The 47,954-nt window shown below is 71.3% G+C and carries 40 protein-coding genes and 1 pseudogene (1 of these 41 only partly in view); 18 read left to right on the forward strand and 23 right to left on the reverse strand.

Annotated elements, in window-relative coordinates; genetic code table 11:
- On the forward strand, positions 1-244 hold the 3' portion of the coding sequence (locus ACZ434_RS15425) for an SCO5389 family protein (protein ID WP_468455807.1). The gene continues 149 nt to the left of window position 1, outside the view; only the last 244 of its 393 coding nucleotides appear in the window; its start codon lies beyond the left edge, outside the window; its stop codon occupies positions 242-244.
- Positions 245-326: 82 nt separating this feature from the next.
- Here ACZ434_RS15425 and ACZ434_RS15430 read toward each other — a convergent pair whose 3' ends face one another.
- On the reverse strand, positions 327-1,355 hold the full coding sequence (locus tag ACZ434_RS15430; protein WP_468455809.1) for an LLM class flavin-dependent oxidoreductase: 1,029 nt from the start codon (positions 1,353-1,355) through the stop codon (positions 327-329).
- Between the two features lie 240 nt (positions 1,356-1,595).
- Here ACZ434_RS15430 and ACZ434_RS15435 point away from each other — a divergent pair, with 240 nt between their 5' ends.
- The gene (locus ACZ434_RS15435) at positions 1,596-1,928 is read left to right on the forward strand and encodes an ATP/GTP-binding protein (protein WP_468455811.1); all 333 of its coding nucleotides are present in this window, start codon (positions 1,596-1,598) and stop codon (positions 1,926-1,928) included.
- 6 nt (positions 1,929-1,934) lie between these two features.
- Here ACZ434_RS15435 and ACZ434_RS15440 read toward each other — a convergent pair whose 3' ends face one another.
- From ACZ434_RS15440 to mce, 7 genes are all read right to left on the reverse strand, one after another.
- Complete coding sequence (locus ACZ434_RS15440; RefSeq protein WP_468455813.1) at positions 1,935-2,807, reverse strand: ABC-2 transporter permease; 873 nt, start codon at positions 2,805-2,807, stop codon at positions 1,935-1,937.
- On the reverse strand, positions 2,804-4,060 hold the full coding sequence (locus ACZ434_RS15445) for an ABC transporter ATP-binding protein (protein WP_468455815.1): 1,257 nt from the start codon (positions 4,058-4,060) through the stop codon (positions 2,804-2,806). The genes ACZ434_RS15440 and ACZ434_RS15445 overlap by 4 nt, the downstream gene beginning before the upstream one ends.
- 118 nt (positions 4,061-4,178) lie before the next feature.
- Positions 4,179-4,952 (reverse strand): ABC transporter permease, encoded by a 774-nt coding sequence (locus ACZ434_RS15450; RefSeq protein WP_468455817.1) that lies wholly within the window; start codon positions 4,950-4,952, stop codon positions 4,179-4,181.
- Positions 4,953-4,954: 2 nt separating this feature from the next.
- Positions 4,955-5,908 carry an ABC transporter ATP-binding protein gene (locus tag ACZ434_RS15455; protein WP_468455819.1) on the reverse strand — a complete coding sequence of 318 codons (954 nt, stop codon included), beginning with the start codon at positions 5,906-5,908 and terminating at the stop codon, positions 4,955-4,957.
- Between the two features lie 74 nt (positions 5,909-5,982).
- The gene (locus tag ACZ434_RS15460) at positions 5,983-6,921 is read right to left on the reverse strand and encodes a cellulose-binding protein (RefSeq protein ID WP_468455821.1); all 939 of its coding nucleotides are present in this window, start codon (positions 6,919-6,921) and stop codon (positions 5,983-5,985) included.
- A 187-nt stretch (positions 6,922-7,108) separates the two neighbouring features.
- Positions 7,109-10,987 carry a polarized growth protein Scy gene (scy, locus tag ACZ434_RS15465; RefSeq protein ID WP_468455823.1) on the reverse strand — a complete coding sequence of 1,293 codons (3,879 nt, stop codon included), beginning with the start codon at positions 10,985-10,987 and terminating at the stop codon, positions 7,109-7,111.
- Positions 10,988-11,214: 227 nt separating this feature from the next.
- Positions 11,215-11,655 (reverse strand): methylmalonyl-CoA epimerase, encoded by a 441-nt coding sequence (gene mce, locus ACZ434_RS15470; RefSeq protein ID WP_103542720.1) that lies wholly within the window; start codon positions 11,653-11,655, stop codon positions 11,215-11,217.
- A 147-nt stretch (positions 11,656-11,802) separates the two neighbouring features.
- Here mce and ACZ434_RS15475 point away from each other — a divergent pair, with 147 nt between their 5' ends.
- Positions 11,803-13,026 carry an acetyl-CoA C-acetyltransferase gene (locus ACZ434_RS15475; RefSeq protein WP_468455826.1) on the forward strand — a complete coding sequence of 408 codons (1,224 nt, stop codon included), beginning with the start codon at positions 11,803-11,805 and terminating at the stop codon, positions 13,024-13,026.
- A 42-nt stretch (positions 13,027-13,068) separates the two neighbouring features.
- Positions 13,069-14,040 (forward strand): methylmalonyl Co-A mutase-associated GTPase MeaB, encoded by a 972-nt coding sequence (meaB, locus tag ACZ434_RS15480; RefSeq protein WP_468455912.1) that lies wholly within the window; start codon positions 13,069-13,071, stop codon positions 14,038-14,040.
- A 113-nt stretch (positions 14,041-14,153) separates the two neighbouring features.
- Here the strand turns inward: meaB and ACZ434_RS15485 are convergent, their stop codons facing one another.
- Positions 14,154-14,867: a PepSY domain-containing protein gene (locus ACZ434_RS15485; RefSeq protein ID WP_468455828.1), complete on the reverse strand. Its 714-nt coding sequence runs from the start codon at positions 14,865-14,867 to the stop codon at positions 14,154-14,156.
- Positions 14,868-14,988: 121 nt separating this feature from the next.
- On the opposite strand from ACZ434_RS15485, the gene ACZ434_RS15490 reads away from it, so the two are divergent.
- Positions 14,989-15,708 (forward strand): response regulator transcription factor, encoded by a 720-nt coding sequence (locus tag ACZ434_RS15490; protein ID WP_468455830.1) that lies wholly within the window; start codon positions 14,989-14,991, stop codon positions 15,706-15,708.
- Positions 15,705-17,156 (forward strand): sensor histidine kinase, encoded by a 1,452-nt coding sequence (locus tag ACZ434_RS15495; protein ID WP_468455832.1) that lies wholly within the window; start codon positions 15,705-15,707, stop codon positions 17,154-17,156. Before ACZ434_RS15490 ends, ACZ434_RS15495 begins: the two co-directional genes overlap by 4 nt.
- A 24-nt stretch (positions 17,157-17,180) precedes the next feature.
- Here ACZ434_RS15495 and ACZ434_RS15500 read toward each other — a convergent pair whose 3' ends face one another.
- The 4 genes from ACZ434_RS15500 to ACZ434_RS15515 form a co-directional block, all read right to left on the reverse strand.
- Positions 17,181-17,657 (reverse strand): MarR family winged helix-turn-helix transcriptional regulator, encoded by a 477-nt coding sequence (locus ACZ434_RS15500; RefSeq protein ID WP_468455834.1) that lies wholly within the window; start codon positions 17,655-17,657, stop codon positions 17,181-17,183.
- Positions 17,658-17,754: 97 nt separating this feature from the next.
- Entirely contained in the window at positions 17,755-18,507 is a 753-nt protein-coding gene (locus tag ACZ434_RS15505; RefSeq protein ID WP_468455914.1) for an AIM24 family protein, read from the reverse strand.
- A 20-nt stretch (positions 18,508-18,527) separates the two neighbouring features.
- A complete protein-coding gene (locus ACZ434_RS15510; RefSeq protein ID WP_468455837.1) occupies positions 18,528-19,178 on the reverse strand; it encodes an AIM24 family protein in 651 nt (216 codons plus the stop codon).
- A 1-nt stretch (position 19,179) separates the two neighbouring features.
- Complete coding sequence (locus tag ACZ434_RS15515; protein WP_468455839.1) at positions 19,180-19,812, reverse strand: AIM24 family protein; 633 nt, start codon at positions 19,810-19,812, stop codon at positions 19,180-19,182.
- Positions 19,813-20,007: 195 nt separating this feature from the next.
- Here ACZ434_RS15515 and ACZ434_RS15520 point away from each other — a divergent pair, with 195 nt between their 5' ends.
- The 5 genes from ACZ434_RS15520 to ACZ434_RS15540 all read left to right on the forward strand — a co-directional run bounded on the left by ACZ434_RS15520 (position 20,008) and on the right by ACZ434_RS15540 (position 23,392).
- Entirely contained in the window at positions 20,008-20,352 is a 345-nt protein-coding gene (locus tag ACZ434_RS15520) for a DUF3817 domain-containing protein (RefSeq protein WP_468455841.1), read from the forward strand.
- Positions 20,349-20,648 carry an MTH1187 family thiamine-binding protein gene (locus ACZ434_RS15525; protein WP_468455843.1) on the forward strand — a complete coding sequence of 100 codons (300 nt, stop codon included), beginning with the start codon at positions 20,349-20,351 and terminating at the stop codon, positions 20,646-20,648. Before ACZ434_RS15520 ends, ACZ434_RS15525 begins: the two co-directional genes overlap by 4 nt.
- 66 nt (positions 20,649-20,714) lie before the next feature.
- Positions 20,715-21,224, forward strand: coding sequence for a MarR family winged helix-turn-helix transcriptional regulator (locus tag ACZ434_RS15530; RefSeq protein ID WP_468455845.1), 510 nt, complete (start codon positions 20,715-20,717; stop codon positions 21,222-21,224).
- Between the two features lie 43 nt (positions 21,225-21,267).
- Entirely contained in the window at positions 21,268-21,606 is a 339-nt protein-coding gene (locus ACZ434_RS15535) for a DUF3817 domain-containing protein (protein ID WP_468455847.1), read from the forward strand.
- Positions 21,607-21,691: 85 nt separating this feature from the next.
- Positions 21,692-23,392, forward strand: a complete 1,701-nt coding sequence (locus tag ACZ434_RS15540; protein WP_468455849.1) for an acyl-CoA mutase large subunit family protein — start codon at positions 21,692-21,694, stop codon at positions 23,390-23,392.
- Between the two features lie 200 nt (positions 23,393-23,592).
- On the opposite strand, the gene ACZ434_RS15545 is transcribed toward ACZ434_RS15540, so the two are convergent.
- Positions 23,593-24,213 (reverse strand): TetR/AcrR family transcriptional regulator, encoded by a 621-nt coding sequence (locus tag ACZ434_RS15545; RefSeq protein ID WP_468455851.1) that lies wholly within the window; start codon positions 24,211-24,213, stop codon positions 23,593-23,595.
- A gap of 237 nt (positions 24,214-24,450) precedes the next feature.
- On the opposite strand from ACZ434_RS15545, the gene ACZ434_RS15550 reads away from it, so the two are divergent.
- The 4 genes from ACZ434_RS15550 to ACZ434_RS15565 all read left to right on the forward strand — a co-directional run bounded on the left by ACZ434_RS15550 (position 24,451) and on the right by ACZ434_RS15565 (position 28,782).
- Positions 24,451-25,425, forward strand: coding sequence for a tetratricopeptide repeat protein (locus ACZ434_RS15550; RefSeq protein WP_468455853.1), 975 nt, complete (start codon positions 24,451-24,453; stop codon positions 25,423-25,425).
- Between the two features lie 663 nt (positions 25,426-26,088).
- Positions 26,089-26,721, forward strand: a complete 633-nt coding sequence (locus tag ACZ434_RS15555) for a DUF6230 family protein (RefSeq protein WP_468455855.1) — start codon at positions 26,089-26,091, stop codon at positions 26,719-26,721.
- A 116-nt stretch (positions 26,722-26,837) separates the two neighbouring features.
- Positions 26,838-27,440, forward strand: coding sequence for a DUF6114 domain-containing protein (locus ACZ434_RS15560; RefSeq protein ID WP_468455857.1), 603 nt, complete (start codon positions 26,838-26,840; stop codon positions 27,438-27,440).
- Complete coding sequence (locus ACZ434_RS15565; protein ID WP_468455859.1) at positions 27,430-28,782, forward strand: hypothetical protein; 1,353 nt, start codon at positions 27,430-27,432, stop codon at positions 28,780-28,782. The genes ACZ434_RS15560 and ACZ434_RS15565 overlap by 11 nt, the downstream gene beginning before the upstream one ends.
- 94 nt (positions 28,783-28,876) lie before the next feature.
- Here ACZ434_RS15565 and pyk read toward each other — a convergent pair whose 3' ends face one another.
- The 3 genes from pyk to pta form a co-directional block, all read right to left on the reverse strand.
- On the reverse strand, positions 28,877-30,304 hold the full coding sequence (gene pyk / locus ACZ434_RS15570) for a pyruvate kinase (RefSeq protein ID WP_468455861.1): 1,428 nt from the start codon (positions 30,302-30,304) through the stop codon (positions 28,877-28,879).
- Between the two features lie 73 nt (positions 30,305-30,377).
- Positions 30,378-31,589, reverse strand: coding sequence for an acetate kinase (locus ACZ434_RS15575; protein ID WP_468455863.1), 1,212 nt, complete (start codon positions 31,587-31,589; stop codon positions 30,378-30,380).
- Positions 31,586-33,673: a phosphate acetyltransferase gene (gene pta / locus ACZ434_RS15580; RefSeq protein WP_468455865.1), complete on the reverse strand. Its 2,088-nt coding sequence runs from the start codon at positions 33,671-33,673 to the stop codon at positions 31,586-31,588. The genes ACZ434_RS15575 and pta overlap by 4 nt, the downstream gene beginning before the upstream one ends.
- Positions 33,674-33,895: 222 nt before the next feature.
- Here pta and ACZ434_RS15585 point away from each other — a divergent pair, with 222 nt between their 5' ends.
- Entirely contained in the window at positions 33,896-34,921 is a 1,026-nt protein-coding gene (locus ACZ434_RS15585; protein ID WP_468455867.1) for an ATP-dependent 6-phosphofructokinase, read from the forward strand.
- 63 nt (positions 34,922-34,984) lie between these two features.
- On the opposite strand, the gene ACZ434_RS15590 is transcribed toward ACZ434_RS15585, so the two are convergent.
- Both ACZ434_RS15590 and ACZ434_RS15595 read right to left on the reverse strand, forming a co-directional pair.
- The gene (locus tag ACZ434_RS15590; protein WP_468455869.1) at positions 34,985-35,668 is read right to left on the reverse strand and encodes a response regulator; all 684 of its coding nucleotides are present in this window, start codon (positions 35,666-35,668) and stop codon (positions 34,985-34,987) included.
- Positions 35,665-37,308 carry a sensor histidine kinase gene (locus ACZ434_RS15595; RefSeq protein WP_468455871.1) on the reverse strand — a complete coding sequence of 548 codons (1,644 nt, stop codon included), beginning with the start codon at positions 37,306-37,308 and terminating at the stop codon, positions 35,665-35,667. Before ACZ434_RS15595 ends, ACZ434_RS15590 begins: the two co-directional genes overlap by 4 nt.
- 158 nt (positions 37,309-37,466) lie before the next feature.
- Here ACZ434_RS15595 and ACZ434_RS15600 point away from each other — a divergent pair, with 158 nt between their 5' ends.
- Entirely contained in the window at positions 37,467-38,864 is a 1,398-nt protein-coding gene (locus tag ACZ434_RS15600) for a cation:dicarboxylate symporter family transporter (RefSeq protein WP_468455873.1), read from the forward strand.
- Between the two features lie 284 nt (positions 38,865-39,148).
- The gene (locus ACZ434_RS15605; protein ID WP_468455916.1) at positions 39,149-41,380 is read left to right on the forward strand and encodes a HelD family protein; all 2,232 of its coding nucleotides are present in this window, start codon (positions 39,149-39,151) and stop codon (positions 41,378-41,380) included.
- Between the two features lie 223 nt (positions 41,381-41,603).
- Here ACZ434_RS15605 and glgB read toward each other — a convergent pair whose 3' ends face one another.
- The 4 genes and pseudogenes from glgB to ACZ434_RS15625 all read right to left on the reverse strand — a co-directional run.
- On the reverse strand, positions 41,604-44,222 hold the full coding sequence (gene glgB, locus ACZ434_RS15610) for a 1,4-alpha-glucan branching enzyme (protein WP_468455875.1): 2,619 nt from the start codon (positions 44,220-44,222) through the stop codon (positions 41,604-41,606).
- A gap of 34 nt (positions 44,223-44,256) precedes the next feature.
- Entirely contained in the window at positions 44,257-45,675 is a 1,419-nt protein-coding gene (locus tag ACZ434_RS15615) for a maltokinase N-terminal cap-like domain-containing protein (RefSeq protein WP_468455877.1), read from the reverse strand.
- Positions 45,676-45,786: 111 nt separating this feature from the next.
- Positions 45,787-47,487, reverse strand: coding sequence for a maltose alpha-D-glucosyltransferase (gene treS / locus ACZ434_RS15620; protein WP_468455879.1), 1,701 nt, complete (start codon positions 47,485-47,487; stop codon positions 45,787-45,789).
- Positions 47,484-47,954: pseudogene (locus ACZ434_RS15625) on the reverse strand (alpha-1,4-glucan--maltose-1-phosphate maltosyltransferase); the annotation flags it as partial. The pseudogene ACZ434_RS15625 and the gene treS, both read right to left, overlap by 4 nt.

Consider the following 47,954-nt stretch of genomic DNA (forward strand, 5'->3'; position numbering starts at 1 on the left):
AGACTTCGCCGACAACCAGACGCCCCCGCCGGACGAGCAGGCACGCGGTCAGCTGCTGCGTGCGCTCGCGAGTGACGCGATACGCGGCGCGCTGCAACGGCACTTCGGTGTACGGCTGGCCTTCCAGAACTGCCACCGGGTGGCCGTGTTCCCGCTTGACTCCTCGGTCGACGAGACGCTGGCCCGCTTCACCTCGGTGCGCAATCAGCTGCTGAACCAGTCGCCGGAACTGCGCGACTGCTGACGCGCCCTCGTGTGCTTGCCGCTCCGTACGCGGGAGGTGCGGTTGTACCGGGGCGGCAAGCCTCCGTGACACCCTGGCTCACCTAGGTGAGCTGGGGGAGTACCTCGGCGCCCAGCCGTCGTACGTTCTCCTCCGTGGCCGCCAGGTCGCCGGAGCCCTCGACGAGCAGGGCGAAACGGGAGATGCCGGTCCGCTCGCTGGTGGCGGCGAGCCGGTCGGCGCACAGCCGCGGGGTGCCCACCGGGTGCAGCCCGCAGAGCAGTTCGGTGTACGCCAGCGGGTCGCGCATCTGCCGCGACCGCCCGTCCACCGTGACATGGGCCTCCAGGCCCTGCCGCAGCCAGCCCGGCATCGTCTTCATGAGGGTCTCCGCCGCGTCCGTGCGCCGGTCCGCGATCTGGCAGACGCCGGCCGAGACATGGGACGCCTGGTGGATCTCCCGGGCGGGACGGCCGCTCGCGCGGGCGTGGCTGCGCCACAGGGCGACCATCTCGGCCTTCTCCTCGTCCCCGATGTGCATGCCGAGCAGCATGGGCAGTCCACGCTCGGCGGCCAGCCGTACGCTCGCCGGGGACGTGCAGGCGACCACGACCTCCGGGCCGTCGGTCTCGGTCAGGGACTCCGACGGGCGCGGTACGACGGGCACTTCGCGGAAGCGGTACCGCTCGCCGTCCGCCCCGACGGACGGTTCGCGCAGCCAGCGCACCAGCAGATCGAGTGATTCCGGGAACCCCTTCTCGTACGCCTCCAGGCCCGCCCCGAACACCTCCAGGTCCACCCACGGCCCGCCGCGCCCGAGCCCCAGCGAGAACCGGCCGCCGCTGGTGATGTGCAGCAGCGCGGCCTGTTCGCCGAGGGCGACGGGGTGGACGGTGGGCAGCACGCTGACCGCCGTACCGACCCGCAGCCGGCGGGTGCGGCCGAGCAGCAACGCGGCCAGGGTGACGGCCGACGGGCAGGTGCCGTAGGGCACGAAGTGGTGCTCGGCCAGCCAGACCGTGTCGAGCCCCGCCTCCTCGGCCACCTCGGCCGAGCGGACCGCGCGGTGCAGCGCCTCCCCCTCGCCCTGCCCGGGGAACTGGGCGGCCAACACGAAACTTCCAACGCGCATTGCTTTCCTGCTTCCTTGGCTCCGACGCGGAGCTCCCCCGCAGGGCATAACCGCCCGACACGTGCCGAGGACACGGCCGGGCGAGCGATTTTGCGGATTGTCTGCAGAATGCGTCGCTGTGGGGGCCGCCGCATCGCCACGGAGGGGACTTGTGACGATTGGTTCCGTACGCGTACCCCTGCCCGTGCCGCGTAGGCTGGACGCGAACCCAGCATCCTGTATAGCCCCGTGAGGTGTCCTGTGTCCCCGCGTCGCAACCGACCCAAGGGAGCCGGTACGTCCGGCCGGAGCGCCGAGGACGAAGGTTCCGGACGCTACGGCGGCTGGCAGTCCACCGAGCGCTGGCAGGACGAGGAGTGGAGCGTACGGCATGTGGCGGGCGCCAGCGCGCAGGGCAAGGCCTACCGCTGTCCCGGCTGCGACCAGTTGATCCCCGACGGGGTGCCGCACGTGGTCGCCTGGCCGGAGCACGCGGGCGTCGACGACCGCCGCCACTGGCACAAGGCCTGCTGGAACGCCAAGGACCGCCGCACCACGCGGGTGCGGCGGTCCCGTAACGCGCCGAGGTTCTGAACGCCTCTAGACGTCCCGGGTCTGCAGCAGGGCGAAGGCGCCGCCGAGCGCGGCCCCGGTGACGACCAGCATGATCCACAGCGGGTCCCAGCCGGACGGCCCGGAATCGCTCAGCGAGTTGGCGTAGAAGATGCTCATCTGGTTCGGGATGGAGTACTCGAACAGCGCCTGCTGGACGTCCCGCAGCGACGCCGAGAACATGAACAGCGCCACCACCAGCGGGGCGAGCACGGCACCGATCATGATGGTGATGGCGCCCGCCGAGTGCCGGATGACCGACCCGATGGCCAGGGACAGGGTGCCGAGCAGCGCCAGGTAGAGCGAGACGCCGACCGTGCCCTTCAGCCACTCCTCGCCGGAGGGGGCCCCGGAGTTGTGGTCCTCCAGCAGCGACACGTGCAGGAAGCCGATGAGCGTGGCGCACACCAGGGTCACCGTGAAGGCGATCAGGAAGAACACCAGGGCCTTCGCCGCGAGCACCCGCCCGCGCGAGGGACAGGCGACCATCGTGGTGCGGATCATGCCGGTGCCGTACTCCGAGGCGGTGGTCAGCACGCCCAGCGTGATGACGCACATGCTGCCCAGCAGCAGTCCGAAGAAGCCGAGGGCCAGCGGGCTCTCGCCGCCCATGTCGGGGTCGGAGCCCGCGACGATCACACCGGCCAGCAGACCGATGCCGACCACCAGCAGCACGAACACGCCCAGCGTCCAGATCGTGGAGCGCACGGACTTGATCTTCGTCCACTCGGAGGCGATCGCGTGCCCGAGGTGCGTGCGCACCACCGGGATCGGCGAGGTGTAGCCGGGCAGGGAGTCACCGGGCGCCGCCTGCCATGCGGGTGCGGCGCTCTGCGGCATCGGGGGCGTGGGCGTGCTCATCGGGCGTCCTCGGACTTGGTCAGGTCGGCGGCGGGGGCGGAGGGGGGCGCGGGCGCGGCGGCCGGCGGAGCGGCCGGAGCCGGGCCCTGGGGCGCCTGCGGGGCAGGCTGCGCGTACGGGTTGGGGGCCGCGGCGTCCGGGGCCGCGCCGGGGGCGCCCGGAGCGCCGTAGGGGCCCGCGGGGGCCTGTCCCGGCGGGCCCTGCGGCGGGGCGAACGGCTGCCCGCCCCGCTGCGGCGGCGGAGGCGCGTACCAGCCGGGCTGGCCCTGGCCCGGCACGGGCATCGGCGGCTGCATGCCGGGCGGCAGCGGCTGCTGGAGCCCCGCCTTCTGGTCGATGGTCGAGCGGTAGTCGACGGCGCCCTGCGTCATCCGCATGTACGCCTCCTCCAGCGAGGCCTGGTGCGGCGACAGCTCCCACAGCCGTACGTCGCTGTCGTGGGCGATGTCGCTGATGCGCGGCAGCGGCAGACCGGTCACCCGCAGGGCGCCGTCCTGCTCGGGCAGCACATGGCCGCCGGCCTCGGTGATCGCGGCCGACAGCTTCTCCCGCTGCTGCGGCTCGGTGTCCGGCGTGCGCACGCGGGCGAAGTCGGCGGAATTGGCGGAGATGAAGTCCTTCACGCTCATGTCGGCCATGAGCTGTCCGCGGCCGATCACGATGAGGTGGTCGGCGGTCAGCGCCATCTCGCTCATCAGGTGGGAGGAGACGAAGACCGTACGGCCCTCCGCGGCGAGCGACTTCATCAGGTTGCGGACCCACAGGATGCCCTCGGGGTCCAGGCCGTTGACGGGCTCGTCGAAGAGCAGCACCTGCGGGTCGCCGAGCAGCGCGGCGGCGATGCCCAGCCGCTGTCCCATGCCCAGGGAGAAGCCCTTGGACCGCCGGCGCGCCACCTCGTGCAGACCCACCACGCCCAGCACCTCGTCCACCCGCCGGGCGGGGATGCCCGACAGCTGGGCCAGGCTCAGCAGGTGGTTGCGGGCGGACCGGCCGCCGTGCACCGCCTTGGCGTCCAGCAGCGCGCCGACCTGACGGGGCGCGTTGGGCAGGTTGCGGTAGGGATAGCCGCCGATCGTCACTCGGCCCGCGGTGGGGTTGTCCAGACCGAGGATCATCCGCATGGTCGTCGACTTGCCCGAGCCGTTCGGGCCCAGGAACCCGGTGACGGCGCCCGGACGCACCTGGAAGGAAAGGTTGTACACAGCGGTCTTGTCGCCGTACCGCTTGGTCAGGCCGACTGCCTCGATCATGCTCCGCACCCATCGAAAGGTTCAGGACAGCGGGGCACACGCCCCCGTAAGGGTTAGGAGGATATCGGGGCGCTGACGGTTCCGCCCAAGGCCGGGTAAAAACCGGCCCCGGCACCCCTTACTGCGCGTCGCGCCGCTTCAGCAGCAGGTAACCGCCGATCAGCGCGGCGATCACCCACAGCGCCATGATGCCCAGGCCGCCCCAGGGCCCGTACGGGGTGTCGTCGTCGACGGGCGGGACCACCTCCATGATCTTGCTGCCGGCCTGGTCGGGCAGGAACCGGCCGACGTTCTTCGTGGCGTCGACGTTGCCGAGGATGTTGGAGATCAGGAAGAAGAACGGCATCAGGATGCCCAGCGACAGCATCGGCGAGCGCAGCATCGCGGCGACGCCCATCGAGAACAGCGCGATCAGCGTCATGTAGAGGCCGCCGCCGATCACCGCCCGCAGCACCCCGTCGTCGCCGATGGACGCCTTGTGCTCACCGAGCATCACCTGGCCGAGGAAGAACGCGGCGAAGCTGGTGGCCATGGCGACCACGAGGGCGAGCGCGGTGGCCACGGCGAGCTTGCTGAACAGGAAGGTGCCGCGCTGCGGCACGGCCGCCAGGGAGGCGCGGATCATGCCGGTGCTGTACTCGTTCGACACCACCAGCACCCCGAACACGATCATCGCGAGCTGGCCGAGACTCATCCCGGCGAAGCTGATGAAGGTCGGGTCGAAGGAGAGCCGGTCGCGCGCGCTCATCGAGTCGAACTCGCTCCTCGACAGCGCCGAGATCAGCATGCCGAGCGCGATGGTGACGACCACCGCCAGGGAGAGCGTCCACACCGTGGACGCCACCGACCGGATCTTGGTCCACTCCGACCGCAGGACCTGCGTCGCCGCCATGCTCAGCCCTTCTTCCAGCTCTCGCCCCACGGCTGCGGGGGCGGGGGAGTGCCGGAGTGGGCGTGGTACTCCACCGACTCCGCGGTCAACCGCATGAACGCCTCCTCCAGGGAGGCCTGCTGGGGGCTCAGCTCGTGCAGCACGATCCCGTTGCGCGCCGCCAGCTCCCCGATGTACGCCGCCTGGGAGCCGTCCACCTCCAGCGCCCCGCCGTCGCCGTCCACGGAGGCGATCCCGGCGTGGTGCAGCGCCTCCAGCAGGCGTTCGCGCTGCGGGCTGCGCACCCGGACGTACGAGCGGGAGTTGCGCTCGATGAACTCGGCCATCGAGGTGTCGGCCAGCAGCCGGCCCTGGCCGATGACCACCAGGTGGTCGGCGGTCAGCGCCATCTCGCTCATCAGGTGGGAGGAGACGAAGACCGTACGGCCCTGGGCGGCGAGCGACTTCATCAGGGTCCGGATCCAGTGGATGCCCTCCGGGTCGAGCCCGTTGACCGGCTCGTCGAACATCAGGATCCGCGGGTCGCCGAGCAGCGCGGCCGCGATGCCGAGCCGCTGGCCCATGCCGAGCGAGAACCCCTTGGCCTTCTTCCGCGCCACCGCCGTCAGCCCGACCGTGTCCAGCACCTCGTGCACCCGCCGCGTCGGGATGCCGTTGCTCTGCGCGAGGCACAGCAGGTGGTGGTAGGCGCTGCGGCCCGGGTGCATCGCCTTCGCCTCGAGCAGGGCGCCGATGCGCGTCAGCGGATCCTTGAGACGGTCGTAGTGGATGCCGTCGATCCGCACGTCCCCCGCGGTCGGGTGGTCCAGGCCCAGGATCATCCGCATGGTGGTCGACTTGCCGGCGCCGTTCGGACCGAGGAAGCCGGTGACGATGCCCGGCCTGACGGTGAAGGTCAGATCCCTGACCGCCACCTTCTCGCCGTACCGCTTGGTCAGCCCCTCGAGCTCGATCATGCGGCCACGCTAAAACGGGACAAAGCCCTCTGCCACCTCAGTGGCAGAGGGCTTCGCCGATCCCTCGGTCGCCGTTACCGGGACTGCTGCGCCGGAACCCCGCGGGAGACCGGCTCGTCCTCGGCGGCCGGCGCGCCGGTCGCGGCCACCGCCGCACCGGTGAGCGTCGCCAGCATCTCGCGGACGTTCGTCAGCTGGGCGTTGATCGAGTCGCGGCGGTTGGTCAGCGCCGCGAGCTCGCGCTCGGATTCCGAACGGATCCGGTCCGCCTTGGCGTTGGCGTCGGCCACGATGTCCTCGGCCTGGCGCTGCGCGGTCTCCACCGTCTGGCGGGCGCGGCGCTCGGCGTCGGTGCGCAGCTTCTCGGCCTCCAGGCGGAGCTGCTCCGCGCGGTGCTCGATCTCCGCGAGGCGCTTCTCGGCCTTGGCCTGACGCGAGGCCAGGTCGCGCTCGGACTGCTCGCGCCGCTTGGCGAGATTCGTCTCGAAGTCGGCGGCGGCCTGCGCGGCCTTGGCGCGGGTCTCCTCGAAGAGGGCGTCCGCCTCCTCCCGCTTGGACTGCGCGTCCTTCTGCGCCTCGGAACGCAGCTGGGACGCCTCGCCCTTGGCCTTCTCGACGATCCGGACGCCCTCGTCCTCCGCCTTGGCCTTGCGCTCGGCGGCGTACGACTCGGCGTCGTTGCGCACCTGCTGGGCGGCCGACTCGGCGAGCTCACGGTGCTGCTCCGCCGCGCGCCGGGCCTCCTCGCGCAGGTCCTTCGCCTCCTCCTCGGCGAGGCGGAGGATCTTCTCCACACGCGCGCCGAGACCCGCGTACGACGGCTCGGCGTCGTTGACCTGGGCCTGGGCGTTCTGCGTCTCGAGGTGGAGCTCTTCGATGCGCTTTTCCAGAGCGGTGATGCGGGCGAGAGCGCTGTCACGGTCGGAGACGAGCTTGGAGATACGTTCGTCCACCTGAGCGCGGTCGTACCCACGCCGCACAAGCTCGAAGCCGTAGGGGGAAGTGTCGCTCATGGGGTTCCTGTCGAATGAGACCGGTGAGGTGATAGGTGGAATCCTAGGGGCCGAAGCGCTGTGTCATCGAGCGGATGCACGTTTGATACGGAGAATGACACCCCTTTTGAGTGGCTCGCCGCCGGAAGGCTTGCCAACGCCATGGTCAAAGGCCCCACCGTACAAGGGATTTCGCCCACTTTGCCAACTATTCGGCTGACTTGCCACCCGTACGGGTAGCGCCCGCGGCGGCCCCCGCCTTGACCCCGTTCTCCTTGCCGCCCGCCGGCGCCTCCAGGGACCCCAGCGCCTCCAGGACGTCCTGCACGCGGGAGATCTCCGCGTTGATGTCCTCCCGGCGCCGCACCAGCACCTCCAGCTCGCGCTTGCCCTCCTCGACCGTGCGCCGCGCCTCACGGACCGCCTCGGCCCGCAGCTCCTCGGCCTCCTTCACGAGCGTGGCCTTCTTCTGCTCCGCCTCCTTCAGCAGACCCTCGGCCTTCTTCACGGCGGCGATCCGCACCTTGCCCGCCTCGGAGTTGGCCTCGGAGACGATCTCCTTCGCCTTCGCCTCCGCCTTGGCCAGCTGCTCCTCGGCCGCCTTGATCAGCGCGTCGCAGCGGTCGCCCGTGGACTTCATCGTCTCCGCCGCCTCACGGCGGGCCCGCTCGTGCAGCTCCTCGATCTCACCGGTGACACGGTCGCGCAGCTCCTCGGCGCGCTCCCGGATCTGCGTCGCGTCCCGGCGCGCACCCACCAGCAGCTCGTCCGCGTCCGTACGGGCCTTCTCCACCCGGGTGTTGCCCTCGACCCTCGCCTCGGCCACCAGCCGCTCGGCCTCGGTGCGGGCCGCGCCGACCATCGTGTCGGCCTGCGACTCCGCGTCCGCCGTCGTCCGCTGCGCCTGCTGCTGCGCCTCGGTGAGCAGCTTGTCCGCCTCCGCGGTGGTCTCCGTGATGAGCGTGTCGACCTGCTCGGCCGCCTCCGAGCGCCGCTTGTTGGCCTCCTGGCGGGCCTCGTCCAGAGTCCGGTCGGCCTCCTCGCGCGCGGAGGCCACCAGCCGCTCCGCCTCCGACTCCGCGTCGGACCTGACGCGCTCGGAGTCCTGCCGGATCCGCTCCGCCTGCGCCTGCGCCGACCCGACCGTCTCCGCGGCCTCGGCCCGCAGCCGCTCCGCGTCACCGGTGGCGTCCGCGATCAGCTTCTCCGCCTTGGCGACCGACTCCGACCGCACCCGCTCGGCCTCGGCGACCGTCTCCGTGCGCAGCCGGTCGGTCTCCGTGACGGTGTCCTCGGTGAGCCGCTCGGCCTCGCCGCGCGCCTCGGTGATCAGCGTGTCCGCCTGCGTCGCCGCGTCCGAACGGATCCGGTTGGCGTCCTCACGGGCGTCCGCCCGGGTGCGCGCGGCGGCCTGCTCGGCCTCCGCGATCGCGTCCGACGCCTCCGTACGCAGCCGCTGGGCGTGCTCGGACACCTCCGAGCGGACCCGCTCGGCCTCCGCGATCGCCTCGGACACGGTGCGCTCGGCCAGCGTCTTGGCGGCCTCCGACTCCTCGTGCGCCTCGCGCCGCAGCCGGCCCGCGTCCTCGCCCGCCCGCTCCCGCTCCGCGTAGGCGTCGGCGCGGACCCGGTCCGCCTCCTCCTCCGCCTCACGGCGCGTACGCTCCGCCGCGTGCTCGGCGGCGGACCGCAGCCCGGCGATCTCCTCCTGCGCCTGCTCGTGCAGCCCCGCGACGGAGTCCCGCACCTGCTGGGCATGGAGCTCGGCCGCCGACACCATCTCCGTGGCGCGCCGGTCCGCCTCCTCGACCAGACGTACGGCCTCGGCCTGCGCCTCCTCCACACGGGTGCGCGCCGACGCCAGCAGCTCCTCGCTCTGCTCGCGGGCCCGCTCACGCTCCTGGTCGGCCTCCTGCCGGGCCGCGCCCAGGAGTTCCTCGGCCTCCCGGCGCCGCCGGGCCGCCTCCTCCTGCGCCGCGGCCAGCGTCTCGGACGCCTCCGCACCGATCCGCTCGGCGGCGGACTGCGCCTCCGCCCGCATCCGGTCGGCGCTGTCCTGCGCCTCCGACTTCAGCCGCTCCGCCTCGGCGGCGGCCTCCGACCGCAGCCGCACGGCGACGGACTCGCCCTCCGCGCGGGACGCCGACGCGTCCGCCGCGGCCTCGTCGCGCAGCCGCTCGGCCTCCGCCTCCGCCTGCTGCCGCAGCGTACGGATCCGCTCGGCGGCCTCGGTGCGCAGCCGCTCGCCCTCCTCGGACGCCTCCCGGCGGACCCGGGCGGCCTCCTCACGCGCGTCGCTCAGCGCCTGCTCGGCGGAGGCGAGCCGCTCCTCGGCCTCGGTGTGCAGCCGCGTCAGTTCCCCGGCCGCCTCCGCGCGGCGGTCCTCCACGGCCCGCTCGGTCTCCTCGCGCAGCTCGCGCGCGGCCCGCTCGGCGTCCTCCTTCAGCGCGTCGGCCTGCTCGACGGCCTCCGCGCGGTGCCGTTCGGCCTCCTTGCGGGTGCGCTCCAGCGTCTCCTCGGCCTGCCGGCGCAGCGTCGTGGCCCGCTCGATGGCCTCGGTGCGGACCTTCTCGCTGTCGCCCTGCGCGGTGGACCGCAGCTCGTCGGCGTCCGCCTTCGCCTTGGCGAGCAGCTCCTCGGCGGACTTGGCCGCCTCCTCGATCTTCGCCACGGCCTCCTTGCGGGCCTCGGCGCGGATCTTCTCGCCCTCGGCGACCGCGTCGGCGCGCAGCTGCTCGGCCTCGCCGCGCAGCCGGCGCGCCTCCTCCTGCAGCTCGACCGTCTTGGCGCGGTACTCCTTGGTGTCGTCCTTCGCCGCGCCCTTGAGCTGCTGCGCGATGTCGTGCGCCTCCGCGCGCAGCCGGTCCGCCTCGGCCTCGGCCTCCCCGCGGATCCGCTCGGCCTCCTCGGCCGCCGCCCTGGTGGTCTGCTTGGCGTCCTCCGACGCCTTGTTGAGCACGTCCTCGGCGGTCCTGGCCGCCTTGGACAGCTGGGTGGCGGACTCCTCCGCGGTGAGCGTACGGGCCTTCTCGGCGGCCTCCGCGACGATCTTCTCGGCCTCCGCGCGGGCGTCGGCGACGAGCTGCTCGGCGTCCGCCTTGGTGGTCTCGGCCTCCTTGGTGGCCTCGCTGACCAGCCGCGCCACCTGCTCCTTGGCGGTGCGCGTACGGGTCTCGTTGGCGGACTCGGCGGAGGCGATCGCCTTGGCGGCCGCCTCCTTCGCCTCGGCGAGCACCTTCTCCGCCTCGGAGCGCGCCTCACGCAGCGCGGTCTCGGCGTCCGCCATGCGCTGCTCGGCCGCCTTGGCCAGCTCCTGGGCCTCGCGGCGCGCCGACTCCGACTCGGACGCGGTCGAGGTCCGCAGCTGCTCGGCGTGGTCGGTGGCCTCCTGCGCCTGGGTGGACGCCGCGTTCAGCAGCCGCTCGGCGTCCGTACGGGCCCGGCGCAGCAGCTGCTCGGCCTCCGCGCGGGCCGACTCGGCCTCGCTCTGCAGCCGCTGACGGGCCTCGGACGTCAGCCGCTCCGCCTCCGCGCGGGCGGCGGCCATCGCCTGCTCCCGCTCCGCGCGGGTCTCCTCCATCAGCCGGCGGGACTGCTCCTCGGTGCGGGCCCGCAGCTGCTCCGCCCAGGACACGTTCTCGTTGACGTGCGACTCGACGGTCTGGCGGCGCTCCGCCAGCTCCTGGTCGAGCTGCTGGCGCCGGGTCACCGCCTCCTGGTGCAGCTCCGCCTGGAGCCGGGCCGCCTGCTCCGCGTGCTCCTGGAGGATCCGCTGGGTCTGCGCCCGCGCCTGGCTCAGCTCCCGCTCGGCGTCCGCGCGCAGCTGGTCGGCCTGCATCTGCGCGTTGCGCAGCATCTGTTCGGCCTGATAGCCGATGTCACCGCCGTCGTAGGCGGGCCGGGACATGATGGTGCGCCGCGCCTCGTGCAGCTTGGCGCGCAGCACCTCGACCTGGTAGCCGAGGTCCTCGGCGTGCTGGATCGCCTTTTCCCGCTCGGTCTTCAGCCGCTTCATCTCGGCTTCGAACCGAGAGAGGTGGTCGACGTCAGCCGCCGGCTCTCGCTCCTGGCTCTCGTAGCCCCGCACTGCGCGGTCCCATCCGTCCCCTGGTCGCAAGTCTGGCCGAGCTCCGTCCATCCGCCGAACGGGGCCCCCGGGGAATGGTGTCAGATCAACGGCGGAGCATGGGCCGCTGCCCCGCGCTCGCCCCCCGAAAACCGGACCCCGGCGATCCCGTCGCCAAAGACGACGGGACGGTCGCCACGGATCGAGCGGCGACCGGACCCAACCCTACCGGCCCTTATGTACGTGGGTCAGTGCTCGGACGACTCAACAGGGGCCGAAGTGACCAGTTCCGTCAGTACGCCGTGGCAGTCCTTGGGGTGCAGGAAGGTGATCCGTGACCCCATGGAGCCGCGCCGGGGCTCTTCGTACAGAACGCGTACCCCCTTCTCCTTGATACCGGCGGCGTCCGCGTCCACATCCGCCGTACCGAAAGCGATGTGGTGGACGCCCTCGCCGTTCTTCGCCAGCCACTTGGCGACGGTCGAGTCCTCGCGGGTCGGCTCGAGCAGCTGCAGGTAGGAGGCGCCGCCGTCCGAGGTGTCGTTGATCTTGAGCATGGCCTCGCGCACGCCCTGCTCCTCGTTGACCTCCGAGTGGAACACCTCGAAGCCGTACGTGGCCCGGTAGAACTCCACGGTCCTGTCCAGGTCGAAACAGGCGATCCCGATGTGGTCGATTCGCGTCAGCATGGTTTCAGTGGAGCGCTCACCGGGCGGTTACGCAACGTGCGCGCGATCACACCGAAAGGCCGATGACGGGGTCCACCGCACGTCAGTACATTCGAAGTAAACCCTCGTTCACTCCTCGGCTGTGCAGCCGGAAGGGGATCGCAGCTCATGTCTTCCGCAACTTCCGCATCATCCGCAACGAACGGCACGACCTCCGTCATCGTCGCGGGCGCCCGCACCCCCATGGGTCGGCTGCTCGGCTCGCTGAAGTCCTTCTCCGGAGCCGACCTCGGCGGCTTCGCGATCAAGGCCGCCCTCGACCGTGCGGGGATCGGCGGCGACCAGGTCCAGTACGTGATCATGGGCCAGGTGCTCCAGGCCGGGGCGGGGCAGATCCCGGCCCGCCAGGCCGCCGTCAAGGCCGGCATCCCGATGAACGTCCCGGCGCTCACCATCAACAAGGTGTGCCTCTCCGGTCTCGACGCCATCGCGCTGGCCGACCAGCTGATCCGCGCCGGCGAGTTCGACGTGATCGTCGCCGGCGGCCAGGAGTCCATGACCAACGCCCCGCACCTGCTGCCGAAGTCCCGCGAGGGCTACAAGTACGGCGCGGTGCAGATGCTCGACGCGATGGCGCACGACGGCCTGACCGACTCCTTCGAGAACATCGCCATGGGCGAGTCCACCGAGAAGCACAACACCCGCCTCGGCATCGCCCGCCCCGAGCAGGACGAGATCGCCGCCCTGTCCCACCAGCGGGCCGCCGCCGCCCAGAAGAACGGCATCTACGAGGCCGAGATCACCCCGGTCGAGATCCCGCAGCGCAAGGGCGACCCGGTGCTGTTCAGCAAGGACGAGGGCATCCGCGGCGACACCACCGCCGAGTCCCTCGGCAAGCTGCGCCCGGCGTTCGCCAAGGACGGCACGATCACGGCCGGTTCCTCCTCGCAGATCTCGGACGGTGCGGCGGCCGTGGTCGTGATGAGCAAGGCCAAGGCGCAGGAGCTGGGCCTGGACTGGATCGCGGAGATCGGCGCCCACGGCAACGTGGCCGGCCCCGACAACTCGCTCCAGTCGCAGCCGTCCAACGCGATCCGGCACGCGCTGAAGAAGGAGGGCCTGGAGGTCTCCGACCTCGACCTCGTCGAGATCAACGAGGCTTTCGCCGCGGTCGCCGTCCAGTCAATGAAGGACCTGGGCGTTTCCACCGAAAAGGTGAACGTCAACGGTGGCGCCATCGCCCTCGGTCACCCGATCGGCATGTCCGGCGCCCGGCTCGTCCTGCACCTCGCGCTGGAGCTGAAGCGGCGCGGCGGCGGTGTCGGCGCGGCGGCCCTGTGCGGCGGCGGCGGCCAGGGTGACGCGCTGATCGTGCGGGTACCCAAGGCCTGAGCCGGTTTCCTTGCAGGTTTTCTTCTCGTGAACGGAGCTGTGATGCAGGACGTCTCCTCGCTGGTCGCCCAGGCCAGGGAAGGCAGGCCTCGGGCCGTGGCCCGGCTGATCTCCCTGGTGGAGGGGGCGTCCCCGCAGCTCAGGGAGGTCATGGCGGCCCTGGCGCCGCTCACCGGCAACGCGTACGTGGTCGGTCTGACCGGCTCCCCGGGCGTGGGCAAGTCCACCTCGACCTCGGCGCTGGTCACCGCGTACCGCAAGCAGGGCAAGCGGGTCGGCGTCCTGGCCGTCGACCCGTCCTCGCCCTTCTCGGGCGGCGCCCTGCTCGGCGACCGGGTCCGCATGTCCGAGCACGCCTCCGACCCCGGCGTCTACATCCGCTCCATGGCCACCCGCGGCCACCTGGGCGGCCTCGCCTGGGCCGCCCCCCAGGCCATTCGTGTCCTGGACGCGGCGGGCTGCGACGTGATCCTGGTGGAGACGGTCGGCGTGGGCCAGTCGGAGGTGGAGATCGCCTCCCAGGCCGACACCTCCGTGGTCCTGCTGGCCCCCGGCATGGGCGACGGCATCCAGGCCGCCAAGGCCGGAATCCTGGAGATCGGCGACGTCTACGTCGTCAACAAGGCCGACCGCGACGGCGCCGACGCCACCGCCCGCGAACTGAACCACATGCTCGGCCTCGGCGAATCCCGCGCCCCGGGCGACTGGCGCCCCCCGATCGTCAAGACGGTCGCCGCGCGCCAGGAGGGCGTCGACGAGGTCGTCGAGGCCCTGGAGAAGCACCGCGCCTGGATGGAGGAGAGGGGAGTCCTGGCGCAGCGCCGCCTGGCCCGGGCCTCCCGCGAGGTCGAGACCATCGCGGTCACCGCCCTCCGCGAACGTATCGACGACCTCCACGGCGACCGCAGGCTCGACACCCTCGCGGAACGCATCATCACCGGCGAACTGGACCCGTACCGGGCGGCGGACGAACTGGTGGAGGGTCTGACAACCAGCCCGTCCGGGGGAGTTTGAGGACGAGGCCCGAAGGGCCGAAAGGGGGTCCGGGGGCGTAGCCCCCGGGGACGGGACGGGAAGGGGCGGCGGGGGCGAACCCCCCCACCGCCCACCCGACCCACGACGGACGGTCAGTCGTCGGAGTCGTCGGAATCGTCGGAGTCGTCCCCGTCGTCGTCCCGGTCGGCGGTGACCTTCCCGCTGTCCAGGTCCACCCACCAGTCCCGCCCGTCGTCGTCTCCGCCGGAGGCCCGCGTCTCGGCCTCCCAGCCCCGCTCGTCGTCGTCGTCCAGTTCCACCGACGTGACCGCTCCCTTGGCGGCAGCCGCCTTCGCCGCCTGCTCGGCGCTCACCGACGCCCCCTTCAGTGCGGCCCGCACCTCGTCGGCGTCGTCCTCGTCGTCCTTCTCGGCACCGAGGACCTTGCCGGTGGCCGGGTCGATCCACACGCTGTGCCAGGTGTCCCCGCCGCCGAGGACGTCGACCTCCCAGGCGCCGTCGTCCAGTTCGGCGGAGACGGCCGTACCCGGCCTGTGCTTCAGCGCGGCGGCGATGGCGTCGGCGGCGGTCACGTCACCGGAGACGGGGCGGTCGTCGCGGTCGTCGTCCCGGTCGTCACCACGCCCGTCGTCACCACGCCCGTCGTCGTCACCACGGCCGTCGTCATCACGACCATCGTCGTCCCGCCCGTCGTCCTCCCCCGCCCGCTCCTCCGCCTGCGCCACCGACGCCGACGCCCCCGCCGCCCCGCCGTCGTCGTCCCCCGAGACCGCGATGGCCGTTGCCGTACCCCCGCCGACCAGAGCCGCCGCCGTGACGACGGCGATCACGATGTTGCGCTTCATGTGAGTTCCTCCCGAGTCGCTGCGTTTCGCTCCGTGCACCATCAATGTCGCCGACCGACGCTGAGAGGAACCTGAAGCCCCCTGAAGTGATCTTCAGGTTCGTTTTGCGACCCTGGACCGCATGCGCCCGCCCGTCGCCCACCACCACCCTGCCGGAGGCGCTTCGCGCCGCCCCTTTCGATTCTTGATCGTGGAGGACGAAAAACGCCTCGCCCTCTCCCTCGCCAAGGGCCTCACCGCCGAGGGCTACGCCGTGGACGTCGTCCACGACGGCCGGGAGGGCCTGCACCGGGCCACGGAGGGCACGTACGACCTCCTGATCCTCGACATCATGCTGCCCGGCATGAACGGCTACCGGGTCTGCGCCGCCCTGCGCGCCGCCGGACACGACGTGCCGATCCTGATGCTCACCGCCAAGGACGGCGAGTACGACGAGGCCGAGGGCCTCGACACCGGCGCCGACGACTACCTCACCAAGCCGTTCTCGTACGTCGTCCTCGTCGCCAGGATCAAGGCGCTGCTGCGCCGCCGGCAGGGCGCCGGCGCCTCCCCGGTCCATGTGCACGGCGACCTCAGGGTGGACACCGCGGCCCGCCGGGTGTTCCTCGGCGAGGACGAAGTGACGCTGACCGCCAAGGAGTTCTCGGTGCTGGAGCAGCTCGTGGTGCGGGCCGGCGAGGTGGTGTCCAAGGCCGACATCCTGGAGCACGTCTGGGACTTCGCCTACGAGGGCGACCCCAACATCGTCGAGGTCTACATCAGCGCCCTGCGCCGCAAACTGCGCGCCGGACTGATCCGTACCGTGCGCGGCGCGGGCTACCGGCTGGAGACCGCGCCGTGAACCGCCTGTTCGGCTCGGTCCGCGCGCGGGCGACGCTCGCCGCCACCCTCGTCGTCGCGGTGGCCCTGGTCGCGGCCGGCACCGCCGTCCTGATGTCCCTGCGGTCGAATCTGATCGGCGAGGCGGGCAGCCAGGCGGAGCAGTCCGCGCGGGCGGTCGCCACCGAACTCGCCGCCCGGACGCCGTACGACCAGCTCTCCGGGCTGGACGGCGACGACCGGCCGGTGCAGATCGTCGACGAGGACGGCACGCTGGTCGCGGCCTCCGAGGACCTTCAGCGGATCGACGGCACGTCCACGACCGAGGTGACCCCACGCCCGTCGGCACCCGCCGACGGTGACGACGACGATGACGGGGACGGCGAAGACGACGCGGAGGACCGCGACGACGACTCCGACGACGACTCCGGCACGTCCCTCGCCCCCGGGGAGATCGGCGGAACGACCTTCACCAACGGCTCGGCGACGATCGACGGCGACGCCGAGGACTACCGCTTCGCCGCCGTGGACGTGGGGACCGCGGACCGGGGCCGTCTGACCGTCACCGCGGGCGCTCCGCTCGCCGCCGAGCACAGCGCGGTGGACACCACGCTGACCGGCATGCTCATCGGCCTGCCCCTGCTGCTCGGTGTCGTCGCCGGGGTGACCTGGCTGGTCACCGGCCGGGCCCTGCGCCCGGTGGAGGGCATCCGCCGGGAGATGGCCGCGATCACCGCCTCCGAGGACCTCACCCGCCGCGTCCCCGAACCGATGACGCACGACGAGATCGCCCGCCTGGCCCGCACCACCAACGAGACCCTGGCCGCGCTGGAGGCGTCCGTGGAGCGGCAGCGGCGGTTCGTCGCCGACGCCTCCCACGAGCTGCGCAGCCCCATCGCCTCCCTGCGCACCCAACTGGAGGTGGCCGCTGCCCACCCCGAACTCCTCGACCTCGACGGCGCGGTGGAGGACACCGTGCGGCTCCAGCACCTCGCGGCCGATCTGCTGCTGCTCGCCCGGCTGGACGCGGGGGAGCGGCCCGCGGACGCCCGGGTCGACCTGGCGGCGATGGCTCGGGAGGAGGCGGCGGGACGTACCGGGGTGACGGTGGACGCGGATCCGGCGGAGGTCACCGGATCGCGGGGGCAGCTCGGACGGGTGCTCGCCAACCTGCTGGACAACGCCGGACGGCACGCCCGCGAGCGGGTCACCGTGACCGTGCGCCGGGAGGGCGCCCGGGCGGTGCTCGCGGTGGCCGACGACGGCGAGGGAGTGGCCGAGGCCGACCGGGAGCGGATCTTCGAGCGGTTCGTACGGCTGGACGCCGCCCGCAGCCGCGACGACGGCGGCGCGGGACTGGGCCTCGCGATCGCGAGGGACGTCGCCGTACGGCACGGCGGGACGCTCACGGCGGGTACGGCACCGGCCGGCGGAGCCCTGTTCGAACTCCGCCTGCCGCTCGCCGACTAGACAGGCCCTAGCGGCAGGGAGACGTCAGGGACGCCCCCGCTGTCCGCGCAGATGCTCGGCGATGGGTTTGAGGGCCTTGTCGAGCTCGGTGAGCGACTCGGGGGCCAGCAGGTCGATGAAGTGTCTGCGCACGGACGCCACATGGTGCGGCGCGACCTTCTGCATGGTTTCCATACCGTGCTCGGTGAGGACCGCGTACAGTCCCCGGCGGTCGGACTCGCAGTTCTCCCGTCGGACCAGATCCGCGTTCTCCATGCGGGTGATCTGGTGCGAGAGCCGGCTCTTGGACTGCATGGTCGCGGAGGCGAGGTCGCTCATCCGCATCCGCCGGTCCTCCGACTCGGACAGGTTCACCAGAATCTCGTAGTCGTTCATTGTCAGGCCGAACGGCTGCAGATCCTTCTCGAGCTGGTAGGTCAACAGCCTGTTGACCTCCAGGTGGGTGCGCCAGGCGCACTGCTCCGCATTGGTCAGCCAGCGGGTGGCCGTCTCGGTCTCCATGAATGAAGTCTACCTAAGGAAGTTGAAAGGCGAACTAATGAGGCTTCCGTGTGACACCGCGGTCAGGCGTTCGATGTCACACCCCGCACATTACCGCTCACAGCCCGAAGCGACGCTGAAGGTCTCCGAGCTGTCCGGGAAGACGCGGTGCCCCCGCCCCCTGCCCGTGGCCACCCGGAACCCCGCCGCCGGGCACCCCCGGCTCGTTCGGGGCGACCCCCGTCGCCTGCTCCGCCATCAGCGCCTCGGAGGACTGGAGCAGCACCGTACCCGCCCCGACGAACTCGAACTGGTGCTCCTCGCCGGAGGCCCCGCCCAGGCCCGTCATCGCACGTAGACCGCCCATCACGCCGGTCATGTACCCGTGGTCGTAGTGATGGCACGGGGACGGACAGTCCGCCCAGCCGACCAGTGCCTGCGGGTCCACCCGGAGGGGAGGCTCCATGAAGACCACCGGGCCGTTGGATGCGGCCACGAACTTTCCGGTTCCGATCAGGGTCAGGAAACCCGGCACGATCGACTGCTTGAGCGACAGACTTGGCTGAAAAGCTAGCAAGTTGCCCGAGCGAATGGTCAGGTTGCCGTCCTCGAGGTCGTACGCATTCACATCGAAGGCCCGGTCGGCGAGGAGCATCTTGCCCGAGCCCTCCGCCACGACCCAGTCGCTCGCGTGCAGAGGCGAATGGAACGACGTACGGACAATCCGGTCGAGTCGTCCGTGTCCGATGCCGTTGAACTCGATCGATCCGTAGTAGGCGATCATCTTCCCCTTCTGCATGAACCACTGGGTGCCCTTGAGCTCCACGCAGAAGGTGTAGGCGTCGACGTTGTCGTCGGACGGCAGCGTCATCGGGTCGTGGACGGTGTGGCTCACAGCTTCTCCTCCGACGCCTGGACGTACACGGCACCGCTGCCGCTCAGCTCCAGCTGGAACGCCTCGCCGGAGCCCCGGCCCACCATGTCCCGCCAGCCGAGGGCGGTCGACAGCTTGTTGCGGACGTCGCCGTGGTGGGCGACGTACGCCTGCGGGTCGACGCGCACCGGCCGCTGCGGGGTGATCGGGATCTCGATCACCCCTCCGTGGGCCATCACGGCGACCGCGCCGTGCCCCTTCAGGCTGGTGGTGAACAGCCCCTGTCCGGAGACCTGCCCGCGCACCATCCCCATCACCCCGCCCTGGGCGCCGAGGAACACCGTGCCCTGCTCCAGCGTGCCCTCGAAGGCGAGCAGGCGGTCCGCCTCGACGTACAGCGTGTCGCCGGCGAGGTTGATCACCTGGATGTGATGGCCCCCGTGCCCGAACAGGACGGTCCCGTTCCCCTCGACGGTCATCAGCGGCGTGTCCTCGTTCGCCACCCGACGCCCGATCATCGACATCACTCCGCCCTGACCGCCGGTCATGTTCGGAGTGAACGAGACCTCGCCCGTGTACGCGAGCATCGCGCCGCGCTGGCTGAACAGCCGCTGACCGGGCGCCACGGTCGCCTCGATCATCTTCGAGTTGATCTCCCGGAAGCCCATGTCAGACGTCCCCCGCGATCGTGTTGCGCTCACTGGGCTGGACGTAGACCACCCCGTCGCCCTCGAACCGGATCTGGAAGGCCTCGCCGCCGCCCTCGCCCATCAGCGTGCGAAAGGTCACACCCGACTGGAAGGACTGCCGCAGGTTGCCCCGGTGGGCCACGTAGGCGCCCGGGTCGACCGTCAGCGGGTACTGCGGGCTGACCCGGAGCAGCACGGCCGGCCCGTCCGACAGGAGCGCCGCCTGCCCGTGCCCCTCGATCGTCGTCGTGAACAGCCCGTTGCCCTGCGAGGCCCCGCGCAGGCCCGTGAACGTGGTCCCGGTGCGCAGCCCGCCGTCCGTCGCCAGCAGATTGCTGGACTCCACGTACAGCGTGTCGCCCCGGAGGCCGACCAGGTTGATCTCGGAGGCCCGGTCCGCGAAAAAGCAGGTCCCGTGCCCCTTCACCTCCATCAGCGTCATCTGCTCGCCCGTGAGCCGCCGGGTCACCATCCCCCGCAGGCCCTCACCGCCACCGCTGAGCTTCTTGAAGGCCATCTCCCCGTCGTACGCGACCATGGAGCCGTTCTTCGCCTTCACGGCATCCCCGGTCATGTCGACGGCGAGCACCTTGCTGCTCTGAAGTCGGAACATCGCCACCCTTGCGACGGTAGCGGCACCTTTGCCCCCGCCGACAGATCCTGAGGGTGGAGTCGAGCCCTTACGGGATCCGCGGGACCCCCTCCGGTGATCGCCTACGGCGTTTGCCACAATGGGCCCACGCTTGTGCGTGGGTTCACAAGCCATCCGAACCGTCGACGCCGACGTCTCTCCCACCGAAGGTGACCCGTGGACATCAAGACCGCCTCCGCCCTCCGCCGCCTCCGCCTGGTCTCGGGCCCCGAAGCGATCTCGTTCCTGCTGCTGCTCGTCTGCTCGGTCCTCAAGCGGACCACCGACTTCAACGCCGTCCCGGTCATGGGCGCGGTCCACGGCTTCCTCTTCGTCCTCTACGTGATCTTCTGGGCCGACGCCTGGAACCGCGCCAAGTGGCCGCTGAAGACCGCCGCCTTCTACTTCGTGATGTCGGTGCTGCCCGCCGGCGGCTTCTTCGCCGACCGCCGGCTCAAGCGTGAGGCCGACGACGCGGTGATCGCCTCCCGCGCCCGCAACGAGGGGGTCGTCAGCGCATGATCGTCGCCTTCTCGGTGACACCGCTGGGCGTCGGCGAGAACGTGGGGGAGTACGTCGCCGACGCCGTGCGCGTGGTCCGCGAGTCCGGCCTGCCGAACCGCACCGACGCCATGTTCACGTCCGTGGAGGGCGAGTGGGACGAGGTCATGGACGTGGTCAAGCGCGCCGTGGCCGCGGTGGAGGCGCGTGCGCCACGCGTCTCCCTGGTCCTCAAGGCGGACATCCGCCCGGACGTGACGGACGGCCTCACCTCGAAGGTCGAGACCGTCGAGCGGCATCTGGCGAGCGGCGGCTGACGACCCCGCGGCCCGATGAGTGAGACAGGGCTGACCGACATATGACCGGCCGGTAGGGTCTGGGGCGTGCCGAAGCCGCTCAGTCTCTCGTTCGATCCCATCGCCCGCGCCGACGAGCTCTGGAAGCAGCGCTGGGGAAGCGTGCCGTCGATGGCCGCGATCACCTCGATCATGCGCGCGCACCAGATCCTGCTGGCCGAGGTCGACGCGGTGGTCAAGCCGTACGGGCTCACGTTCGCGCGGTACGAGGCGCTGGTGCTGCTGACCTTCTCCAAGTCGGGCGAGCTGCCGATGTCGAAGATCGGCGAACGGCTCATGGTGCACCCCACCTCGGTGACGAACACGGTGGACCGCCTGGTGCGCTCGGGCCTGGTCGCCAAACGCCCCAACCCCAACGACGGCCGCGGCACCCTCGCCACCATCACCGACAAGGGCCGCGAGGTGGTCGAGTCCGCCACCCGCGACCTGATGGCGATGGACTTCGGCCTGAGCGCGTACGACGCCGAGGAGTGCGGCGAACTCTTCGCCATCCTGAGGCCGCTGCGGCTGGCGGCGGGGGACTTCGAGGGCGACTGACCCCGGCCAAGATCTCTCCGGACGGCCGGTTACGCTCGACTGCATGAAGAAGAGCGTGTTCACCCGCTACCGGGTCATGGCCTACGTCACCGGTGTCCTCCTCGTCGCGCTGACCTTCGGCATGATCGGCAAGTACGCGCTCGAGCTGGATGCCGCGGAGGACTTCACCCAGGTGGTCAGCATCGCGCACGGCTGGCTCTACGTGGTCTACCTGATCTTCGCCTTCGACCTCGGCTCCAAGCTGAAGTGGCCGGTGAAGAAGCAGCTCTGGGTGCTGCTGGCCGGCACCGTGCCCACGGCCGCGTTCTTCGTGGAGCGCCGGATCAGCCGGGAGCTGGAGGGCGAGGTCGAGGGTGCGGAGCCCGCGGTAGCCAAGGCGTAACGTTTCGCGACATCACCGCCGCACGGAGCAGCGTGCGGCGGTCTGCCATCGACATTTACTTGGACGTCCTAGTAAATTCGAAGGTATGGACGCTGACGCCATCGAGGAAGGCCGCCGACGCTGGCAGGCCCGGTACGACGCCGCGCGCAAGCGCGACGCGGATTTCACCACGCTCTCCGGCGATCCCGTGGAGCCGGTGTACGGTCCCCGGCCCGGGGACGCCTATGAGGGCTTCGAGCGGATCGGCTGGCCGGGGGAGTACCCCTTCACCCGCGGGCTGTATCCGACCGGCTACCGGGGGCGGACGTGGACCATCCGGCAGTTCGCCGGGTTCGGGAACGCGGAGCAGACCAACGAGCGCTACAAGATGATCCTCCGCAACGGCGGGGGCGGGCTCTCCGTCGCCTTCGACATGCCGACGCTGATGGGACGCGACTCCGACGACCCGCGCTCGCTGGGCGAGGTCGGGCACTGCGGGGTGGCGATCGACTCGGCGGCCGACATGGAGGTCCTGTTCAAGGACATCCCGCTCGGCGACGTGACGACCTCGATGACCATCAGCGGGCCCGCCGTGCCCGTCTTCTGCATGTACCTGGTGGCCGCCGAGCGGCAGGGCGTCGACCCGGGCGTGCTCAACGGCACGCTGCAGACGGACATCTTCAAGGAGTACATCGCGCAGAAGGAGTGGCTCTTCCAGCCCGAGCCGCACCTGCGCCTCATCGGCGACCTGATGGAGCACTGCGCGGCCGGTATCCCCGCGTACAAGCCGCTGTCGGTCTCCGGCTACCACATCCGCGAGGCCGGGGCGACGGCCGCGCAGGAGCTGGCGTACACGCTCGCCGACGGCTTCGGGTACGTGGAACTGGGGCTAAGCCGCGGGCTGGACGTGGACGTGTTCGCCCCGGGCCTGTCCTTCTTCTTCGACGCGCACGTCGACTTCTTCGAGGAGATCGCCAAGTTCCGTGCCGCGCGGCGCATCTGGGCACGCTGGATGCGCGACGTGTACGGCGCGAAGAGCGACAAGGCGCAGTGGCTGCGGTTCCACACGCAGACCGCCGGAGTCTCGCTGACCGCGCAGCAGCCGTACAACAACGTCGTCCGGACCGCCGTCGAGGCGCTGGCCGCCGTGCTCGGCGGGACCAACTCCCTGCACACCAACGCCCTCGACGAGACCCTCGCCCTCCCCAGCGAGCAGGCCGCCGAGATCGCCCTGCGTACGCAGCAGGTGCTGATGGAGGAGACCGGCGTCGGCAACGTCGCCGACCCGCTGGGCGGTTCCTGGTACGTCGAGCAGCTCACGGACCGGATCGAGGCGGACGCCGAGAAGATCTTCGAGCAGATCAAGGAACGGGGCCTGCGGGCCCACCCGGATGGGCAGCACCCCATCGGGCCGATCACCTCCGGCATCCTGCGCGGCATCGAGGACGGCTGGTTCACCGGCGAGATCGCCGAGTCGGCCTTCCGCTACCAGCAGGCGCTGGAGAAGGGCGACAAGCGGGTCGTCGGCGTCAACGTGCACACCGGGTCGGTCACCGGGGACCTGGAGATCCTGCGGGTCAGCCACGAGGTGGAGCGGGAGCAGGTGCGGCTGCTGGGCGACCGCAAGGCCGGACGGGACGACGCGAAGGTGCGGGGCGCGCTCGACGCCATGGTCGCGGCCGCCCGCTCCGGCGCCAACATGATCGAGCCCATGCTCGACGCCGTACGGGCGGAGGCCACCCTCGGCGAGATCTGCGGAGTCCTGCGCGACGAGTGGGGCGTCTACACGGAGCCCGCGGGCTTCTGAGGCCCGGCCACGGACCGTGCGCGGGCGGTACGAGCTGCCGCCCGCGCACGGGTCACGACACAGACGCAGAGGCGGCCCCGTCGGGCGCCTCCTGCGCCCCGGCGGAGTGACCTGGATCCTCGCAGGACGCCGAACCCCGCCGACAGACGGCTACCGGCCGACCCTGGCCGGTTCACGACCGGCCCGGGGGCGCGGTCCCGTCATCCCGGCGCCGCGGCGAGGCCCGACAGCAGGACCCGGGTGAAGCCGTGGACCCATTCCTCGTCCGCCGGTTCCGCGCTGACCAGTGTGCGGTGCACCACCGCTCCGGCCACCATGTCGAAGATCAGGTCCACGCTGCGGGCCGCCTGTTCGGCGTCCTGCTCGGCCGGCAGCTCGCCCCGTTCCTGCGCGCGGGCCCGGCCCGCGAGGACGAGACGCTTCTGCCGTTCGACGATGGAGGCCCGGATGCGCTCGCGCAGCGCGTCGTCGCGGGTGGCCTCGGCGACCACCGCCATCAGCCCGCTCCTGGCCTCCGGGCGGGCCAGTATCGCCGCGAACTGGAGCACCACGCCCTCGATGTCGGCGGCCAGCGAGCCGCGGTCGGGCAGGGTCAGCTCGTCGAAGAGTTCCGCGACCGCGTCCACGACCAGTTCGTTCTTGCCCGCCCAGCGGCGGTAGAGGGTGGTCTTCGCGACCCCCGCGCGGACCGCCACGTCCCCCAGGGTGAGCTTGGACCACCCGAGTTCGACCAGCGCCTGACGCGTCGCGGCCAGGATCGCGGCGTCCGCGGCGGCGTTGCGCGGGCGCCCGGTGCGACTGGCGGGAACGCGGCTCTGCATGGCACGACCTTAACGGCCGGATACCGCGCGGTCGGTCGTGAGAGAGATCACGGGACGAGGGCTGCCGCGATGGGCGCTCCGGCATTACGCTACGACCCGTAGCGAAAGCACGCCGGCCCGGCGTGCCCGAGCGACGACCACGGGCGTGGGGTGGGGACCCGGCGCCAACACCACACGTACGCCTGGGTTTCCCGGGCGTTTTTCACACACGCGCGGGGTACGGGGGAGGATAGACCCATGCAGCCACGGAACATGTCCATGAGCGGGGTCGTCGACCTCGCCGCGGTGAAGGCGGCCCAGGAGGCCAAGGCGAAGGCGGAGCAGGCGCGCGCCGAAACGGCCCGGCAGGGCGGCGGGGGAGCCGTCTCCCCGGCCGACCTCGTGATCGACGTCGACGAGGCCGGCTTTGAGCGCGATGTCCTTCAGCGGTCCACCGAGGTCCCGGTCGTCATCGACTTCTGGGCCGAGTGGTGCGAGCCCTGCAAGCAGCTGAGCCCCCTTCTGGAGCGGCTCACCGTCGAGTACAACGGGCGCGTCCTCCTCGCCAAGATCGACGTCGACGCCAACCAGATGCTGATGCAGCAGTTCGGGATCCAGGGGATCCCGGCGGTCTTCGCGGTGGTCGCCGGGCAGGCGCTGCCGCTCTTCCAGGGCGCCGCGGGCGAGGCGCAGATCCGCCAGACCCTGGACCAGCTGGTGCAGGTCGGCGAGCAGCGCTTCGGCCTGACCGGTCTCACCGTCGACCCCGACGCCGAGCCGGGTGGCCAGGTGCCCGCCCCGGCCGAGGCCGCCGGGCCGTACGACGCCCTGCTGGAGGCCGCCGTGCAGGCGCTGGACAGCGGTGACCTCGCCGGTGCCGTCCAGGCGTACAAGAACGTGCTCGCCGACGACCCCGGCAACCCGGAGGCCGCGCTGGGCCTCGCCCAGGCCGAACTGCTCCAGCGGGTGCAGAACCTGGACCCGGCGAAGGTCCGCAAGGACGCCGCCGACCAGCCGAAGGACGCCGCCGCGCAGATCGCCGCCGCCGACCTGGACCTGGTGGGCGGCCATGTCGAGGACGCCTTCGGCCGGCTCATCGAGACGGTGGCGCGCACGGCGGGCGACGACCGCGACACCGTACGCGTGCGGCTGCTGGAGCTGTTCGACGTGGTCGGCGCCGACGACCCGCGCGTGATCGCCGCACGCCGGGCGCTGGCGCGGGCCCTGTTCTGATCCGGGCGGACCGGACGACGACGCCCGATCCATACCGGTTCGCCGGTCGGTCGGGTGCGTGGGGCCCGAGTTGCCGATCGGCCGACAGGGGCTGGTGCGGCCGTGCTTTGCCAAATCTTGGCAATCGCGGCCGCTGTTACTGCGAGTAAGTCGCAGGCGTTGATCTGTCGGATTCTGTCCGCCGATCAATAGTTTTGTACGGCCCCTGCGGTGCACCGAGCGTCGCCGAGCGGGTCCTGCGGGTCGTGACACGGTTACCCGGCCGTTACTAGCGAGTAACGAACCCCCTTGTGCGGGCGCCGAGAATGCACCACGATCGGCGACGCTCGGTCCATTGCCCCGTGCCCCCGACAGCCGGTCGGGACGCGGGAATCCCTGGGTCCCCACCGAGCAGAACCGGCGGCAGTGGCGCCGGTTCTTGGACAGGGGGGTCTTCGCCCTCCCGGTGAAGCCTGTCCAGCAGGGTTGTGCGTGATGCGTGTCAGGCGCGACCAGTGGTTGTCGCTCGGGGGTGATCGCCGGTGATTCGGGCGCGTGTCTGCGCCGCCGAGTGCGGGCGCTCTCCTTCCCGAGGACGTAGCACTTCTCCCATCCCTGCCCGGCCCGGCCTCCGTTCACGGCGGCGGGTCAGGACAGGAGATGTACGTCCGAGAAGGAGGAAATATGGAGTCCCAGGTGCGTGGCGGGACCAGATGGAAGCGGTTCGCTGTGGTCATGGTGCCCAGCGTGGCCGCCACGGCGTGCATAGGTGTCGCCCTCGCGCAGGGTGCCCTCGCGGCGTCGTTCAGCGTGTCGGGCCAGTCGTTCAAGGTCACCACGGACGAGCTCGTCGGTACGGGCTTCTCGCAGTACGGCGCCCTTGACGAGGGGTACACCCTCACCGGCAAGAAGACGGTTCACCCCGTCGCGGTCTCGGCGTTCAAGTCGGCGACCATCAAGAACATGTGCCAGTCGGTCGTCACCCCGAACATCCCGGTGCTCGGGAACGTCAGCCTGATGCTGCGTGCGGGACAGAGCGAGCCGGTCAAGGCCGAGAACCTGTACATCGATGTCGCCGACCTGAACGCCGACGCGACGTTCACGAACATCGACATCGGTGTGGCCGCCAAGGACGCCAAGAAGGGTCCGGGCATGAAGGGCGGCGGCGAGCAGGCGAACCCGTACGGCTTCGCCCAGCAGGCCGAGACGGCCGTCCTGAAGGACGTGAAGCAGACGGCGTGGGCGACCACCGCCGGAACCTTCAAGCTCAGCGGTCTGAAGATGTCGCTCTCCACGGGTGTCAAGGAGTGCTACTAAGCACTCGCTGACGGGCGGGGGAGCCGGTGGCGCCCCCGCCCGTCCACTTCCCGCCGCGCCGTCGCGCGCGGCGCACATCACCACCACAGCAAAGCCGTACCAGGGAGCTGTTTTCCATGAGCGCCGAGACTCCTGCCGCCGCCGGCCAGTTCACCCGCCGCAGGCTGCAGTTCCGCGCCTGGCGGGGCGAACGGCCGTTCTGGGCCGGGCTGTTCGTCATGCTCGGCGGACTCCCCATCGCCTACTTCCCGTACGCGAACCTCCAGATCGGACACCTGACTCTGGCCATGGCGACCACGGCGGGCGCCGGATCCCTGATCATCGGTGTGCTGCTCGTCGTCCTCGGCGTCAGCCTCTGGTTCCAGAAACACGTACGGGTCTTCGCGGGTGTCGCGGCGATCCTGCTGGCGCTGGTGTCCATCCCCGTGTCCAACATCGGCGGCTTCCTCATCGGCTTCCTCTTCTCCCTGGTGGGCGGAGCGATGGCCGTGTCGTGGGCGCCGGGCACACCGCCCGCCGAGGAGCCGCCGGCGGACGGCGCGGGCCACGGCGGCACACCGGAGGGCGCGAGCGCCGACACCACGGTCCTGGAGCCGGCCGACGGCACCGCGCCGGCCGGCGAGGAGGACCACGCCCGGGCACCCGAGGTGCCGGGCGAGAAAGACCTGTCAGGAACGAGCCCGGCGAACGGGGCGAACGGGAGGCACAGTGCCGGCTGACGAGGTGACCCACGGGACTGAGGTGGACACGTCCCGTGTGAGAACCGGGCCGCGCCACGCGGCACCCAAGAAGCCGCTGTTCACCAGGTTCCACATGCCGGCCGGGAAGGCGATAGCCATAGCGGCGATGCCGACGGCGGTCCTCATGGGCATGGGCTTCACCCCGACACTCGCCCAGGCCGACGACCAGCCGTCGTCGAAGAACCTCACGGCCGAGGAGTTCAAGGAGTGCCTGGAGGCCATCGAGGAGGCCGAGAAGGGGGACGCCGGCGCGTCGCCCACCCCGTCCGCCACGGCGAGTGACAACGCGTCCCCGGACGAGAAGCCCTCGTCGGACACGGACCCGTCGGCACCCGCACAGGAGGCCCCGGACAAGGACTCCGGCAAGGACACCGACAAGGACGCCGACAAGGGAGCGGACTCTTCGCCGGATTCAGGTTCCGACGACAAGTCCGGACCCGAGCCGGCCCCGTCCGCCTCCGCGGCCGGACAGGCCGCCGAGCAGCCGGCCGCGCCCGCGCCGGAGCCGTCGGAGACCGACCGCAACGTGCTGGAGGAGATCGGGGACGCCATCAAGGACGTCTTCACTCCCAAGGACAAGAAGGAAGAGGCGAGCCCGAGCCCCACCCCGTCCGCCTCCGCGCCGGCCGCCGAGCAGCCGGCCGGGGAGAAGGCCGCCGCGAAGGAGACCGCCGACGAGGCCGCCGACCCGGCGAAGGACACCGCCGAGGACGCGGCCGGCGACACCGAGGACCGGACCGGGGAGAAGGACGAGCAGGACGAGAAGGAAGCGAAGGACGAGGAGAAGGCCGACGGCCCGGAGGCCACCGCCTCGCCGAGCCCCTCCGAGACCTCCGGCGTCGACCTCGAGGACTGCCCCGTCGCCACCGACGCCGAGGGCGGGGTCGACAACAAGGTTCCGCTGCCCGACGACCCCTGGTACCTCAACGCCAGCTCGCTGACGCTGAAGGGCGCCGACTACAAGGGCATCGTCGAGGTGCGGACCGCGAACGGCACCACCAAGAAGGTGCTGAAGTACGTCGTCTCCAACGGCACCGACATCGGCGACCTGCACCAGACGGTCAAGGACGAACAGTCCGGCAAGACCTACCACGTGCAGGCCGCCAAGGGATCGACGTCCACCATCCGCGACGGCGACACGCTGATGTACACGGAGCGCATCTCCGGCAAGCTGCTCGGGCTGATCCCGATCACCTTCGACCCGGAGCACCCGCCGCCGCTGAACATCCCGCTGATCTACTTCACCGACGTGACGGTGCAGCAGGCCGGCCAGTTCGGCGGAACCCTGCACATCCCCGGACTGCACCAGTACGTCACCTGAGCACCCCCCGGACCCCGTTCCGGGAGCCGCAACCGCGCCGAGGGCGCCCCCCGTCCGCGGGGGCGCCCTCGACGTCGTACCGGCACGGTCCGGATCAGGCGGTGGCGCCGCCCAGGTGGTGGACGCGGACCATGTTGGTGGTGCCCGGGACGCCGGGCGGGGAGCCCGCCGTGATGATCACGGTGTCGCCCTCGCTGAAGCGGTTCAGCTTGACCAGCTCCTGGTCCACCAGCTCGACCATCTCGTCGGTGCTGTTCACGAACGGCACCACGTGCGGCTCCACGCCCCAGCTGAGGGCCAGCTGGTTGCGCGTCGACTCGTCCGTGGTGAACGCCAGGATCGGCTGGCTCGCGCGGTAGCGGGACAGCCGCCGGGCCGTGTCGCCGGACTGGGTGAAGGCCACCAGGCCCTTGCCGCCGAGGAAGTCGGCGATCTCGGCCGCGGCACGGGCCACCGAACCGCCCTGCGTACGCGGCTTCTTGCCGGGCACCAGCGGCTGGAGGCCCTTGGACAGCAGCTCCTGCTCGGCCGCCTGGACGATCTTCGACATGGTCCGCACGGTCTCGATCGGGTACGCGCCCACGCTCGACTCGGCGGACAGCATCACCGCGTCCGCGCCGTCCAGGATCGCGTTGGCCACGTCGGAGGCCTCGGCGCGGGTCGGCCGGGAGTTGGTGATCATCGACTCCATCATCTGGGTCGCCACGATCACCGGCTTGGCGTTGCGCCGGCACAGCTCGATCAGGCGCTTCTGCACCATGGGGACCTTCTCGAGCGGGTACTCGACGGCGAGGTCGCCGCGGGCGACCATCACACCGTCGAACGCCATCACGACGTCCTCCATGTTCTCCACCGCCTGCGGCTTCTCCACCTTGGCGACGACGGGGACCCGGCGGCCCTCCTCGTCCATCACCCGGTGCACGTCCGCGACGTCCGCCGCGTCCCGCACGAAGGACAGCGCGACCAGGTCGCAGCCCATCCGCAGGGCGAACCGCAGGTCCTCGATGTCCTTCTCGCTCAGCGCGGGCACGTTCACGGCCGCGCCGGGCAGGTTGATGCCCTTGTGGTCGGAGATGACACCGCCCTCGATGACGATCGACTTCACCCGCGGGCCCTCGACGTCCAGCACCTTCAGTTCGACGTTGCCGTCGTTGATCAGGATCTGGTCGCCGCGGGAGACGTCGCCCGGGAGGCCCTTGTAGGTCGTCCCGCAGACCGTCTTGTCGCCCGGGACGTCCTCGGTGGTGATGGTGAACTCGTCACCGCGCACCAGCTCGACGGGACCCTCCGCGAAGGTCTCCAGGCGGATCTTCGGGCCCTGGAGGTCGGCGAGGACACCGATGGCCCTGCCCGTCTCCTTGGCGGCGGCACGGACCCGGTCGTACCGGCCCTGGTGCTCGGCGTGCGTGCCGTGGCTGAAGTTGAAGCGGGCCACGTTCATGCCTGCTTCGATCAGGGCGACAAGCTGCTCGTGGGAGTCGACCGCGGGGCCGAGAGTACAGACGATTTTCGAACGGCGCATGGGGCGATCCTATCGGTTTGTTTCGCTCCGGAATATTCCGTCTGGCGGAAGATACAAATGAGAATGTCCCTGCTCAGTTGTTCTTTTTCACCAGTGCGTATGTCTGCTGTGCGATCTCCATTTCCTCGTCCGTCGGCACCACCGCCACCGCGACCCGCGCCCCGTCGGGCGAGATCAGCCGCGCCCCGCCGCCGCGTACGGCGTTGCGCCCGCCGTCCACCGCCAGGCCCAGCCCTTCCAGGCCCGCCACGGCCGCCTCCCGCACCTCGGCGGAGTTCTCGCCGACCCCGGCGGTGAAGGCCACCGCGTCCACCCGTCCGAGAACGGCGTAATAGGCACCGATGTACTTCTTCAGACGGTGAATGTAGATGTCGAACGCCAGCTCCGCCCGTTCGTCGCCCTCGTCGATCCGGCGCCGGATCTCCCTCATGTCGTTGTCCCCGCACAGTCCGACCAGGCCGCTCTTCTTGTTGAGAAGAGTGTCGATCTCGTCGGCGGACATTTCACCGACACGCATCAAATGGAAGATGACGGCCGGGTCCATGTCACCGGACCGCGTACCCATCACCAGCCCCTCCAAGGGCGTCAGCCCCATGGAGGTGTCCACACAGCGCCCGCCCCGCACGGCCGAGGCGGACGCCCCGTTGCCCAGGTGCAGCACGATGACGTTCACCTCCTCGGGCGCCTTCCCCAGCAGCTCCGCGGTCGCCCGGGAGACGTACGCGTGCGAGGTGCCGTGGAATCCGTAGCGGCGGATGCGGTGCGCGTCGGCGGTCCTCACGTCGATCGCGTACCGGGCGGCCGACTCCGGCATCGTGGTGTGGAAGGAGGTGTCGAAGACGGCGACCTGGGGCAGGTCCGGGCGCAGGGTCATGGCCGTGCGGATGCCGGTGAGGTTGGCCGGGTTGTGCAGGGGCGCCACCGGGATCAGCCGTTCGATCTCCGCCAGCACCCGGTCGTCGATCACGGTCGGCTCGGTGAAGTGCTTGCCGCCGTGCACCACCCGGTGGCCGATCGCGGCCAGCTCGGGGGAGTCCGCGCCCAGCCCGTCGGCGGCCAGCTCCTCGGCCATCGCCTTCAGGGCGGCGTCGTGGTCGGCGATCCGGCCGGTCCGCTCCCGGGGCTCCCCGCCCGACGCGAGCGGGGTGTGCCGCACCAGGGAGGTCCGCTCGCCGATCCGCTCGATCAGCCCGGTGGCCAGCCGGCTGCTGTCGCCCATCTCCAGCAGCTGGTACTTCACCGACGAGGAGCCGGAGTTGAGGACGAGGACGCGCGTGGGACTCACGGAGCCGCCTTCTCGGTCGGGGACTGGGCCTGGATCGCCGTGATGGCGACGGTGTTCACGATGTCCTGCACCAGCGCTCCCCGGGACAGGTCGTTGACCGGTTTGCGCAGCCCCTGGAGCACCGGCCCGACGGCGATCGCCCCGGCCGAGCGCTGCACGGCCTTGTAGGTGTTGTTGCCGGTGTTCAGGTCGGGGAAGATCAGCACGGTCGCCTGACCGGCCACCTCCGAGCCCGGCAGCTTGGTCGCCGCGACCGACGGCTCCACGGCCGCGTCGTACTGGATCGGCCCCTCGATCCGCAGCTCGGGCCGGCGCGAGCGCACCAGCTCGGTGGCGGTGCGCACCTTGTCGACGTCGGCGCCGGAGCCCGAGGTGCCCGTGGAGTACGACAGCATCGCGATCCGCGGCTCCACCCCGAACCGGGCGGCCGTCACGGCCGACTGCACGGCGATGTCGGCGAGCTGCTCGGCGTCCGGGTCGGGGTTGACCGCGCAGTCGCCGTACACGAGCACCTTGTCGGCCAGGCACATGAAGAAGACCGAGGAGACGATCGAGGCGTCCTCGCGGGTCTTGATGATCTCGAAGGCCGGGCGGATGGTCGCGGCCGTGGAGTGCACCGAGCCCGACACCATGCCGTCGGCGAGGCCCTCCTGCACCATCAGCGTGCCGAAGTAGTTCACGTCGGAGACCACGTCGTAGGCCAGCTCCACGGTCACGCCCCGGTGGGCGCGCAGCGCCGCGTACTGCTCGGCGAAGGCGTCCCGCAGCTCGGAGGTGGCGGGGTCGATCAGCTGGGTGTCGCCGAGGTCGATGCCGAGGTCGGCGGCCTTCTTGCGGATCTGGTCGACGTCACCGAGCAGGGTCAGCTCGCACACGCCCCGGCGCAGCAGCACCTCCGCCGCGTGCAGCACCCGTTCCTCGGTGCCCTCGGGGAGCACGACCCGGCGCAGGTCGGAGCGGGCCTGTTCGAGGAGCTTGTGCTCGAACATCATCGGGGTGACGCGGTCGCTGCTCGGTGCGGAGACCCGCCGGGTGAGCTCCGCGGTGTCGGCGTACCGCTCGAACAGGCCGAGCGCCCGCTCCGCCTTGCGCGGGGTGGCCGCGTTCAGCTTGCCCTCCAGGGAGAAGAGCTGCTCGGCGGTGGGGAAGCTGGTGCGCGGCACCGACAGCACCGGGGTGCCGGGGGCGAGCCGGTCGGCGAGGGTGAGGATGTGCTCGGCCGGGACCTCGTCCAGGGTCAGCAGCACCCCCGCTATCGGCGGGGTGCCGGCGCTGTGCGCGGCCAGCGCGCCGACGACCAGGTCGGCGCGGTCGCCCGGGGTGATCACCAGACAGCCCGGGGACAGCGCGGCGAGGAAGTTCGGCAGCATGGCGCCGCCGAAGACGAAGTCCAGGGCGTCGCGGGCGAGCCCGGAGTCGTCGCCGAGCACCACCTTCGCGCCCAGGGTGTGCGCGATCTGGGAGACGGTCGGGGCGGAGAGCGCCGGCTCGTCGGGGAACACGTAACAGGGCACGGGCAGCCGGTTGGTGAGCCGCTCGGCGATCTCGTCCCGGTCCTCGCGGGCGACCCGGTTGACGGCCATGGCGAGCACGTCGCAGCCGAGGCCGGCGTAGGCGCGGTAGGCGTTGCGGGTCTCGGCGCGCACCGACTCGGCGGTCTGCCGGCGACCGCCCACGACGGGGATCACGGAGGCGCCGAACTCGTTGGCGAGGCGGGCGTTCAGGGACAGTTCGTCGGGGAACTGGGTGTCGGCGTAGTCGGTGCCGAGGACGAGGACGACGTCGTAGTCGCGGGCGACCCGGTGGAACCGGTCGACGAGGGTGGACACCAGTTCGTCCGTACCCTGTTCGGCCTGGAGCGCGGACGCCTCGTGGTAGTCGAGGCCGTAGACGGTCGCCGGGTCCTGCGTGAGCCGGTAGCGGGCCCGCAGTAGTTCGAAGAGGCGGTCCGGCCCGTCGTGCACCAGGGGACGGAACACACCCACCCGGTCGACCTGCCGGGTCAGGAGTTCCATGACCCCGAGTTCGACGACCTGCCGGCCGTCGCCGCGGTCGATACCGGTCACGTACACGCTGCGGGTCACGCGCGCTCTCCGTTTCGTCGGCGGGCCGCAAGGGTCGTCGGCGGGCCGCGGGAGTCATCTCGGGTCCACAAAAATCGCCCACCGAGGTGAGCAGATCCCTCTTGACAATACCTCCGGCGCTGGTTAGGACGCCCACCCGTCCGGCGTCGGCACCGCGCTGGGGGTCGTGAAACAATCGAGGTTGGCTCACAGGTATCGACAGGGACCAGGAGACACAGCGCGATGCGTATCGGAGTTCTCACCGCAGGCGGCGACTGCCCCGGCCTGAACGCAGTGATCCGGTCGGTCGTGCACCGCGCGATCGACAACTACGGCGACGAGGTGATCGGCTTCGAGGACGGCTACTCGGGCCTGCTCGACGGCCGCTACCGCACCCTCGACCTCGACGCCGTCAGCGGCATCCTGGCCCGCGGCGGCACCATACTGGGCTCCGCCCGCCTGGAGCGCGACCGGCTGCGCGAGGCCTGCGAGAACGCCTCGGACATGATCCGCGACTTCGGCATCGACGCGCTGATCCCCATCGGCGGCGAGGGCACGCTGACGGCCGCGCACATGCTGTCCGAGGCGGGCCTGCCGGTGGTCGGCGTCCCGAAGACGATCGACAACGACATCTCCTCCACCGACCGCACCTTCGGCTTCGACACGGCGGTCGGTGTGGCGACGGAGGCGATGGACCGCCTGAAGACCACCGCCGAGTCCCACCAGCGGGTGATGGTCGTCGAGGTCATGGGCCGGCACGCCGGCTGGATCGCCCTGGAGTCCGGCATGGCCGCCGGCGCCCACGGCATCTGCCTGCCCGAGCGCGCCTTCGACCCGGCCCAGCTGGTCAAGATGGTGGAGGAACGCTTCGCCCGCGGCAAGAAGTTCGCGGTGATCTGCGTCGCCGAGGGCGCCCACCCGTCCGACGGCACCATGGACTACGGCAAGGGCGAGATCGACAAGTTCGGCCACGAACGCTTCCAGGGCATCGGTACGGCCCTGGCGCACGAACTGGAGCGCCGCCTCGGCAAGGAGGCCAAGCCGGTCATCCTCGGCCACGTCCAGCGCGGCGGCGTCCCCACGGCCTACGACCGCGTCCTCGCCACCCGCTTCGGCTGGCACGCGGTGGAGGCCGCGCACCGGGGCGAGTTCGGCAAGATGACCTCCCTGCGGGGCACCGACATCGAGATGGTGCCCCTGGCGGAGGCGGTCACGGAGCTGAAGACGGTCCCGAAGGACCGGATGGACGAGGCGGAGTCGGTCTTCTAGGCGGTACCGCAGGAGGCTCTCGCAGGCGAGGGGGGTCGGGGCGCGGGCCCCGGCCCTCCGCTGCTACTGCCGCACCCACCGGTACTGCAGCTCCGGCCGCCCCACCGTGCCGTACTGCGGGCGGCGGGCCGCGCGGCCGGCGTCGACCAGGTGTTCCAGGTAGCGGCGGGCGGTGATGCGGGAGATGCCGACCGTCTCCGCGAGGGCGGCAGCGGTCAGGCCTTCGTCGGCGTCGCGCAGGGCCACCGTCACGCGCTCCAGGGTCGGTGCGCTCAGGCCCTTCGGCAGGGCGGCCGGTCCGGGTGCGCGGAGGGCGGCCAGCGCCCTGTCCACCTCGGCCTGCCCGCTCGCCTCGCCCACCGCCGCGTGGAACTCGGTGTAGCGCAGCAGCCGGTCCCGCAGGGTCGCGAACGTGAAGGGCTTGAGGACGTACTGCACCACCCCGAGGGACACCCCCTCGCGGACGACCGCCAGGTCCCGCGCCGAGGTCACCGCGATCACGTCGGCGTGGTGGCCGGCCGCGCGCAGTGAGCGGGCCAGCTGGAGTCCGTGGACGTCCGGCAGGTGCAGGTCGAGGAGGAGCAGGTCGACGGGCGTGCGCTCCAGCGCCCGGCGGGCCTCCGCGCCGGTGTGCGCCTTGCCGACCGCGACGAACCCCGGCACCCGCCCGACGTACATCACATGGGCGTCGGCGGCGACCGGGTCGTCCTCGACCACCAGCACCCTGATCGGCTGCCCGGCGGTCATACGGCGCCCCCCGGAATCCGCGCGACCGCGCGCTCCCCGAGCGGCAGCCGCACCTCGAACACCGCGCCGCCCCCGTCCCCGGAGGCCCCGGAGGTCACCGACAGGGCGCCGCCGTGCCGGGCCACCGCCTGCTGGACGAGCGCCAGGCCCAGGCCGCGCCCGCCCGGCCCGGACGGCTTGGTCGTGAAGCCGCGCCGGAAGACCGCCTCCGTGTGGTCCGGGTCCACCCCGGGGCCCGTGTCGCACACCCGCAGGATCAGCTGCGAGGGGTCCGTGGTCAGGGCCGTCACCGTCACGCGCGGGTGCAGCCCGCCCTGCGCCGCGTCCACGGCGTTGTCGATCAGGTTGCCGAGGATGGTGACCAGGTCCCGGGCGGGCAGGGAGTCCGGCAGGAGGCCGTCGTCCAGGCGGCTGTCGGGGGACACCACCAGCTCCACGCCCCGCTCGTTGGCCTGGGCCGTCTTGCCCAGCAGCAGCGCCGCCAGCACCGGCTCGCTCACCGCGGCCACCACCTGGTCGGTGAGCGCCTGCGCCAGCTCCAGCTCCGCCGTCGCGAAGTCCACGGCCTCTTCGGCCCGGCCCAGTTCGATCAGCGAGACCACCGTGTGCAGCCGGTTCGCCGCCTCGTGCGCCTGCGAACGCAGCGCCTGCGTGAAACCGCGCTCGGAGTCCAGCTCGCCCATCAGCGACTGGAGCTCGGTCACGTCCCGCAGGGTCACCACCGAGCCGCGCCGCTGGCCGCCGGTGACCGGAGAGGTGTTCACCACCAGCACCCGGTCCGCCGTCAGGTGCACCTCGTCCACCCGGGGCTCGGAGGCGAGCAGCGCGCCCGTCAGCGGCGCCGGAAGGCCCAGCTCCGCGACCGATCTGCCCACCACGTCCTCCTCCTGGTCCACACCCAGCAGCTCCCGGCCGCCGTCGTTGATCAGCGCCACCCTGTACTGCCCGTCCAGCATCAGCAGCCCCTCGCGCACGGCGTGCAGCGCGGCCTGATGGTAGTCGTGCATATGGCTGAGCTCGGACGCGTTCATGCCGTGGGTGTGGCGGCGCAGCCGGGCGTTGATCACGTACGTGCCGACCGCGCCGAGCCCGAGGGCGCCGGCCGCGACCACCAGCAGCGCGGTCAGCTGCTCCTGGGCGCGCTGGCTGATCTCCTCGACCCGTATGCCCGCGCTGACCAGGCCGACGATCCGGTCACCGTCCAGGACGGGGGTGACCGCGCGGACCGACGGGCCGAGGGTGCCGGTGTAGGTCTCGGTGAAGGTACGGCCCTCCAGTGCCGGGGCCGTGTGCCCCTGGAAGACCAGGCCGATCTGGTCCGGGTTCGGATGGGTCCAGCGAATGCCCCGCGGATCCATGATGGTCACGAAGTCGATGTCGGTGTCGCGCACCACCGCCAGCGCGTACGGCTGGAGCTCCGCCGACGGGTCGGGCGTACGGATCGCCTCCCGCACGGACGGGGAGTCGGCGATCGAGAGGGCCACCGCGGTGGCCTGGTGGCCCGCCGCCTCCTCGGCCTGGCTGCGGTCACCGACGTAGGTGAACAGAGCGTATCCGGCCACGACGACCGCGATGAGCACGGCCTGCATGGCGAAGAGCTGGCCCGCGAGGCTGCGGGGCCGACGGAGGGGGATACGCATCCAGCCAGTCTGCCTTCCCGTTCCGCGGTGAACTAAATGAACGGAAGGGTGACCGCGCTCACAGAGCGCGGCATAGTCGCGGCGTTCCCCCGAACATCCATCCCCCGGACGTGAGCCGCACGCCGGTGATGCCGACGACGTCGTCAAGGAGGGCCGCCGTGACCAGCACAGCCGATACGGCACCTGCCGCACCCCAAGCCAAGCGGGACCGCACGCACTATCTCTACATCGCGGTGATCATCGCGGTCGCCCTCGGTATCGGTGTCGGTCTGATCGCCCCCGATTTCGCCGTCGAGCTGAAGCCGATCGGCACCGGGTTCGTGAACCTCATCAAGATGATGATCTCGCCGATCATCTTCTGCACCATCGTGCTGGGCATCGGCTCCGTGCGGAAGGCCGCCAAGGTCGGCGCGGTCGGCGGCATCGCCCTCGGCTACTTCATGGTGATGTCGGTCGTCGCGCTCGCCATCGGCCTGGTCGTCGGCAACATCCTGGACCCGGGCACGGGTCTCGCCGTCACCGACGCGGTCAAGGAGACGGGCCAGGCCCAGGTCGACGCCGAGGCCAAGTCCACCACCGAGTTCCTGCTCGGCGTCATCCCGACCACGATCGTCTCCGCGTTCACCGAGGGCGAGGTCCTGCAGACCCTGCTGATCGCCCTGCTGTGCGGCTTCGCCCTGCAGGCCATGGGCAACGCCGGCCAGCCGGTCCTGCGCGGCATCGAGCACATCCAGCGGCTGGTCTTCCGGGTCCTCGCCATGATCATGTGGGCCGCCCCGGTCGGTGCCTTCGGCGCCATGGCCGCGGTCACCGGCTCCGCCGGCCTGGACGCCCTGAAGAGCCTCGCGGTCCTCATGCTGGGCTTCTACGTCACCTGTGTGCTGTTCATCTTCCTGGTGCTCGGCGCGATGCTGCGCATCGTCGCGGGCCTGAACATCTGGACCTTCTTCCGCTACCTGGGCCGTGAGTTCCTGCTGATCCTGTCCACCTCCTCCTCGGAGTCGGCGCTGCCCCGCCTGATCGCGAAGATGGAGCACCTCGGCGTCAGCAAGCCGGTCGTCGGCATCACCGTCCCCACCGGCTACTCCTTCAACCTCGACGGCACCATGATCTACATGACCATGGCCTCGCTGTTCATCGCCGACGCCATGGGTACGCCGATGTCGATCGGCGAGCAGATCCCGCTGCTGCTGTTCCTGCTGGTCGCCTCGAAGGGTGCCGCCGGTGTCACCGGCGCGGGCCTGGCGACGCTGGCCGGCGGTCTCCAGTCGCACAAGCCCGCCCTGGTGGACGGCATCGGCCTGATCGTCGGCATCGACCGCTTCATGAGCGAGGCCCGCGCCCTCACCAACTTCGCGGGCAACGCCGTCGCCACGGTGCTGATCGGCACCTGGACCAAGGAGATCGACAGGGACCGGGTGAACGAGGTCCTCGCCGGGCGCATCCCCTTCGACGAGCGGACCCTGCTGGACGACCACGTCGGCGGCGACGAGCCCGATGCGCCGCACGCCGAGCCGGCGGGGAAGGCCGGCGAGAAGGAGCTGGCGAAGGCCTGACGGCCGAGGCCGCTCCCCCCAGACGCCGGGCGGCCGGGCGCTCCCCCGTAGCCCAGCCGCCCGGCTCCTTCCCGCTTCCGCGCGTTCCGGTCGTACCAGCTGTTCCGGTCGTTCCGGTCGTTCCGGCACAGAGAAAAACCCCCGAGGCAATTGCGCCCGGGGGTTTTCTTTGCGTATATTCATTGATTCGCGACTTCTGGAAAGGGAAGTCGCGCGAAGTTCAATGAGCACAGTATATCCGGGCGGGAGCGGAATTGTCAAACACCGAATTTCCGGACGATGAATTGCGGCAGGAACAGGAATTCATCGACGGACTGTACGCACGCGTGGACGTCCTGCGCGGCGACGCCGAGGCCGGCGTCTCGGACGCGCTCGCCCAGGGGCACACGCCCCGCCAGGCCAGGCTGGAGCGGGACATCCTCGTCGCCGAGCGCTCCGGGCTGCTCGCCGCGCTGAACGCGGTGGACGGCTCCCTCTGCTTCGGCCGGATCGACCTCACCTCCGGGGGCACCCACCACATCGGCCGCATCGGCCTGCGCGCCGACGACGCCGAGCGCACGCCCGTCCTCATCGACTGGCGTGCCGATGTCGCGCGCCCGTTCTACCTGGCCACCGGTCACACCACGATGGGCCTCAGGCGCCGCCGGCACATCGCCACCGAGGGGCGCAGGGTCACCGCCCTGCACGACGAGATCCTCGACCTGGGCGACGACACCCGCACCGGTCACGAGGACCCCACCGGCGACGCCGTGCTGCTCGCCGCGCTCAACTCCGCGCGCACCGGCCGCATGGGCGACATCGTGCGCACCATCCAGGCCGACCAGGACCGCATCATCCGCGCCCCGCACCGCGGGGTCATGGTCGTCGAGGGCGGACCCGGCACCGGCAAGACCGCCGTCGCCCTGCACCGCGCCGCCTACCTCCTCTACGAGCACCGCGAGCTGCTGGCCCGCCGCGCCGTCCTGATCGTCGGCCCCAACCCGGCGTTCCTCGGCTACATCGGCGAGGTGCTGCCCAGCCTCGGCGAGACCGGTGTGCTGCTTGCGACCGTCGGCGAGCTGTACCCCGGAGTGAAGACCACCCGCACGGACACCCCGGAGGCCGCCGCGGTCAAGGGCCGCGCCGAGATGGCCGACGTTCTCGCCGACGTCGTACGCGACCGGCAGGCGCTGCCCGACCCGGTGATCGCGATCGAACACGACCGCGAGATCCTCATGCTCGACGACGGACTGGTCAACGTCGCCCGCGAACGCACCCGCGCCGCCAGGCTGCCGCACAACGTGGCCCGGGAGCACTTCGAGGGCCACATCCTCAACGCGCTCACCGACATGGTCGCCGAACGCATCGGCACCGACCCCTACGACGGCTCCAACCTGCTCGACCCGAGCGACATCACCCAGATCCGCGACGAACTCGCCGAGAACCCCGAGGTCCGGTCGGCCATCGACCGGCTCTGGCCCCGGATCACCCCGCAGCGCCTGGTCGCCGACTTCCTCGCCGCACCGGAGGGGTACCTCTCCGACGAGGACGCCGCCGCGGTCCGCCGCCCGGTCACCCGGCACTGGACCGTCTCCGACGTGCCCCTGCTCGACGAGGCCGCCGAACTCCTCGGCGAGGACGACCGGCTCGCCCGCGAACGGGCCGAACGCGAGCGGCAGGCCCAGGTCGCCTTCGCGCAGGGCGTGCTGGACGTCTCGTACGCCTCGCGCACCTTCGAGTTCGAGGACAAGGAGGACGACGACCCGGACTCCTCCGAGGTGCTGTCCGCGCACGACATCATCGACGCCGAACGCTTCGCCGAGCGGCACGAGGAGGAGGACCACCGCAGCGCCGCCGAACGCGCCGCCGCCGACCGCACCTGGGCGTTCGGGCACATCATCGTCGACGAGGCGCAGGAGCTGTCCCCGATGGCGTGGCGGCTGCTGATGCGGCGCAGCCCCACCCGCTCGATGACCCTGGTCGGCGACCCGGCGCAGACCTCCGAGGCGGGCGGCGTCGGCTCCTGGGCCGACATCCTCACCCCGTACGTCGAGGACCGCTGGGAGCACACCCGGCTGGGCGTCAACTACCGCACCCCCGCCGAGATCATGGACGTCGCCGCCGCGGTCGTCCGCGCCGAGCACCCCGGCTTCGAGCCGCCCGGCTCGGTGCGGAGCACCGGCGTACGGCCCTGGGCCCGCGCCGCCGACGACCTGCCCGGCGCCGTCGCCAAGGCCGTCGCGGAACTCACCCCCGACGAGGGCCGACTGGCCGTCATCGCCCCGCGCGAGCTGCACCGGGCGCTGGCCGCGAGGCTGGACGGGGTGACGGCCGGCGCCGAACCCGACCTGACCCACGACGTCGTCCTGCTCGACCCGCGCCAGGCCAAGGGCCTGGAGTTCGACTCCGTCCTCGTGGTCGAACCGGGCCGCTACGGCACCAGCGACCTGTACGTGGCGCTCACCCGCGCCACCCAGCGGCTCGGCGTCCTGCACACCACCCCGCTGCCGAAGCCGCTGGCCGAGGCGATGGCCTGAGCGGCCGGCGCGGGGCGGACCGGGGCACGGCCGCGCGGGTCCGGTCCGGGGTACGGCCGTCCGGTCCGGGGGCGACCGTCCTGGCCCGGGAGGCCTCCCGGTACTTCCCCTCGCCGGTGCGAGGGTTCCGGTGGTCCGGCCGGCCGCAGCCGGCCGACCGGACGCCATCGCGCCCGGGGCGGGCGCGCGGTCACCCTGCCCGGGCCGGGCGCAGCCGTACGGCTCAGGCCGGGCGCAGCCACACCGTCGCCAGGGGCGGCAGGGTCAGGCGGATGCTCGCGGGGTAGCCGTGCCGGCCCCGGGGGTCCGGCTTGAGCGGGTCGGGGTGGGTGTGGTCGCCGCCGCCGTAGCGGCCGGCGTCGGTGTTCAGGGCCTCGTGCCAGGCGGGTACGTCGTCGGGGACCCCGATCCGGTAGTCCTGCCGGACCACCGGAGCGAAGTGCGACACCGCGAGCAGCGGGGAGCCGTCGGAGTCGTACCGCAGGAAGGCGAACACGTTGTCCTCGGCCGCGTCACCGGTCACCCACCGGAAACCGGACGGGTCGGTGTCGCCCTGCCACAGCGCCGGGGTGTGCCGGTACACGGTGTTGAGGTCGCGCACCAGGTCGCGCACCCCGCGGTGGTCGGCCTCCGCGCCGTAGTGCGGGTCGAGCAGCCACCAGTCCGGGCCGTGCGCCTCCGACCACTCCGCTCCCTGTGCGAACTCCTGCCCCATGAAGAGGAGTTGCTTGCCGGGGTGGGCCCACATGAAGGCGAGGTAGGCGCGCAGGTCGGCGCGCTGCCGCCACCAGTCGCCGGGCATCTTCGACACCAGGGACCGCTTGCCGTGCACCACCTCGTCGTGGGAGATCGGCAGGACGTAGTTCTCGCTGTAGGCGTACACCATCGAGAACGTCATCTCGCCGTGGTGGTAGCGGCGGTGGACCGGCTCGTGGCTCATGTACTGGAGCGAGTCGTGCATCCAGCCCATGTTCCACTTCAGCCCGAACCCCAGCCCGCCGAAGCCGCTCGGGCCCTTGTGGTGGGTGGCCCGGGTGACGCCGTCCCAGGCGGTGGACTCCTCCGCGATCGTCACCACCCCCGGCACCCTGCGGTACACGGTCGCGTTCATCTCCTGGAGGAACGCCACCGCGTCCAGGTTCTCCCGGCCGCCGTGCTTGTTCGGCGTCCACTGGCCCGGCTCGCGCGAGTAGTCCAGGTAGAGCATCGAGGCGACCGCGTCCACCCGCAGCCCGTCGATGTGGAACTCCTCGCACCAGTACAGGGCGTTGGCGACGAGGAAGTTGCGCACCTCGCGCCGCCCGAAGTCGAACTCCAGGGTCCCCCAGTCCGGATGGGCGGCCCGCAGCGGGTCCTCGTGCTCGTACAGCGGCCGCCCGTCGAACTCAGCCAGCGCCCAGTCGTCGCGCGGGAAGTGCGCCGGAACCCAGTCCATCAGCACCCCGATCCCGGCCCGGTGCAGGGCGTCGACCAGGTACCGGAAGTCGTCCGGGGTGCCGAGGCGGGCGGTGGGCGCGTAGAACCCGGTGACCTGGTAGCCCCAGGAGCCGCCGAAGGGATGCTCGGCGACCGGCATCAGCTCGACGTGCGTGAAACCGAGGTCCTTCACGTACGCGGGGAGCTGGTCGGCGAGCTGCCGGTAGGTCAGCCCCGGGCGCCAGGAGGGCAGGTGCACCTCGTAGACGGAGAACGGCGCCCGGTGCGCGGGGACGTCCGCCCGGTGCTCCAGCCACTCCGCGTCGCCCCACTCGTACGCCGAGGACGTGATGATCGACGACGTCGCCGGCGGCACCTCCGTACGGCGGGCCAGCGGATCGGCGCGCAGCGTCTTCGAGCCGTCGGGGCGGGTGATCTCGAACTTGTACAGTTCGCCCTCGCCGATCCCCGGCACGAACAGCTCCCACACCCCGGTGCCGCCCAGTGACCGCATGGGGAAGCCGGTGCCGTCCCAGAAGTTGAAGGAACCGGCCACCCGCACCCCGCGCGCGTTCGGCGCCCACACCGAGAACCGGGTGCCGGTGACGCCCTGGTGGGTCATCGGGTGCGCGCCGAGCACCGTCCACAGCTCCTCGTGCCGGCCCTCACCGATCAGATGCAGATCGAGTTCGCCGAGCGTGGGCAGGAAGCGATAGGCGTCCTCGGTCTCCTGCACCGTCCCCTCGTACGTCACCAGCAGCCGGTACGCCGGCACCTCGCGCAGGGGGAGCAGGCCGGAGAAGAACCCGTCCCCGTCGTCGTGCAGCTCGGCGGTCAGGCCCCCGGAGACGACGGTCACCGCCAGGGCGTACGGCCGGAACGCCCGGAAGACGACCCCGCCGGGCACCGGGTGCGCGCCGAGCACGGAGTGCGGGGCGTGGTGCGTGCCGCTCAGCAGCCGCTCCCGGTCGCCGGCGTCCACGGCGGGGGAGACGGCGATCTCCATCTCCATCTCGGGCGGGACGGGCGGCGACGCGGCGGGCCCCGGGACGACAGGCTCCCGCACGGCCGCGCTCTTCGCCGCCGCGGCCGTCCCGGCCGGGGCCTTCCCCGCCGCCTGCCGCCCCGCCGCCCCGCCCAGGTTCCTGCCGACGGCCTTCCCCGCCGTTTTCCCTGCCGTCTTCCCCGCCGCCTTTCCCGCCGTCTTCCCCATCGCCTTCTTCGCGGCCTTCTTCACCGTCGACTTCTCGGTCGCCGCCTTCTTGGCCGTGGCCTTCGCCGCCGCGGCCGTCTTCTTCGCGGGGACCTTCTGCGCACTGGTCTTCTTCACGGCTGGCTTCTTCCGTGCGGGCGCCGGCGGCTCGGTGCGCCGCTGGTCGGCCGGCTGCTCGGGATGCGAACCGCTGGACGTGGGGCGGGGGGTCACGGGCGAAGCCTCCTGGGCGGCGGTCGGGGTCGGGTCAGATCCGGTCGGGCGAGGCGAGCCGGTGTGCGGCGGCCAGCGGTACGGGGAGCCAGTCGGGGCGGTGCCGGGCCTCGTAGACCGCTTCGTAGACGGCCTTGTCGGTCTCGTACGCGCGCAGCAGCACCGGCTCGGTGCGGGGATCGCGGCCCGCGGCCTCCGCGTACCCGGAGCAGTAGGCGGCCCGGCAGCGCGTGGCCCACTCCGGCTGCGGCGGGTCCGCCGTACGGGCCGCGTAGTCGAAGGAGCGCAGCATGCCGGCGACGTCCCGCACCACCGGCTGCGGCATCCGCCGTTCCGCCAGTGGCCGGGCCGGCTCCCCCTCGAAGTCGATCAGCGACCACTCCCCGGCCGGGGACCGCAGGCACTGCCCGAGGTGGAGGTCGCCGTGCACCCGCTGCGCGGTCCAGGTGTGGCCCTCGGCGGCCAGGTCGCCCAGCGCCGTGTACGCGGAGCGCAGCCCGTCCGCGTACGGCCGCAGCGCGGGCACCGCGTGCACGGCCGCCTCCAGCCGCTCGGTCATGCCGTCCACCAGCGCGCGCAGCTGGGTGTGACCCAGGGTGACGGTCGGCAGGGCGCGGGCCAGCGCGGTGTGCACCTCGGCGGTGGCCCGCCCGAGCGCCCGCGCCTCGGCGGCGAAGTCCTCGCCCTTGGCCAGCTCCCGCAGCGCCAGCTCCCAGCCGTCCGCCGCGCCCTGCACGAACGGCTGGAGCACCCCCAGCACGTACGGTTCGGCCGCGGGCGGCGGGCCGGGCGACTCGTCGGGGTCCGCGACCAGCCAGGCCGTCGGCGGCGGCACCCGGGGGCAGCCCTCGCGGGCCAGCGCCAGCGGCAGCTCCAGGTCGGGGTTGATCCCGGGCACGATCCGGCGCAGCAGCTTCAGTATGAACGTATCCCCGTAGACGACCGACGAGTTCGACTGCTCGGCTCTCATCAGGCGCGGCACCAGTCCGGAGCGGATCTCCTGGGCGGGGTTCCGCTCGAAGCGAAGCCCGCCGATCCGGGCCCGGGTGCGCAGGGCCTCCAGGAGCAGTTCGGCGGGCCGGGTGTCGTGCAGGGCCTCGTAGACCGTCCGTCCGGCCAGCGGGCCCCGCGTCACATGACCGATCAGCGCGGGCGCGAGCCGGGGCGGCAGCGCCTCGCGCACGCCTATGAGCAGCTGGTAGCAGTCTCCGGGCTGCTCCTGCCCGGTGTGCCCCGCCTGGAGCGGCTGGTGGGCGCGCACCAGCAGGTGGTACAGGCCCAGCTTGGCGGTGGGCGGCAGCAGCTCGGTGGTCGTGACCAGGCCGAACCCGGTGACCGGGCGGCCCTTGCCCGCGAACCAGCGCTGCCGCGGCAGCCATTCCCTCAGCAGTGGATCCAGTGACGCAAGGAGGCCGGGCGGTGTCGTGACAGTGCGTGTGACGGCTTCCGACATGGCGTCGCGTCCTTTCCCCTCTTTCGGCGCGCCACAGGGGGCGCCGCCGGTGGGCGGGGTGTTACTGATGCGTGCCCAGGGCGGGCCGGTGAAAACCGCCCCGCCCGGGTTCTACGCGGCGTCCTTGCGGAGCCGGAACCAGTAGAAGCCGTGCCCCCCGAGGGTCAGCAGATACGGCAGCTCGCCCACGGCGGGGAAGCGCACCCCGCCGAACAGCTCCACCGGGTGCCTGCCCTCGAAGGCGCTCAGATCCAGCTCCGTGGGCTGCGCGAAGCGGGAGAAGTTGTTCACGCAGAGCACCAGGTCGTCCTCGTACTCACGGAGGAAGGCGAGGACGGCGGGGTTGGAGGACGGCAGCTCGGTGTACGAACCGAGGCCGAACGCCGGGTTCTGCTTGCGGATCTCGATCATCCGGCGGGTCCAGTGCAGCAGCGAGGACGGGGACGCCATGGACGCCTCGACGTTGGTGACCTGGTAGCCGTAGACCGGGTCCATGATGGTCGGCAGGAAGAGCCGGCCCGGGTCGGAGGAGGAGAAACCCGCGTTGCGGTCCGGGGTCCACTGCATCGGCGTGCGCACCGCGTCACGGTCGCCGAGCCAGATGTTGTCCCCCATGCCGATCTCGTCGCCGTAATAGATGATCGGCGAGCCCGGCAGCGACAGCAGCAGGGCGTTGAACAGCTCGATCTGGTTGCGGTCGTTGTCCAGCAGCGGCGCGAGCCGGCGGCGGATGCCGATGTTGGCGCGCATGCGGGGGTCCTTGGCGTACTCCGCCCACATGTAGTCGCGCTCCTCGTCGGTGACCATCTCCAGGGTCAGCTCGTCGTGGTTGCGCAGGAAGATCCCCCACTGACAGCCCGACGGGATCGCCGGGGTCTTGGCGAGGATCTCGGAGACGGGGTAGCGGGACTCACGGCGTACGGCCATGAAGATCCGGGGCATGACGGGGAAGTGGAACGCCATGTGGCACTCGTCGCCGCCGGCCGCGTAGTCGCCGAAGTAGTCGACGACGTCCTCCGGCCACTGGTTGGCCTCCGCCAGCACCACCGTGTCCGGGTACTGGGTGTCGATCTCCTTGCGCACCCGCTTCAGGAACGCGTGGGTCTCCGGGAGGTTCTCGCAGTTCGTCCCCTCCCGCTGGTACAGATACGGCACCGCGTCCAGCCGGAACCCGTCGATCCCGAGGTCCAGCCAGAACTTCAGCGCGGAGATCATCTCCTCCTGCACCGCCGGGTTCTCGTAGTTGAGGTCCGGCTGGTGCGAGAAGAAGCGGTGCCAGTAGTACTGCTTGCGTACGGGGTCGTACGTCCAGTTCGATGCCTCGGTGTCGACGAAGATGATGCGGGCGTCCTGGAACTGCTTGTCGTCGTCGGCCCACACGTAGTAGTCGCCGTACGGTCCCTCGGGATCGCTCCTCGACTCCTGGAACCACGGGTGCTGGTCGCTGGTGTGGTTCATGACGAAGTCGATGATCACGCGCATCCCGCGCTGGTGCGCGGAGTCGACGAAGTCCACGAAGTCGGCGAGGTCGCCGAAGTCGGGCAGTACGGCGGTGTAGTCGGCGACGTCGTAACCCCCGTCGCGCAGCGGGGACTTGAAGAAGGGCGGCAGCCACAGGCAGTCGACGCCCAGCCATTGCAGATAGTCCAGTTTGGCGGTCAGACCCTTCAGGTCGCCGATACCGTCGCCGTTGCTGTCCTGGAAGGAGCGGACCAGGACCTCGTAGAAGACGGCTCGTTTGAACCAGTCCGGGTCCCGGTCCTTGGCGGGTGTGTCCTCGAAGGTGTCCGGGACGGGTTCGTTGACGATCATGTGGTGAGTGACCCTCCGATCCGCGGGGTGGACGGTCGCAGATCCCTGCCGTGCTCGTCGGACGGCCCGTTTCCGGACCCCTCGCCGACGACGAGTACGTGTGCCCCGCCCGGGCCGAGACGCACATAGTTGGCCCTGCCCCATTGATAGACCTCGCCGGTGAGCTCGTCGCGCACCGGTGCCGACTCGTGCCAGTCCAGGCCGAGTTGCGGCATGTCCAACGAGACCGTGGCCTCCTGGGTGTGGTGGGGGTCGAGGTTGGCGACCACCAGAACGGTGTTCGAGCCCTTCCGCTTCGAGTACGCGATGACCGCCTCCTGGTCGGGGTGGTGGAAGTGGAGGTCGCGCAGTTGCCGCAGGGCGGGGTTGTCCCGCCGGATGGTGTTGAGCCGGGTGATGAGGGGGGTGATGGTGCGGCCCTCGCGTTCGGCGGTGTCCCGGTCGCGGGTGCGGAGTTGGTACTTCTC

It is taken from the genome of Streptomyces sp. NPDC030893 (assembly GCF_055571535.1).

Bases quoted from the DNA above. Each gene is read 5' to 3' on its own strand.
- ACZ434_RS15590 (WP_468455869.1), bottom strand. From the start codon at position 35,668: ATGACCGCCGGGCAGCCGATCAGGGTGCTGGTGGTCGAGGACGACCCG.
- ACZ434_RS15450 (WP_468455817.1), bottom strand. From the start codon at position 4,952: ATGGCGGCGACGCAGGTCCTGCGGTCGGAGTGGACCAAGATCCGGTCG.
- ACZ434_RS15595 (WP_468455871.1), bottom strand. From the start codon at position 37,308: ATGCGTATCCCCCTCCGTCGGCCCCGCAGCCTCGCGGGCCAGCTCTTC.
- treS (WP_468455879.1), bottom strand. From the start codon at position 47,487: ATGATCGTCAACGAACCCGTCCCGGACACCTTCGAGGACACACCCGCC.
- ACZ434_RS15475 (WP_468455826.1), top strand. From the start codon at position 11,803: ATGTCTTCCGCAACTTCCGCATCATCCGCAACGAACGGCACGACCTCC.
- ACZ434_RS15515 (WP_468455839.1), bottom strand. From the start codon at position 19,812: ATGTTCCGACTTCAGAGCAGCAAGGTGCTCGCCGTCGACATGACCGGG.
- ACZ434_RS15445 (WP_468455815.1), bottom strand. From the start codon at position 4,060: ATGATCGAGGCAGTCGGCCTGACCAAGCGGTACGGCGACAAGACCGCT.
- ACZ434_RS15535 (WP_468455847.1), top strand. From the start codon at position 21,268: ATGAAGAAGAGCGTGTTCACCCGCTACCGGGTCATGGCCTACGTCACC.
- ACZ434_RS15500 (WP_468455834.1), bottom strand. From the start codon at position 17,657: ATGGAGACCGAGACGGCCACCCGCTGGCTGACCAATGCGGAGCAGTGC.
- ACZ434_RS15540 (WP_468455849.1), top strand. From the start codon at position 21,692: ATGGACGCTGACGCCATCGAGGAAGGCCGCCGACGCTGGCAGGCCCGG.
- mce (WP_103542720.1), bottom strand. From the start codon at position 11,655: ATGCTGACGCGAATCGACCACATCGGGATCGCCTGTTTCGACCTGGAC.
- ACZ434_RS15460 (WP_468455821.1), bottom strand. From the start codon at position 6,921: ATGAGCGACACTTCCCCCTACGGCTTCGAGCTTGTGCGGCGTGGGTAC.
- ACZ434_RS15430 (WP_468455809.1), bottom strand. From the start codon at position 1,355: ATGCGCGTTGGAAGTTTCGTGTTGGCCGCCCAGTTCCCCGGGCAGGGC.
- meaB (WP_468455912.1), top strand. From the start codon at position 13,069: ATGCAGGACGTCTCCTCGCTGGTCGCCCAGGCCAGGGAAGGCAGGCCT.
- ACZ434_RS15490 (WP_468455830.1), top strand. From the start codon at position 14,989: ATGCGCCCGCCCGTCGCCCACCACCACCCTGCCGGAGGCGCTTCGCGC.
- ACZ434_RS15555 (WP_468455855.1), top strand. From the start codon at position 26,089: ATGGAGTCCCAGGTGCGTGGCGGGACCAGATGGAAGCGGTTCGCTGTG.
- ACZ434_RS15505 (WP_468455914.1), bottom strand. From the start codon at position 18,507: ATGACGCTGCCGTCCGACGACAACGTCGACGCCTACACCTTCTGCGTG.
- ACZ434_RS15510 (WP_468455837.1), bottom strand. From the start codon at position 19,178: ATGGGCTTCCGGGAGATCAACTCGAAGATGATCGAGGCGACCGTGGCG.
- ACZ434_RS15545 (WP_468455851.1), bottom strand. From the start codon at position 24,213: ATGCAGAGCCGCGTTCCCGCCAGTCGCACCGGGCGCCCGCGCAACGCC.
- ACZ434_RS15585 (WP_468455867.1), top strand. From the start codon at position 33,896: ATGCGTATCGGAGTTCTCACCGCAGGCGGCGACTGCCCCGGCCTGAAC.
- ACZ434_RS15560 (WP_468455857.1), top strand. From the start codon at position 26,838: ATGAGCGCCGAGACTCCTGCCGCCGCCGGCCAGTTCACCCGCCGCAGG.
- ACZ434_RS15615 (WP_468455877.1), bottom strand. From the start codon at position 45,675: ATGTCGGAAGCCGTCACACGCACTGTCACGACACCGCCCGGCCTCCTT.
- ACZ434_RS15550 (WP_468455853.1), top strand. From the start codon at position 24,451: ATGCAGCCACGGAACATGTCCATGAGCGGGGTCGTCGACCTCGCCGCG.
- pyk (WP_468455861.1), bottom strand. From the start codon at position 30,304: ATGCGCCGTTCGAAAATCGTCTGTACTCTCGGCCCCGCGGTCGACTCC.
- ACZ434_RS15455 (WP_468455819.1), bottom strand. From the start codon at position 5,908: ATGATCGAGCTCGAGGGGCTGACCAAGCGGTACGGCGAGAAGGTGGCG.
- ACZ434_RS15485 (WP_468455828.1), bottom strand. From the start codon at position 14,867: ATGAAGCGCAACATCGTGATCGCCGTCGTCACGGCGGCGGCTCTGGTC.
- ACZ434_RS15525 (WP_468455843.1), top strand. From the start codon at position 20,349: ATGATCGTCGCCTTCTCGGTGACACCGCTGGGCGTCGGCGAGAACGTG.
- ACZ434_RS15440 (WP_468455813.1), bottom strand. From the start codon at position 2,807: ATGAGCACGCCCACGCCCCCGATGCCGCAGAGCGCCGCACCCGCATGG.